The sequence below is a fragment of the Curvibacter sp. PAE-UM genome (assembly GCF_001432305.1).
In the GTDB taxonomy this organism is placed as follows: domain Bacteria; phylum Pseudomonadota; class Gammaproteobacteria; order Burkholderiales; family Burkholderiaceae_C; genus Hylemonella.
Window position 1 is genome coordinate 3,222,628 of record NZ_KQ483358.1, and the last position, 55,807, is coordinate 3,278,434.

Annotated in this window: 54 protein-coding genes and 1 tRNA gene (1 of these 55 cut by a window edge); 20 read left to right on the top strand and 35 right to left on the bottom strand. The window is 65.2% G+C overall.

The features are described 5' to 3' along the window. Positions 1-45: 45 nt before the first annotated feature. Entirely contained in the window at positions 46-1,035 is a 990-nt protein-coding gene (locus tag AO057_RS15430; protein WP_057676784.1) for a homoserine kinase, read from the top strand. After that, entirely contained in the window at positions 1,032-1,820 is a 789-nt protein-coding gene (locus tag AO057_RS15435; protein WP_057676785.1) for a BPSS1780 family membrane protein, read from the top strand. The genes AO057_RS15430 and AO057_RS15435 overlap by 4 nt, the downstream gene beginning before the upstream one ends. A gap of 15 nt (positions 1,821-1,835) precedes the next feature. Here the strand turns inward: AO057_RS15435 and AO057_RS15440 are convergent, their stop codons facing one another. Then, the gene (locus tag AO057_RS15440; RefSeq protein ID WP_057677329.1) at positions 1,836-2,663 is read right to left on the bottom strand and encodes an IclR family transcriptional regulator; all 828 of its coding nucleotides are present in this window, start codon (positions 2,661-2,663) and stop codon (positions 1,836-1,838) included. A 188-nt stretch (positions 2,664-2,851) separates the two neighbouring features. Between AO057_RS15440 and AO057_RS15445 the strand changes: the two genes are divergently transcribed. Then, positions 2,852-3,994, top strand: a complete 1,143-nt coding sequence (locus AO057_RS15445) for an ABC transporter substrate-binding protein (RefSeq protein ID WP_057676786.1) — start codon at positions 2,852-2,854, stop codon at positions 3,992-3,994. Positions 3,995-4,151: 157 nt separating this feature from the next. Further along, positions 4,152-4,865 carry a YebC/PmpR family DNA-binding transcriptional regulator gene (locus tag AO057_RS15450; RefSeq protein WP_057676787.1) on the top strand — a complete coding sequence of 238 codons (714 nt, stop codon included), beginning with the start codon at positions 4,152-4,154 and terminating at the stop codon, positions 4,863-4,865. Between the two features lie 145 nt (positions 4,866-5,010). Here AO057_RS15450 and AO057_RS17915 read toward each other — a convergent pair whose 3' ends face one another. The 4 genes from AO057_RS17915 to AO057_RS15465 form a co-directional block, all read right to left on the bottom strand. Then, the gene (locus tag AO057_RS17915) at positions 5,011-5,331 is read right to left on the bottom strand and encodes a hypothetical protein (RefSeq protein WP_156404576.1); all 321 of its coding nucleotides are present in this window, start codon (positions 5,329-5,331) and stop codon (positions 5,011-5,013) included. Between the two features lie 186 nt (positions 5,332-5,517). Beyond that, positions 5,518-7,890 (bottom strand): UvrD-helicase domain-containing protein, encoded by a 2,373-nt coding sequence (locus AO057_RS15455; protein ID WP_057676788.1) that lies wholly within the window; start codon positions 7,888-7,890, stop codon positions 5,518-5,520. Between the two features lie 22 nt (positions 7,891-7,912). Beyond that, on the bottom strand, positions 7,913-8,137 hold the full coding sequence (locus AO057_RS15460; RefSeq protein WP_057676789.1) for a hypothetical protein: 225 nt from the start codon (positions 8,135-8,137) through the stop codon (positions 7,913-7,915). 188 nt (positions 8,138-8,325) lie between these two features. After that, positions 8,326-9,183, bottom strand: a complete 858-nt coding sequence (locus AO057_RS15465; protein WP_057676790.1) for an alpha/beta hydrolase — start codon at positions 9,181-9,183, stop codon at positions 8,326-8,328. Positions 9,184-9,259: 76 nt separating this feature from the next. Between AO057_RS15465 and AO057_RS15470 the strand changes: the two genes are divergently transcribed. The 4 genes from AO057_RS15470 (at position 9,260) to AO057_RS15475 (ending at position 11,318) form a co-directional block, all read left to right on the top strand. Further along, the gene (locus AO057_RS15470; protein WP_057676791.1) at positions 9,260-10,129 is read left to right on the top strand and encodes an NAD(P)-dependent oxidoreductase; all 870 of its coding nucleotides are present in this window, start codon (positions 9,260-9,262) and stop codon (positions 10,127-10,129) included. 135 nt (positions 10,130-10,264) lie between these two features. Further along, positions 10,265-10,537 carry a hypothetical protein gene (locus AO057_RS17920; RefSeq protein WP_205630044.1) on the top strand — a complete coding sequence of 91 codons (273 nt, stop codon included), beginning with the start codon at positions 10,265-10,267 and terminating at the stop codon, positions 10,535-10,537. A gap of 156 nt (positions 10,538-10,693) precedes the next feature. Continuing rightward, positions 10,694-10,990: a toxin-antitoxin system TumE family protein gene (locus AO057_RS17605; protein WP_082605663.1), complete on the top strand. Its 297-nt coding sequence runs from the start codon at positions 10,694-10,696 to the stop codon at positions 10,988-10,990. After that, the gene (locus AO057_RS15475) at positions 10,971-11,318 is read left to right on the top strand and encodes an HVO_A0114 family putative DNA-binding protein (protein ID WP_057676792.1); all 348 of its coding nucleotides are present in this window, start codon (positions 10,971-10,973) and stop codon (positions 11,316-11,318) included. Before AO057_RS17605 ends, AO057_RS15475 begins: the two co-directional genes overlap by 20 nt. A 109-nt stretch (positions 11,319-11,427) precedes the next feature. On the opposite strand, the gene AO057_RS15480 is transcribed toward AO057_RS15475, so the two are convergent. The 11 genes from AO057_RS15480 to AO057_RS15530 form a co-directional block, all read right to left on the bottom strand. Then, complete coding sequence (locus AO057_RS15480; RefSeq protein ID WP_240480796.1) at positions 11,428-11,772, bottom strand: P-II family nitrogen regulator; 345 nt, start codon at positions 11,770-11,772, stop codon at positions 11,428-11,430. An 11-nt stretch (positions 11,773-11,783) separates the two neighbouring features. Then, positions 11,784-14,870, bottom strand: a complete 3,087-nt coding sequence (locus AO057_RS15485; RefSeq protein WP_057676793.1) for an efflux RND transporter permease subunit — start codon at positions 14,868-14,870, stop codon at positions 11,784-11,786. Positions 14,871-14,873: 3 nt separating this feature from the next. Further along, positions 14,874-16,034: an efflux RND transporter periplasmic adaptor subunit gene (locus AO057_RS15490; protein WP_057676794.1), complete on the bottom strand. Its 1,161-nt coding sequence runs from the start codon at positions 16,032-16,034 to the stop codon at positions 14,874-14,876. Between the two features lie 19 nt (positions 16,035-16,053). Further along, the gene (locus tag AO057_RS15495) at positions 16,054-17,340 is read right to left on the bottom strand and encodes a TolC family protein (protein ID WP_057676795.1); all 1,287 of its coding nucleotides are present in this window, start codon (positions 17,338-17,340) and stop codon (positions 16,054-16,056) included. 94 nt (positions 17,341-17,434) lie between these two features. Next, positions 17,435-17,851, bottom strand: coding sequence for a hypothetical protein (locus AO057_RS15500; RefSeq protein WP_057676796.1), 417 nt, complete (start codon positions 17,849-17,851; stop codon positions 17,435-17,437). A 121-nt stretch (positions 17,852-17,972) separates the two neighbouring features. Then, positions 17,973-18,683 (bottom strand): ABC transporter ATP-binding protein, encoded by a 711-nt coding sequence (locus AO057_RS15505; protein WP_057676797.1) that lies wholly within the window; start codon positions 18,681-18,683, stop codon positions 17,973-17,975. After that, complete coding sequence (locus tag AO057_RS15510) at positions 18,680-19,252, bottom strand: hypothetical protein (protein ID WP_057676798.1); 573 nt, start codon at positions 19,250-19,252, stop codon at positions 18,680-18,682. Before AO057_RS15510 ends, AO057_RS15505 begins: the two co-directional genes overlap by 4 nt. Further along, positions 19,252-20,010, bottom strand: coding sequence for an ABC transporter ATP-binding protein (locus AO057_RS15515; protein WP_057676799.1), 759 nt, complete (start codon positions 20,008-20,010; stop codon positions 19,252-19,254). The genes AO057_RS15510 and AO057_RS15515 overlap by 1 nt, the downstream gene beginning before the upstream one ends. Then, positions 20,007-20,990, bottom strand: coding sequence for a branched-chain amino acid ABC transporter permease (locus tag AO057_RS15520; RefSeq protein WP_057677331.1), 984 nt, complete (start codon positions 20,988-20,990; stop codon positions 20,007-20,009). Before AO057_RS15520 ends, AO057_RS15515 begins: the two co-directional genes overlap by 4 nt. Next, the gene (locus AO057_RS15525; RefSeq protein ID WP_057676800.1) at positions 20,983-21,903 is read right to left on the bottom strand and encodes a branched-chain amino acid ABC transporter permease; all 921 of its coding nucleotides are present in this window, start codon (positions 21,901-21,903) and stop codon (positions 20,983-20,985) included. The genes AO057_RS15520 and AO057_RS15525 overlap by 8 nt, the downstream gene beginning before the upstream one ends. A 25-nt stretch (positions 21,904-21,928) precedes the next feature. After that, positions 21,929-23,131: an ABC transporter substrate-binding protein gene (locus AO057_RS15530; RefSeq protein WP_057676801.1), complete on the bottom strand. Its 1,203-nt coding sequence runs from the start codon at positions 23,129-23,131 to the stop codon at positions 21,929-21,931. 75 nt (positions 23,132-23,206) lie between these two features. Here AO057_RS15530 and AO057_RS15535 point away from each other — a divergent pair, with 75 nt between their 5' ends. After that, the gene (locus tag AO057_RS15535; RefSeq protein ID WP_057676802.1) at positions 23,207-23,911 is read left to right on the top strand and encodes a hypothetical protein; all 705 of its coding nucleotides are present in this window, start codon (positions 23,207-23,209) and stop codon (positions 23,909-23,911) included. Positions 23,912-23,960: 49 nt separating this feature from the next. Further along, a tRNA-Ala gene (locus AO057_RS15540) sits at positions 23,961-24,036 on the top strand. Positions 24,037-24,141: 105 nt separating this feature from the next. On the opposite strand, the gene AO057_RS15545 is transcribed toward AO057_RS15540, so the two are convergent. The 8 genes from AO057_RS15545 to AO057_RS15580 form a co-directional block, all read right to left on the bottom strand. Beyond that, a complete protein-coding gene (locus AO057_RS15545) occupies positions 24,142-25,458 on the bottom strand; it encodes a M20/M25/M40 family metallo-hydrolase (RefSeq protein ID WP_057676803.1) in 1,317 nt (438 codons plus the stop codon). Between the two features lie 17 nt (positions 25,459-25,475). Further along, a complete protein-coding gene (locus tag AO057_RS15550) occupies positions 25,476-25,997 on the bottom strand; it encodes a DUF3299 domain-containing protein (RefSeq protein ID WP_057676804.1) in 522 nt (173 codons plus the stop codon). A 37-nt stretch (positions 25,998-26,034) separates the two neighbouring features. Further along, positions 26,035-27,111 (bottom strand): CobW family GTP-binding protein, encoded by a 1,077-nt coding sequence (locus AO057_RS15555; protein WP_057676805.1) that lies wholly within the window; start codon positions 27,109-27,111, stop codon positions 26,035-26,037. Beyond that, a complete protein-coding gene (locus AO057_RS15560) occupies positions 27,104-28,357 on the bottom strand; it encodes an LVIVD repeat-containing protein (protein ID WP_205630045.1) in 1,254 nt (417 codons plus the stop codon). Before AO057_RS15560 ends, AO057_RS15555 begins: the two co-directional genes overlap by 8 nt. 43 nt (positions 28,358-28,400) lie before the next feature. After that, complete coding sequence (locus tag AO057_RS15565) at positions 28,401-29,381, bottom strand: Bug family tripartite tricarboxylate transporter substrate binding protein (RefSeq protein ID WP_057676806.1); 981 nt, start codon at positions 29,379-29,381, stop codon at positions 28,401-28,403. A gap of 73 nt (positions 29,382-29,454) precedes the next feature. Then, entirely contained in the window at positions 29,455-29,877 is a 423-nt protein-coding gene (locus tag AO057_RS15570; protein WP_057677333.1) for a cupin domain-containing protein, read from the bottom strand. A gap of 30 nt (positions 29,878-29,907) precedes the next feature. Then, positions 29,908-31,284 (bottom strand): NAD-dependent succinate-semialdehyde dehydrogenase, encoded by a 1,377-nt coding sequence (locus AO057_RS15575; RefSeq protein ID WP_205630046.1) that lies wholly within the window; start codon positions 31,282-31,284, stop codon positions 29,908-29,910. After that, positions 31,281-32,360 (bottom strand): Ldh family oxidoreductase, encoded by a 1,080-nt coding sequence (locus tag AO057_RS15580; RefSeq protein ID WP_240480797.1) that lies wholly within the window; start codon positions 32,358-32,360, stop codon positions 31,281-31,283. Before AO057_RS15580 ends, AO057_RS15575 begins: the two co-directional genes overlap by 4 nt. A gap of 255 nt (positions 32,361-32,615) precedes the next feature. Between AO057_RS15580 and AO057_RS15585 the strand changes: the two genes are divergently transcribed. The 5 genes from AO057_RS15585 to AO057_RS15605 all read left to right on the top strand — a co-directional run bounded on the left by AO057_RS15585 (position 32,616) and on the right by AO057_RS15605 (position 36,925). Next, positions 32,616-33,527, top strand: coding sequence for a LysR family transcriptional regulator (locus tag AO057_RS15585; RefSeq protein ID WP_057676807.1), 912 nt, complete (start codon positions 32,616-32,618; stop codon positions 33,525-33,527). 59 nt (positions 33,528-33,586) lie between these two features. Continuing rightward, on the top strand, positions 33,587-33,985 hold the full coding sequence (locus AO057_RS15590; protein WP_057676808.1) for a thiol-disulfide oxidoreductase DCC family protein: 399 nt from the start codon (positions 33,587-33,589) through the stop codon (positions 33,983-33,985). A 234-nt stretch (positions 33,986-34,219) separates the two neighbouring features. Beyond that, entirely contained in the window at positions 34,220-35,254 is a 1,035-nt protein-coding gene (locus tag AO057_RS15595; RefSeq protein ID WP_057676809.1) for an ABC transporter substrate-binding protein, read from the top strand. 59 nt (positions 35,255-35,313) lie between these two features. Next, a complete protein-coding gene (locus AO057_RS15600; protein ID WP_057676810.1) occupies positions 35,314-36,144 on the top strand; it encodes an ABC transporter ATP-binding protein in 831 nt (276 codons plus the stop codon). Between the two features lie 10 nt (positions 36,145-36,154). After that, complete coding sequence (locus AO057_RS15605; RefSeq protein WP_057676811.1) at positions 36,155-36,925, top strand: ABC transporter permease; 771 nt, start codon at positions 36,155-36,157, stop codon at positions 36,923-36,925. A gap of 580 nt (positions 36,926-37,505) precedes the next feature. Here AO057_RS15605 and AO057_RS15610 read toward each other — a convergent pair. Beyond that, positions 37,506-38,702 carry a urate hydroxylase PuuD gene (locus AO057_RS15610; protein ID WP_057676812.1) on the bottom strand — a complete coding sequence of 399 codons (1,197 nt, stop codon included), beginning with the start codon at positions 38,700-38,702 and terminating at the stop codon, positions 37,506-37,508. 1 nt (position 38,703) lies between these two features. Further along, positions 38,704-39,060 carry a hydroxyisourate hydrolase gene (gene uraH / locus AO057_RS15615; RefSeq protein WP_057676813.1) on the bottom strand — a complete coding sequence of 119 codons (357 nt, stop codon included), beginning with the start codon at positions 39,058-39,060 and terminating at the stop codon, positions 38,704-38,706. Between the two features lie 78 nt (positions 39,061-39,138). On the opposite strand from uraH, the gene AO057_RS15620 reads away from it, so the two are divergent. Genes AO057_RS15620 through AO057_RS15635 form a run of 4 tightly spaced genes read left to right on the top strand, consistent with a single transcriptional unit; the run spans position 39,139 to position 43,795 of the window. Further along, the gene (locus AO057_RS15620) at positions 39,139-39,804 is read left to right on the top strand and encodes a GntR family transcriptional regulator (protein WP_057676814.1); all 666 of its coding nucleotides are present in this window, start codon (positions 39,139-39,141) and stop codon (positions 39,802-39,804) included. Continuing rightward, complete coding sequence (puuE, locus tag AO057_RS15625) at positions 39,801-40,751, top strand: allantoinase PuuE (protein WP_057676815.1); 951 nt, start codon at positions 39,801-39,803, stop codon at positions 40,749-40,751. Before AO057_RS15620 ends, puuE begins: the two co-directional genes overlap by 4 nt. A 3-nt stretch (positions 40,752-40,754) precedes the next feature. Further along, complete coding sequence (gene uraD, locus AO057_RS15630; RefSeq protein WP_057676816.1) at positions 40,755-42,539, top strand: 2-oxo-4-hydroxy-4-carboxy-5-ureidoimidazoline decarboxylase; 1,785 nt, start codon at positions 40,755-40,757, stop codon at positions 42,537-42,539. A gap of 2 nt (positions 42,540-42,541) precedes the next feature. Continuing rightward, a complete protein-coding gene (locus tag AO057_RS15635; RefSeq protein ID WP_057676817.1) occupies positions 42,542-43,795 on the top strand; it encodes a M20/M25/M40 family metallo-hydrolase in 1,254 nt (417 codons plus the stop codon). A 31-nt stretch (positions 43,796-43,826) separates the two neighbouring features. Here the strand turns inward: AO057_RS15635 and AO057_RS17925 are convergent, their stop codons facing one another. Continuing rightward, positions 43,827-43,976 carry a hypothetical protein gene (locus AO057_RS17925; RefSeq protein ID WP_156404581.1) on the bottom strand — a complete coding sequence of 50 codons (150 nt, stop codon included), beginning with the start codon at positions 43,974-43,976 and terminating at the stop codon, positions 43,827-43,829. A gap of 71 nt (positions 43,977-44,047) precedes the next feature. On the opposite strand from AO057_RS17925, the gene AO057_RS15640 reads away from it, so the two are divergent. Continuing rightward, the gene (locus tag AO057_RS15640; protein WP_057676818.1) at positions 44,048-44,506 is read left to right on the top strand and encodes a hypothetical protein; all 459 of its coding nucleotides are present in this window, start codon (positions 44,048-44,050) and stop codon (positions 44,504-44,506) included. Positions 44,507-44,533: 27 nt separating this feature from the next. On the opposite strand, the gene AO057_RS15645 is transcribed toward AO057_RS15640, so the two are convergent. The 8 genes from AO057_RS15645 to AO057_RS15680 all read right to left on the bottom strand — a co-directional run. Continuing rightward, positions 44,534-45,700 (bottom strand): nucleotide sugar dehydrogenase, encoded by a 1,167-nt coding sequence (locus AO057_RS15645; RefSeq protein ID WP_057676819.1) that lies wholly within the window; start codon positions 45,698-45,700, stop codon positions 44,534-44,536. A 100-nt stretch (positions 45,701-45,800) separates the two neighbouring features. After that, positions 45,801-46,409, bottom strand: coding sequence for a methyltransferase domain-containing protein (locus AO057_RS15650; protein WP_168163379.1), 609 nt, complete (start codon positions 46,407-46,409; stop codon positions 45,801-45,803). A 107-nt stretch (positions 46,410-46,516) separates the two neighbouring features. Next, positions 46,517-50,878 (bottom strand): glycosyltransferase family 9 protein, encoded by a 4,362-nt coding sequence (locus AO057_RS15655; protein WP_082605591.1) that lies wholly within the window; start codon positions 50,876-50,878, stop codon positions 46,517-46,519. Positions 50,879-50,929: 51 nt separating this feature from the next. Continuing rightward, complete coding sequence (locus tag AO057_RS15660) at positions 50,930-52,303, bottom strand: class I SAM-dependent methyltransferase (RefSeq protein WP_057676822.1); 1,374 nt, start codon at positions 52,301-52,303, stop codon at positions 50,930-50,932. Between the two features lie 41 nt (positions 52,304-52,344). After that, a complete protein-coding gene (locus AO057_RS15665; RefSeq protein ID WP_057676823.1) occupies positions 52,345-52,755 on the bottom strand; it encodes a hypothetical protein in 411 nt (136 codons plus the stop codon). A 24-nt stretch (positions 52,756-52,779) separates the two neighbouring features. Next, the gene (locus AO057_RS15670) at positions 52,780-53,943 is read right to left on the bottom strand and encodes a hypothetical protein (RefSeq protein ID WP_156404582.1); all 1,164 of its coding nucleotides are present in this window, start codon (positions 53,941-53,943) and stop codon (positions 52,780-52,782) included. A 52-nt stretch (positions 53,944-53,995) separates the two neighbouring features. Next, entirely contained in the window at positions 53,996-54,634 is a 639-nt protein-coding gene (locus AO057_RS15675) for a hypothetical protein (RefSeq protein WP_156404583.1), read from the bottom strand. Beyond that, on the bottom strand, positions 54,631-55,807 hold the 3' portion of the coding sequence (locus tag AO057_RS15680) for a tetratricopeptide repeat protein (RefSeq protein WP_057676826.1). Its footprint extends 479 nt past the window's final position; the window shows 1,177 of its 1,656 coding nt (coding positions 480-1,656); the start codon falls outside the window, past its right edge; its stop codon occupies positions 54,631-54,633. Before AO057_RS15680 ends, AO057_RS15675 begins: the two co-directional genes overlap by 4 nt.

Here is a 55,807-nt window from a genome sequence, read left to right on the forward strand (position 1 = left end):
TTTTAACCACGTTCGCACTTGTAAAAACAGTGTGACCAGACCCTAATGGCTGTCTTTACCGAAGTCTCTTTCGACGAGGCCAGCGCCCTGCTGCAAGACCTCAAGCTCGGCCAGCTGCTGGAACTGCGGGGCATCCAGAGCGGCATCGAGAACACCAACTACTTCGCCACCACCGACCAGGGCGAGTACGTGCTGACCCTGTTCGAACGCCTGACCTTCGAACAGCTGCCCTTCTACCTGCACCTCATGAAGCACCTGGCGCTGCAGGGTATCCCGGTGCCGGACCCGGCCGCCAACGCCGACGGCGACATCCTGCTCAAGCTCCAGGGCAAACCGGCCGCCGTGGTGAACCGCCTGCGCGGCGGGCATGAGCTCCAGCCCACGGCCACCCATTGCGCCGCCGTGGGCGCCATGCTGGCCCGCATGCACTTGGCTGGCCGCGACTACGCACGCCGCCAGCCCAATCTGCGCGGCCTGCCCTGGTGGAACGAGACCGTGCCCCTGGTGCTGCCGCACATCGATGCCGAGCAGGCCGCCCTGCTGCGCGGCGAACTGGCCTACCAGAACCATGTGGCCGCATCGTCCGCCTACACCGCCCTGCCGCGCGGCCCCATCCACGCCGACCTGTTCCGTGACAACGTCATGTTCGACGGCCCGGCCGATGCGCCCGAGCTCAGCGGTTTCTTCGACTTCTATTTCGCCGGCATCGACACCTGGCTGTTCGACCTGGCCGTCTGCCTGAACGACTGGGCCATCGATCTGGCCACCGGCGAGACCGACCTGGAGCGCAGCGCCGCCTTCGTGCAGGCCTACGCCGCGGTGCGCCCGCTCACCGCCGCCGAGCGCCAGCTGCTGCCGGCCATGCTGCGTGCCGGCGCCCTGCGCTTCTGGATCTCGCGCCTGTGGGACTTCCACCTGCCGCGCGAAGCCAGCATGCTGCAGCCGCACGACCCGACCCACTTCGAACGCGTGCTCAGGCAGCGCGTGCTGCACCCGCTGCACGCCGCCGAGCTGCTGGAACAGACCCCCGCATGAAACTCAACATCGTCCCCGCCCGCACCGGCTTCACCTGGGTCCGCGCCGGCCTGCGCACCTTCTGGCGCCAGCCGCTGGCGCTGGCGGGGCTGTTCTTCATGTTCATCTCGCTGATCTCGGTCGCCAGCCTGATCCCCTATGTGGGCAGCGTTCTGGCCCTGGTGCTGCTGCCCGCCACCACCTTGGGCCTGATGGCCGCCACGCGCGAAGCGGCCCAGGGCAAGTTCCCCATGCCGTCCATCCTGATCAGCGCCTTTCGCGCCGGCCGCCAGCAGGCGCGCGCCATGACCGGGCTGGGCGTCGCCTATGCCCTGGGGTTCCTCGGGGTGCTGGGGGTCTCGGCCCTGGCCGACGGTGGCGCCTTTGCCCGCATGTACCTGGTGGGTGGCGAACTCACCCCCGAGTTGCTGCAGTCGGCCGCGTTCCAGAACGCCATGTGGATCGCCATGGGCCTGTACCTGCCCTTCTCCATGCTGTTCTGGCACGCCCCGGCCCTGGTGCACTGGCATGGCGTCTCGCCGGGCAAGAGCCTGTTCTTCAGCTTCGTGGCCTGCACGCGCAACTTCGGCGCGCTCTCGCTCTACGTGCTGGCCTGGATGGGCCTGTTCATGGGCGTGGGCATGGTCGTCGTGGTCCTCAGCATCATCCTGGGCCAGCCCGGCCTGGCCAACACGCTGATGCTCCCCACCGCCATGCTGCTGGCGGCCATGTTCTTCAGCTCGATCTGGTTCACCTTCAGCGACAGCTTTGTCGCCGAAGAACCGCCCGCCGCCCCGGCGGCCTGAACCTCGCCCGGCCGCTCAGCGGAGCGGGCCCCCATACACACCGCCTGTGGCCTGCAGCTTGCGCACCAGCGTCAGCAGCCTGGGCCGCGCCTTGTCCATCAGGAAGGCCGGCGAGAGATTGACACCGGGGCCGCCGCAGCTGACCACCATCAACGGGCCGCCCTCCAGCCGCAGCGGCACCGCGATCGCGTTGACTTCCTTCTGCCACTCACCGAACGAGGTACAGCAGCCGTGCTCCAGGTAGTCGGCCGCAGCCTGCTCGATGCCGCGGCGCAGCCGCGGCCAGGCCCGCTCGTCCTGCTGGCGCAGGCGCTCGAACAGGTCGTCGCGCTCCACCGGACTGCAGGCCGCCAGGTAAGCACGGCCCATGGCGCTGTTGCCCAGCGGCAGGCGCGAGCCGACATCCAGGCTCAGCGTCAGCGCAGATTCGCTGCGACAGTTCTCCACGTAGATCATGCTGAGCCGGTCGCGCACGCCCAGTGAGACCATGGCCTGCGTGCTGTCGGCCAGGTCCTGCATCAGGGGGCGTGCGATCGTGCGCACGTCCATGTGCGCCAGCATGGCCCCACCCAGCGCCAGCACCGCGCTGCCCAGGCGGTAGCCGTTGGCCCCCTGGCCGTCCGTCGCCGGTTCGAGGTAACCCTCGCGCGTGAGGGTGTAGGTCAGCCGCGAGATTGTGGACTTGGGCAGGCCGCAGCGGCGGGCCAGTTCCTGGTTGCCCAGCATGCGGTCACGAGAGCGGAAGGCGCTCAGCACCTGCAGGCCGCGCGCCAGCGCTGTGACGAAGTGACGGTCCTCCTTGGGGCCGGCGCCGCCCTTCGCAGGTTTCGATTTGGTCATCATGTTCTGCATAGCGGAATTATGAACAGGTCTGCATAGCTTGCCAAGCCTGTCGCCAGGGTGTCATTTCTCGGGTTATCCATGACCTGTCCACGATCAATCGCTTACAAAATTCCCGCCTCGGCTGGCCTATTTGTTCTGCTGTGCAGAAATAATGTCCGGCCAGACTAAAACAACTAGGAGACTCCGTCATGCTGAGCCTATGGAACCGGGTCCTGTCGTTGGGACTCATCGCCTGCCTCGCCAGCGCGCAGGCCGCCGTCACGCAGGATGAGATCGTGATCGGCCAGGTCGCGCCATTGACCGGCACCATCGCCGGCACGGGCACCGAGTACGTGGCCGGGGGCGCGGCCTACTTCGCCTACGTGAACGACAACGGCGGCGTCCACGGCCGCAAGATCCGCGTCGTCGTGAAAGACGATAGCTACAAGCCCGACCAGACCCTGGCCCTCACGCGCCAGTTGCTGGCCGAAGACAAGCCCCTGGCGCTGTTCGGTTTCATCGGCACTGCCAACGTGCTGGCGCTGAACAAGAACAAGGTGCTGGAGGAAGCCGGCATCGCGCTGCTGGCGCCCTACACCGGGGCGCAGGACCTGCGCAACCCCATGCACCCCAACCTCTTCCACATCCGGGCCAGCTACACCGACGAGACCGCGGGCATGGTGGAACACCTGCACACCATCGGCGTGCACCGCATCGCCGTGATGTACCAGGACGACGCCTTCGGCAAGAGCGGGCTGGCTGGCGCCGAAACCGCGCTGAAGAAGCTGGGCCTGGAGCTCGCCGCCAAGGGCGCGTACGACCGGACCAAGCCCGAGGAAGTCGATGCGGCCGTGGCCGCCATCGCGCCGGCCAACCCGGATGCCGTCATCATGGTCTCGGTGAACCGGGCCTCGGCGGCCTTCATCAAGAAGCTGCGGGCCCTGGGCAGCCAGGCCCAGCTGTTCAGCATCTCGGTGGTGAACTTCAAGGAACTGCTGGTCAACGCTGGCGCAGACCATGCCCGCGGCATCGGCATCTCGCAGGTCATGCCCTACCCCTACTCGGCCCGGGTGCCGGTGGTGCGCGAGTTCCAGAGCCTGATGGCCAAGTACCAGCCCGACAAGGTGATCTCCTACGCAAGCATGGAGTCTTTCATCGCCGCCAAGATCCTGGTCGAGGCCCTGCGCCGCAGCGGCCCCGACTTCACGCGCCAGAAGGTCATCACCCAGCTCGACAAGCTGAACAACTACGACGTGGGTGGCTTCCGGGTGACCTTCTCCCCGGAGAACCACACGGGTTCGAAGTTCATGGAGGTCACGGTGATCGGCCGTGACGGGCGGCTGCTGCGCTAGCCGGCACTCCCCCCGGCCCTGGCGGGCGCGTGAACGCATGGGTGTATAACTACGCCCTTTCGGGCATGCGTCACGACCCCACGGATTGCGCGCATGCTTTCATTCCCCGAAGCAGGGCCGGCGCACCGATGCGCCACAACATCAAGGAACAGCCAACATGGGCGCGCAGTGGAAAGCAAAAGGCAAGGCACAGGCCGCAGATGCCAGAGGCAAGCTGTTTGGCAAACTGGCCAAGGAAATCATGGTCGCAGCGCGCGGCGGGGCCGACCCGGCGCTGAACTCGCGCCTGCGCCTGGTCGTGGAACAGGCCCGCAAGGTCTCCATGCCCAAGGACACGCTGGAACGCGCCATCAAGAAAGGCACCGGCATCGGCGGTGATGCCGTGAATTTCGAGCACGTGATGTACGAAGGCTTTGCCCCGCACCGCGTGCCGGTGATGGTCGAATGCCTGACCGACAACGTGAACCGCACCGCCCCCGAGATGCGTGTGCTCTTCCGCAAGGGGCAGCTGGGCACCTCGGGCTCGGTGGCCTGGGACTTCGACCACGTGGGCTTGATCGAGGCCGAACCCGCCGCTACCGGTGCCGACCCGGAACTGGCCGCCATCGAAGCCGGTGCGCAGGACTTTGAGGCTGCAGGTGAAGACGGCGTGTCGCTCTTCATCACCGACCCAGCCGACCTGGACCTCGTGAGCCGCGCCCTGCCGGCCCACGGCTTCACCGTGCTGTCCGCCAAGCTGGGCTACAAGCCCAAGAACCCGGTGGACCCGACCAGCCTGAGCGCCGAACAGCTGGAAGAAGTGGAAGCCTTCCTGGCCGCCATCGACGCCAATGACGACGTGCAGAACATGTTTGTGGGGTTGGGCAGCTGAGTCTTGCGCTGATGGGAAGCGGCCACATTGCGACTGCTGCTCATAAGAGAACTCTCATCACTGTTCCTTAACCAGAAGCCGGCCGACGCTGAAGGCGGTCATTTCAAGCCTGGAGCTTTTACGTTGCTTGCATATTCGAACACTTTCAGCGTTCTTTCTTTCCAGCCATGAGTCGCGCAACAATTGCTACTCCCCAGAGCACCGGTGAGTAGACAACAGGCAGCGCATACATGAAACCAGTGGGATCCGGCGATTTGGTTACTGTGCAAATGCCTAAGCTCGAACACAAAACTACTATCGATACCGCAAAAAAAATGGCTACCGCCCCCAAGAAAATTGCGCAAGGAACAGCGAGAAGAAGTGCACCAATCGCTCCAATCCGTGTCATCCCTAAGCCGCAATAGACCGACAAGGCCATCGCGATAAAAAATCCCACCGCCAGAACCGTCATTTCAGAAAAAAACATGATGGGCCTCCCCCAGTTCCGCGGCAAATACACTGGAACAACTGCTCTCGTTACCGACGTAATATAAATCGATGGGTATGAATTTACAGATGTCCGCTTCCGTTGTGGTCCATCCGATCGACCGGTCTACGGTCGGCATCGAGTCGGAAGCACGCAGTAGGCAACTGCCACTCATCAGCGTAGTCTTCAAGTCACCGGCGTCAGCTTCGCCACTGACAACGCCAGCCACTTGGTGCCGTGGCGCGGGAAGTTGATCTGGGCGCGCGCATCGTCTCCGCTGCCTTCCAGCGTGAGCACCTTGCCTTCACCGAACTTGTTGTGGAAGACCTGCATGCCGATCTTCAGGCCCGTGGCCGCTTCCTGGGCCTTGGACACCACGGGCGCCGGGCTGCTGCTGCCCGTGTCGCGCGCATAACTGCCCTTCCAGCCCTCGCTCCAGCCTTCACGCTGGCGGTTGTAGCCTGAGGCCGGCGGCGCAAAGCCGCTGCCGAAACCCTGGTTCTTCGGGGTGATCCACTTGAGCGTTTCCTCGGGCAGTTCGTCGAAGAAACGGCTGCGGATGTGGTACCTCGTCTGGCCGTGCAGCATGCGCGTCTGCGAGTGGCTCAGGTAGAGACGATTGCGCGCCCGCGTGATGGCCACGTACATCAGGCGGCGCTCTTCCTCCAGACCGTCGAAGTCGCTCATGGAGTTTTCGTGCGGGAACAGGCCCTCTTCCAGGCCCGTGATGAAGACCACGTCGAACTCCAGGCCCTTGCTGGCGTGCACGGTCATCAGTTGCACGGCCTCCTGCCCCTCTTTGGCTTGATTGTCACCAGCCTCCAGTGCCGCAAGGGTCAGAAATGCAGAAAGCGGCGACATCACTTCGCCGCTCTCCGCGTCCGGCACAGCGCTGGCTGCGGCTTCGGTGGCCTCGGCATCGCGGCCGAAGCCTTCATTGCTGACGAAGCTCTCGGCCGCGGTGAGCAGTTCCTCCAGGTTCTCAATGCGGTCCGCGCCCTCGCGTTCGGTCTGGTAGTGCTCGATCAGGCCGCTGTGCTGCAACACCAGTTCGATGATCTCGCGCAGGGTCAGGCCTTGCGTCTGCTCGCGCAGCACATCGATCTTGGCGACAAAGGCGCCGAGGTTGGCGCCAGCCTTGCCGCTCAGGGACTTCACGGCGTCGTGCAGGGAGCTGTTGGCCACGCGCGCCGCATCCTGCAGCTGCTCGATGGAGCGCGCGCCGATGCCCCGCGGCGGGAAGTTCACCACCCGCATGAAGCTGGTGTCGTCGCTCGGGTTCTCCAGCAGGCGCAGGTAGGCCAGCGCGTGCTTGATTTCGGCGCGCTCGTAGAAGCGCTGGCCGCCATAGACGCGGTAAGGCAGGCCGGCATTGAACAGCGCCGTCTCGATCACCCGGCTCTGCGCATTGCTGCGATAAAGCACGGCAATCTCTTTCTGGCTCGTGCCCTCGCGCACGAGCTGTTTCATCTCGTCGACCATCCACTGCGCCTCGTCGAGGTCTCTTGCAGATTCGTAGACGCGCACCGGCTCACCCGCGCCCTGGTCGGTGCGCAGGTTCTTGCCCAGGCGGTGCTTGTTGTGGCTGATCAGCGCGTTGGCCGTGTCCAGGATGTTGCTGTGGCTGCGGTAGTTCTGCTCCAGCTTGATCTGGTGCTTGACGTTGAACTCGCGCACGAAGTCGGCCATATTGCCCACGCGCGCGCCGCGAAAGGCGTAGATGCTCTGGTCGTCGTCGCCCACGGCCAGCACGGCGCCGGCGCCGCCGTCGTCACGCAGCGTGCCGGCCGGGCTGAAGCCGGCCAGCAGCTTGATCCAGGCGTACTGCAGCTTGTTGGTGTCCTGGAACTCGTCGATCAGGATGTGGCGGAAACGCCGCTGGTAGTGCTCACGCACGGCATCGTGGTCGCGCAGCAGCTCGTAGCTGCGCAGCAGCAGTTCGCCGAAGTCCACCACGCCTTCGCGCTGGCACTGGTCTTCGTAGAGCTGGTAGATCTCGACCTTCTTGCGCGTGTCGGGGTCGCTGGCCTCCACCATGTTCGGGCGCAGGCCGTCTTCCTTGCAGCCGCCGATGAACCAGGCCAGCTGCTTCGGGGGGAAACGCTCCTCGTCCACCTGGAACTGCTTGCACAGGCGCTTGATGGCGGAGAGCTGGTCCTGCGTGTCCAGGATCTGGAAGGTGGCCGGCAGGCCCACCGTGCGGTAGTGCGCGCGCAGCAGGCGGTTGCACAGGCCGTGGAAGGTGCCGATCCACATGCCGCGCACATTGACCGGCAGCATGCTGGACAGGCGCGTCATCATCTCGCGCGCCGCTTTGTTAGTGAAGGTCACGGCCAGCAGGCCGCCGGGCGAGACCTGGCCGGTCTGCAGCAGCCAGGCGATGCGCGTGGTGAGCACCCGCGTCTTGCCGGAACCGGCCCCGGCCAGGATCAGCGCCGGCTCGGGCGGCAAGGCCACGGCGGCGCGCTGCTCGGGGTTCAGGCTGGCCAGCAGGGGCGATTCGGCGTGGGAGGGGAACAGGGAGGAAGGGGTGCCGGAAGGCGGCAGGACAGAGGACATGCCTCTATTGTAGGAAGCCCGCTCAAACCAAGGGCGCGCGCGAAGAACTCTTGAAATCCGCCGAGATCTTGTCGTGCAGGTCGCCCAGCGTCTGCAGCAACTCGGTCTGCCGCGCCATCAGGTTCAGGAAGGCCTGGTTCGATGGTTCGGCACAGCGAAAGCGCGCCAACTCCATGAGGCGCTCGGCAAGCCGCTCCAGCTCGATGTGTATGGCACGGCTGGCAATCAGGTGCTCGTCGGTTTTCATTATTGGACGTTGTCTCTTCTTTGTACCTACACAAGGCAAAGGGGCCTGAGCCCCTCGTCCTTTCCCGAATTGGAGTGTAGTGGCGCAAGCAGCGCTAGCCGCCTGCAAGAGACTCAGGGACTTCCCCTAGTGCTGAATGAAAACCGGCCTCAGCCTGACCGTCAGCTGACCGCCGGCTGACGGCGCCCTCAAACCTTGCCGAACACCAGCCGGATGGCCAGCTGGTGCAGGTGCTGCCAGGGCGCGGTCAGGTCTTCCAGCACGCTGAAGTGGTTGCGCTGGGGGATGGTCTCGCAGACCGGCACCACCTGCTTGCCCCAGGCCTGCTGGATCAGCTTGTTGTGGCGGATGAACTCGGCGCTCTCTTCGGCACCGGCCACGGTGTAGAGCACACCCTTCTTCGGCGCCGGCAGCAGCGCCGGGCTGGCCAGGCGCACCTGCTCGGGCGTGAGGCGCAGATCCCCCTTGAGGAAGGGCGTGTGCATGACGGGCTCCAGGTCGTACAGGCCGGAAATGGACATTGCGCCCTTGACCAGGTCGGCCGGCAGGTCCTTGGCATACGCCGGCCAGACGCAGTCCAGCAGCATGGTGGCCAGGTGGCCGCCGGCCGAGTGGCCCACCACATAGATGCGGCTGGGGTCGCCGCCGAACTTCTTCGCGTTGCGGTAGACCCAGGCCAGGGCCTTGACCATCTGCAGCGTGATCTGGGGGATGGTGACGGCCGGGCACAGCGCGTAGTTGGGAATGAAAACGCAGCCGCCCAGGTTCTTGAAGGCCGGGGCGATGAAGGAGTGCTGGGACTTGTCGAGCGAGCGCCACCAGCCCCCGTGGATGAAGACCACCACGGGTGCGCCCGGCTGGTTGCTGGGGAAGACATCCAGCTGTTCCATGGGGCCGTCGCCGTAGGCGATGTCGGTCTGGCAGGGATGGGCGGCACGCGCGTCATCCGAGGCCTCGGCCCAGCGGGCAAAGTGCATGGCGTGCTCCGGCACGAGGGCGCGGTTGTTGTACATGCGGTCCAGCCAGGCGGGATCGAACTTCTTCATGTCAGGGCTCCGGATGAAAGACAATGGGGCGGTTTTGCCGGGATACGATTATCTTGGCATATCTGGAGGTCACAAGATGAACATCACCGTGTTGGGAACCGGCAAGATGGGTTTTTCGATGGCGCGCCGCCTGTGTGAGGCCGGCCACACCGTCCATGTCTGGAACCGCAGCCGCGCCAAGGCCGAAGGCCTGGCCGCCTTTGGCGCCTCGGTGCACGACACCGCCACCGGCGCCGTGCAGGGCGCGGAATTCGTCATCACCATGCTGGAACATGGCCCCGTGGTCGAGCAGGTGCTGTTCGAGACCGGCGTGGCCGGCACCATGAAACCGGGCACCGTGCTGATCGACATGTCGTCCATCAAGCCGGCCGAGGCGCGCGCGCACGCCGAACGCCTGGGCGGCATGGGCATCACCCACCTGGACGCCCCCGTCTCCGGCGGCACCCTGGGCGCCGAGGCCGGCACCCTGGCCATCATGGCCGGCGGCAAGCTCAGCTCCTTCGAGCGGGCCAAGCCGGTCTTCGCACCCCTGGGCCGCGCCACCCTGGTCGGCCCCAGCGGCTCGGGCCAGCTGGCCAAGCTGGCCAACCAGATGATCGTGGGCATCACCATCGGCGCCGTGGCCGAAGCCCTGCTGCTGTGCCAGAAGGGCGGCGCCGACCCGGCCAAGGTGAAAGAAGCCATCAGCGGCGGTTTTGCCGACAGCCGCATCCTGCAGGTGCACGGCCAGCGCATGGTGGAACGCGACTTCGCCCCGCGCGCCCTCATGACCGTGCAGCTCAAGGACATGCGCAACGCCATGGAAACCGCCAGCAGCCTGGGTTTCACCGCCCCCATCACGGCGCTGCTGGAGCAGCTGTATGCCGAAGGTGTGGCCCACGGCCTGAACGAGCTGGACCAGTCCGGCCTGTTCGTGGAACTGGCGCAGCGTAACGGGATGAAGTGAGGCGGGTGTGGCGGGATGACCCTTTTGGGGGATAGGCGGGCACGGGCGGACCGGACAGAATCCTCGTCAAGATGAAGGGGCTAGCCATTGTTGAAGAAGATCTTTAAGTTCATCGCCATATTCGCTCTGCTGTTCATGGCCTACAAAGCTGCATGGTTCTACTCGATGTACAAGTGGAGTACCTATGTGGCGGAATGTGCGGAAACGGTGGAACTTTGTAGTTTGGGAAAGCAAAAGGCATCGAATCAAGTTGTTTCAGAAGCAGTAGATAAACTGTATTCTTGTGTGAATAGGCATCAGCCATTCCTTGAGTCACTTCTCGTTCCTTTACCTAAGAGCCACGCGGCCATTAGCTCAGACCCAATTGACTACAAGTATGCTGAAGACTTCTGTCGCATCAAAAAATGACGCATAACCAGTTGCTCGTCGCGGACACGCAGCAACAGATTGCCGCTTCGCGGGATATGCTGCCTGCCGGACAGCGCCAACGTTCGGCCTCGCCTGAATTGTGATATTTGTTGGACTCATTGACAACAGCGCCTTCGCGTTGTCATAATGTCCAACATGAAGGCTATCCCGCTCATTCGCCGTCGCGTGGTCCTTGCTGCCGACGCATTCGCAGAGGTGGCCGTATGGCGAGTCCCTGAACCTGTCCCGCCTTCTGAGCATCCGTTCAAATATCGTCTCGCTTATGTTGTTGATGGGGAGTGCGTGCTGAGATATGACAACGAACGAGGTAAGGGTGATCACCGGCACTTCGGCGGGCAGGAGCTTGACTATGCCTTCTCAACGCCGGAACAGTTGATGCTCGACTTCAATGCTGATATCAAGAGGTGGAATCATGAACACAGTCATTCTTGAGGTTCGCTCCCTGGCGGACACGCTTGCGGATGCAGCCCACGCCATGAAATCCGGCCGCGCTGAGCGTGAGGCTCGCATTGGCTTTGCCACGCCCGAGTTGCTATGGCAGGTGCTTACGGCCAAACGATGGGAGTTGCTCAAAGTAATGTGCGGGGCGGGTGCCATGTCGATCCGCGAAGCGGCCAGACGCGTCGGGCGTGACGTGAAGGCTGTGCACGGGGACGTAGTGGCCTTGTTGGATGCAGGCGTTCTCAGTCGTGCGGCAGAGGGGGGCGTTGTGTTCCCCTTTGAGGCCGTCAAGGTTGAGTTCATGCTTGAGGCAGCGTAGTCGTGCGCGCTGCAAGGTCGAACTGGTCGTTCGAGCTGACTGCCCTCGGCAGGATTCGATGAAAAAAGAGCCCGGCAAGCCGGGCTCTTTTACTTCCGATCAAACGCAATCACTCCGCCAACATATCCGACCCATTGCGGATGCGGTGCATGGTGGCAATCGGCACAGTCCAGACGATGCCGTCGCCAATCTGGCCGGTGCTGCAGATCTCGATGATGATGTTGCGGATCTCCTCCACCATGCCGTCGTCGGCCAGCACGGTCACCATGACCTTGGGGGTGTAGTCGGTCAGCTCTTCCTTCACGGTGCGCTTGCCCACGGCGGCCGGGGCGGTGAAGCCCTCGGCCTTGGTGAGCGTGAGGCCCGGGAAGTTGGGAATGCCACGCAGCGCCTCGCGCAGCAGGGGCAGGCGGTTGGGGCGCACGATGGCGCGAATTTCCATCATCTGTTTCATGTCGTTTCTCCTCAGGCTTCCAACGAAGGCTCATCGAACCAGCGGTACAGGGCGGGCAGCACCACCAGCGTGAGCAATGTAGACGAGATCAGGCCGCCGATGACCACGATGGCCAGGGGCTTCTGCACTTCGGAACCCGGCCCGCTGGCGAACAGGAAGGGCACCAGGCCCAGCAGGGCCACGGTGGCCGTCATCATGACCGGGCGGAACCGCGCCACGCAGCCTTCGCGCACGGCCTGCACCACGGCCATGCCGTCATCGCGCAGACGCCGGATGTAGCTCACCAGCACCACGCCGTTGAGCACGGCGATGCCCCACAGCGCGATGAAACCCACCGAGGCCGGCACGCTGAGGTATTCGCGTGTGACGGCCAGGCCGATCAGGCCGCCGATGGAGGCGAAGGGCAGCACCAGGATGATGAGCGAGGCCAGCTTGAGCGACTTGAACAGCATGAAGAGCAGGAAGAAGATGGCCGCGATCGTGATGGGCACGATGATGGTCAGCGTGGCCATGGCGCGTTCCATGTTCTCGAACTGGCCGCCGAAGACGAAATAGAAACCCTCGGGCAGCTTGATGTCGCTGGCGATGCGCTGCTCCACCTCCTGCACGAAACCACCCAGGTCGCGGCCTTCGACGTTGGCACCCACCACCACGCGGCGCTTGGCGCTTTCGCGGCTGATCTGGGCCGGGCCGTCGCGCAGCTCGATCTTCGCCACCGCATCCAGCGGCACCAGGGCGCCGTCGGGCGCGCGCAGCAGCAACTTGCGGATGGTCTCGACGGAGTTGCGCGCCTCCTCGGGAAAACGCACGGCGATGCCGAAACGGCGCTCACCCTCGTAGAGCTGGCTCACCTCCTTGCCGCCGATGGCGGTTTCGATCAGGTTGTGCACCTCGGCCACGTTGATGCCGTGGCGCGCGATGGCCTTGCGGTCGATGTCGATGGTCAGGGCCTGCTGGCCCGAGAGCCGTTCGATGCGGATGTCGCGCGCGCCGGGCACGCTGCGCAACAGGCGCGCGACCTGCTCCGACACCGTGCGCAGCTCACCCAGGTCGTCACCGAAGATCTTGATGGCCAGCTGCGAACGTACGCCCGTGACCATCTCGTCCACCCGCTCGGAGATGGGCTGCGAGAGCACGATCTGCACGCCGGGGATGGTGGACAGGCGCTTGCGGATGTCTTCGTCGATCTCGTCCTGGGTGCGTTCGGACTTGGGGTCGAGCAGCACGATGGGGTCGGACTCGTTGGGGCCGGCCGGATCGGCCGGCGATTCGCCGCGGCCCAGCTTGGAGACCACCATACGCACGCCCGGCACCTCGGCAATGGTTTTCATGGCGGCCATCTCCAGGCGGATGGATTCGTCCAGCGAGATGCTGGGCACGCGGTTGATCTGCGGTGTCAGCGCGCCCTCCTTCATGGTCGGCATGAAGGACTTGCCCAGGAAGGGGAAGAGCGCCAGCGAGGCCAGCAGCAGGCCCACGGCGGCAGCCAGCGTGGCCTTCTGGTTGACCAGGGCGCGGTCCAGCAGCTTGAGGTAGGCGCCCTTGAGTACGGCGATGACCCTGGTGTCGTGGTCGGCACCGCCCTTGAGGATGTAGGAGCACAGCACGGGCGACAGGATCAGCGAGACCAGCAGGGACACGCCCAGCGCGATCACGATGGTCAGGGCCAGCGGCGCGAACATCTTGCCTTCGATGCCCTGCAGCGTCATCAGCGGCAGGAACACCAGCATGATGATGACGATGCCGAACACCGTGGGGGTGGCCACCTCCTGCGTGGCGTCCAGGATCAGGCGGATGCGGGGCGTCTCGGGCCGGGCCTGGCCCAGGCGGTGGAAGACGTTTTCCACCACCACCACGGTGGCGTCCACCATGAGGCCGATGGCAATGGCCAGGCCGCCCAGCGACATCAGGTTGGCCGAGATGCCGTAGCGGTTCATCATGATGAAGGTGGTCAGCGGCGCGATGATGAGCGTGGCCACCACGATCAGGCTGGAGCGCACGTCGCCCAGGAAGATGAAGAGGATGACCACCACCAGGAAGATGCCCTCGATCAGCACCTTGCCCACCGTCCACAGGGCGGAGTCGACCAGTTCGGTGCGGTCGTAATAGGGCACGATCTGCAGGCCGCCGGGCAGCATGCCCTTGCGGTTGATCTCGGCCACGCGTTCCTTCACACGGGTCACGATCTCCTTGGCATTGCCCGCGCGCATCATGAGCACGATGCCCGAGACCGATTCGGTGTAGCCGCCCTTGATGATGGCGCCCTGGCGCACCTCGTGGCCGATGGTCACCTCGGCCAGGTCGCGCACGTACAGCGGGACGCCGTTTTTCTCGCGCACCACGATGTTGCCGATGTCCTCCAGCGTGCGGATCAGGCCCACGCCGCGGATCAGGTACTGCTCGGAGCGCTGCGGCAGGATGCCGCCGCTGGCGTTGGCGTTGTTCTTGGCCACCGCCTCGTAGACCTGCTCGATGCTGATGTTGTGGTGCAGCAGGCGCTCGGGTTTGGCCAGCACCTGGTACTGGCGCACGTAACCGCCCTGCGAGTTGATCTCGGCCACGCCGGGAATGGAACGCAGCATGGGGCGCACCACCCAGTCCTGCACGATGCGGCGTTCGGCCAGCTCGGTCGGGGTGAGCGCGCGCTGCCCGTCATCGGGGTGGTCCAGCGTGTACTGGTAGACCTCGCCCAGGCCGGTGGACACCGGCCCCAGCACGGGGGTGATGCCCGTGGGCATGCGCGGCGTGACCTCAATCAGGCGTTCAAGCACGAGCTGGCGCGCGAAATAGACATCGGTGGCGTCGGTGAACACCAGGGTGATGATGGACAGGCCGCTCTTGTTGAGCGAGCGCATTTCCACCAGGCCCGGCAGGCCGGTCATGGCGATCTCCAGCGGCACGGTGACGAAGCGCTCGATCTCCTCGGGCGAGCGGCCGGTGGCCTCGGTGGCAATCTGCACCTGGACGTTGGTCACGTCGGGGAAGGCGTCGACCGACAGGCGCGTGGCTTCGCGCACGCCGAAGGCGCACAGCACCAGGGCGAGCACGACCACCAGCAGCCGCTGGCTGAGCGCGGCGCGGATCAGGGAAGTCAACATGGCTTATTCCAGTTCCGCGCGCTTGCGCTCGTTGTTCAGGTGAAAGGCACCGTCCACCACCACGGGCGTGCCCTCGGCCGGGCCCTTGAGCAGCGGGCGCAGGCCGTTCGACGCCGGCCCCAGGTCCACCGGCGTGAGGCGGTACTGGCCGGCCGCCAGCTGCACGAAGACGTGGTCGCGGTCGTTGTCGCGCACCACGGCGGCCTCAGGCACGGCCAGTTGCTGGCGTGCCTGGCCGATGATGCGCAGCGTGGCCAGCATCTGGGGTTTCAGCGCGCGGTCGGTGTTGTCGACCTGGGTGCGCACGACCAGGGTGCGCGTGTCGGGCGAGATGGTGTCGCTCACGAACACGACCTTGCCGTTGAAACGGCGCTGGCCCAGGGCGGGCACCGAGATCTCGACCTTCTGCCCCATGACGACCGAGGCGGCATCCTGCTCGGGCATGGCCCCCACGACCCAGACATTGGAGAGATCGGCCAGGGTGAAGAGCGGATCGCCCGGCTGGGCCACCTGGCCCTGGCTGACCTTGCGTTCGATCACCACGCCCGAACGCGTGGCGATGATGCCCGCGTAGGAGTTGAGCTGGCCTTTTTCGCGCAGGCGCTCGATGTAGCCCTCCGGCATGCCCAGCAGCATGAGCTGGTCGGCGGAGGCGCGCAGTTCGGCGCGAGCGATGGAGAGTTCGGCCTCGCGGCGCTGCAACTCGGCCGAGCCGATCACGTCGGCCTGGATCAGTTGCCGGGCACGCTCGACCGCACGCTCGGCCTGGGTGCTGGCCGAGCTGGCGCGCAGGTAGGCCAGCTGGGCATTGGTCAGCTCGGGGCTGGTCACGCGCGCCAGCACCTGGCCGGCCTTGACGCGGGCGCCGACCTCGGCAAAGACCTCGGTGACCCGGCCCGTGACCGAGGCGCCGATGCGGGTGACCAGCTGTTCATTGGCCTCGATGCGGCCCGGCACATCGCGCTCGATGCTGACGGCTTGCAGGGCCAGCGGCGCCGCCCTGAAGTTGCGTGCCATCTCGGCGCTGACCACGACCAGGTTGGGATCGGTGGCCGGTGCGGCCGCAGCCTTCGTGTCCTGGCCCTTGCCGCAGCCGGCCAGCACGGACGCCGCCAGCAGGGCGGCCAGCAGGGCCGGGCGGAAGTTCATGTGTTTGTCGTTCATGGTGTGGAGTCCGATGGAATCAGGGTTGGGCGGCGTCGCGCCCGGTCAGGAGGTCGATTTCGATGACGGCGGCCTGCTGCTGGAAGCGCGCCTGCAGCAGGTCGGCGCGCACGACACGCAGCACGCGCTGCGCGTCGAGCACGTCGAGGATGCCGCGCTCGCCAAAACGGTAGGCCGCCTGCGCCACGCGCAAGGCGGCTTCGGCGTCGCGGATGGCGCCGGTGCCCAAGGCCTCGACGCGCAGACGCGCCATCTCCAGTGCCATGACGGCGGCGTCGAGCTGCAGCTGCAGTTCGACCTCGCGGCCTTCGAGGCGGGTGCGCGCGCGCAGCTGTTCGGCCTGCGCCTCGTCGCGCGGGCCGCGCTTCTGGTCGAACAGGGGCACCTGGATGCTGGCGCCCACGATGTTCTGGCGGTTGTCGGGCTCGCGGGTGTCGGTGTAGCGCAGCTCCACGCCGGGCCAGCGGCTGGCACCGGCCTCGCGCACGCGCGCCTGCTGGCGCTCCTGCTCGGCACGCAGGGCCTGCAGCTCGGGGTTGTGCGCCAGCATCAGCTCGCGCAGCAGGCTGGGGTTGAGCGGCGGCAGGGTGTCGCCCAGGTCGGCGTTCAGGCTCCAGCCCGCGGGCAACTGGCCGGCGGCCAGCTGGTTGAGGCGGATGCGCGCCTGCTCCACCGCCAGCTGGGCGGTCTGCTGGCGCTGGCGCGCGCTGATGAATTCGGCCTCGGCCTTGATGATTTCGTAGCGCGCCGCCTCGCCGCTGTCCACGCGCACACGCACGCGTTCACGCGTCTGCTCCAGCAGGGTCAGCTCGTCGGCAGCCGCGCGCGCCTCTTCGATGCGCAGCAGCAGCTCGTAGGCGCGCACGCGCACCTGCGCCACCACCTCGCTGCGTGTCATGCCCACCTGGGCCTCGCTGCTGCGCAGGCCCTGCTCGGCCGCGTCGACGCGCGCGTTGCGCAGCCAGGGGTTCTCGATCATCTGCGAGACGCCCCAGGCGCTGACGGTGCCGCTGCTGCCACCGTTGGCGGGGCGCTGGCGGCCGTCGCTGAATTCCAGGCGCGGGTTGGGCAGGGCGCCGGCGGTGCGGATGCCGGCTTCGGCCTGCTCGCGCGAGCGCCGGGCCATCTGCAGCGTGGGGTTGTGGGCCAACACGATGTTCACCAGCTCGCCCAGGCCGTAGGCCGGAGCGGACGCTGCCGCGGCGCTGGCAGGGGGCGTGGACGGCGCCGCCGTCTGCGCCATCAGGCTGGTCAAGGGCCCGAGCAACAGGCCGCCCACCCAGAGACGCAAGGTCGTCGATTTCATCAAAGGAATCCTCGGAAAATTTGGCTGGCGCAGGCCGACCCGGGCCTAAGCCCATGGCCGGTCGCGTCACCTACGGAACAGGAATGCGGAAGCGTCAGCCCAGGCGGGCTGGCGGGCGCAGCAGGGGCTGCGGCTCGGTCTGCGTGAGCGCGGGCTGGGGGCCTTGCATCGGCACGGACTGTGCCGCCAGTTGCCACACCGGCTGGCGAGGCAGGACTTCCAGGTCCGCCGCCTCGTTGAGCACGCGCTCGACCGGCGTGGTCTTCACGGGCGCCGGCTTGCGACAGACCACTTCGGCACCCGGCGTGACCGCGCTGTCGAGCACGGCTTCGGCTTCGGCCGGCAGCAGGTTGAAGCCGGCCAGCTCACTGCCCGCGATGGGCGGCGGCGTGGCATGGGCCTGGGTCCAGGACCACAGCAAGCCGCCCGCCAGCAACAGGAAAGCCAGCACGCGCAGCAGCCCCAGCCGGCGCGGGGCCGGACGTGAAATCGCTAGTGGTTGAAGGTGCATGGCGGGTTTCCTGTGGATCAAGACATGGCCTTGATTCGCAAGAATTAGGCCACATCGGTGTTTTCCCTAGGTGAAGCGGGGACTCATGGCACGTAAAGCCGTGCCCTCGCCAGAGGGCGGCTCAGACCCCCAGATAACGGTGCCAGAGGCCGGGATCGGCGGCCAGCTCGGCCGACGGGCCCGCCCAGACCACACGGCCGCGCTCGATGATGGTGTGACGATCGGCCAGCTGGATGAGTCGCTGCACGTACTTGTCGATCACCAGGATGCTCTGGCCCTGCGCGCGCAGCTGGTCCAGGCAGGCCCAGATCTGTTCGCGGATCAGCGGCGCCAGGCCCTCGCTGGCCTCGTCCAGGATCAGCAGCTGCGGGTTGGTCATCAGCGCGCGGCCGATGGCCAGCATCTGCTGCTCACCGCCCGAAAGCTGGTTGCCCATGTGGCGCCGGCGCCCCAGCAAGGCGGGGAAGAGTTCGTAGACACGTTCCAGCGTCCAGGGCTGGGAAGAGGTGCGGCGGTTGGCAGCGAAGGCGCGCAGATTCTCTTCGACCGAGAGGTTCGGGAAAATCTGCCGGCCCTCGGGCACCAGGGCCAGGCCCATGCGCGCGATGCGGTCCGGGCTGAGGCCGTCGATGCGCTCACCGAGGAAACGCACCACGCCAGTGCGCGGCGGTGTGAGCCCCAGAATGGAGCGCACGGTGGTGGTCTTGCCCATGCCGTTGCGGCCCAGCAGGGTGGCCACGCCCCCTGCCTCGACCGTGAAGCTGATGCCGAACAGCACCTGGCTGGCACCGTAGGCGGTCTGCAGATCGGTGACTTCGAGCAACATGCTCATATCCATCCCCAGCGCCGCAAGGCGCGGTGTTCCAGCACCAGGACCAAGAGCGTGAGCAGCAGGATGGCAGCGCCGTGCCACTCCATGGCACGCTGCGCGTCCCGGGCCGCGGCCTCGTAACTGGCCTTGAACTCGGCATGGACCCGGTGCACGGGGCCGCAGTGCAGCTCCCAGATGCGGAAACGCTCAATCGACACCCAACGCATGGGCACGCCCAGCACGTAGCCCATGCAGCCAGGCAGGCTGTCCCGCTCCCCGGCTTCGTCCAGCGGCGTACGCGCGGTGGCCAGCAGGGCAGCCGACACCGGGAACTCCATGCTGCGCTGCGTTTCGTCGGCCAGCCGCACCTGCAGATGCGGCACACGGTCCTGCAGCTGCAGCACCTCGACCGGCATCTGCACCAGTTGCGCGGGTTCGGGCACCGGGTTGAGCGGGTCCACGCACAGGAGATAGCCCAGGTGCAGCTGCAGCAGGAGACCGACGAGGAGCGTCAGGGGATGGAAACGCCACCAGGAGCGAACGGTGCGCGCCCTGGGCGGGACCATGGATGTCGGCGCCGGGTGCAGCATCAGGCGCCCTCCCCGACTTCGTCGCCCAGGTAGGCGCGCCGCACTTCGGCGTCAGCGCGGATGGCAGCCGGCGCCCCGCTGGCGATGATGCGGCCGGCGACGAGCACCGAGATGGTGTCGGCCAGTCGGAAGACGGCGTCCATGTCGTGCTCCACCAGCAGCAGGGTCAGCTGACCGCGCAGGCCCAACAGCAAGGCCACCATGCGCTCGGACTCCTCGGGCCCCATGCCGGCCATGGGCTCGTCCAGCAGCAGCAACTTCGCGCCGGTGGCCAGCGCGATACCCACCTCCAGCTGGCGCTGCTCGCCGTGCGAGAGCGCGCCGGCCAGCTGGGCCAGCCGCTGGCCCAGGCCCACACGTTCCAGCACGGCCGCGGCCTGCGCATAACGTTGTTGCTCGGCGCGCGCTGCGCGCCAGAAGCGCAGGCTGCTGCCGCTGCGCGCCTGCAGGGCCAGGGCCACGTTGTCGAGCACCGGCAGGCGCTGGAAGATGCTGGTGATCTGGTAGGACCGGGCCAGGCCGCGGTGCACACGCTCGTGCATGGACAGCGGCGTGATGTCGGCCCCATCGAAAGTGATGGCCCCTGCGTCAGGTGCCAGCGCGCCCGAGAGCTGCTGGATCAGCGTGGTCTTGCCCGCGCCGTTGGGGCCGATGAGCGCGTGGATCTCGCCGGTGCGCACGCTCAGATCGAGATAGTCCGTGGCGACCAGGCCGCCGTAGCGCTTGAGCAAGCCCCTGACTTGTAGCAACTCGCTCACGGTTGCTCCTTGCGCTTGAACAAGCTCATCAAGCCATTGGGTGCGGCCAGCACCACGGCCAGCAAGGCAGCACCCAGCGCGAACTGCCAGTAGATGGTGTAGTGGCTCAGCACCTCTTCGAGCAGCAGGAAGACCACGGCGCCGATCACGCCGCCCCACAGGTGGCCGACGCCGCCCAGGATGACCATGACCATCAGCAGGCCGGACTGGCCCCACTGCATCATGGACGGGCTGACAAAACCGCCCAGGCTGGCCAGCAGTGCGCCGGCCAGGCCCGCCAGCGCCCCGGCGATGACAAAGGCGACGAGCCGGTGGCCGTAGACAGCGAAACCCACGGCCTCCATGCGCTGTTCGTTCTCGCGCATGGCCTGCAGGGCGTGGCCGAAGCGCGCGTTGAGCAGGCGCCAGACGAAGAGCAGGGCCAGCGTCACCAGGGCCAGCGTGGTCCAGTAGAAGGTGCGCTCGTTGGCCAGCTCCAGGCCGCCGCCCAGGGTGCCACGCGCGGCGAGCGAGAGGCCGTCGTCACCACCATAGGCCTTGGTGGAGAGGGCCAGGTAATAGAGCATCTGCGCGAAGGCCAGCGTGATCATGATGAAGTAGACGCCGCGCGTGCGCAGGCTGATGGCGCCGATCAGCGCCGCGAAGAGCGCGGACACGAGCATCGCGGCAGGCCACAGGACCCAGGCGGAAGTGATACCCGATTGCAGCAGCACAGCGGCCGTGTAGGCGCCCACGCCCACGAAGGCCGCGTGGCCGAAGCTCACCAGACCCCCGAAACCCAGGATGAGGTTGAGGCTGGTGGCCGCCAGCGCGAAGATCAGGATGCGCGCGGCCAGCCCGAGGTAGAAGTCACCACCGATCAGCGGCGTGATCAGCGGCAAGGCCAGCAGCAGCGCGAAGAGCGGCAGCGCCCAGCGCCAGCCCAGTGCGTGATCGAGCAGGCTGCGCTGCGACGCGTGCGACACGACGGGTTCAGCCATGGGCAGGGAACAGGCCACGCGGCTTGAAGAAGAGCACGGCGGCCATCAGCACATAGATGAGGATGGAGGCCACCGCCGGACCGGCATTGTCGGCCGCAGCAGGCCCGAGCACGGCGCCGAAGAGCAGCGGGATCAGCGCGCGGCCCGCCGTGTCCACCACGCCGACCAGCAGGGCGCCCAGCAGCGCGCCACGCACCGAACCGATGCCGCCGATGACGATGACCACAAAGGCCAGGATCAGGATGCTCTCGCCCATGCCCACCTGCACGGCCAGCAGCGGGCCCAGCAGACCACCGGCCACGGCGCACAGGGCCGCGCCCAGACCGAACAGCGCAGTGAACAGCGCGCGCACCGGCACACCCATGGCCAGCGCCATCTCGCGGTTGGACGCACCGGCGCGCAGCTGCATGCCGATGCGCGTGCGCGTGATCAGCAACCACAAGCCCAGCGCCACGAGCAGGCCCACTCCGATGATGAGCAGGCGGTAGGCCGGGTAATAAAAACCGCTGAGCAGTTCGACCGGACCGGACAGTGAATCCGGCGGGCTCAGCAGCACGGGCTGTGAGCCCCAGATGAAACGCACGGCCTCGTTGCACATGAGCAGGATGGCAAAGGTGCCCAGCACCTGAGAGAGGTGGTCACGCGTGTAGAGGCGGCGCAGCACGGTGAGCTCCAGCAGCACACCGAAGACGGCCGCACCGACCACACCCGCACCGAGTCCGATCCAGAAGGAACCGCTGGCCGTGGTGGCAGCCGCCACCAGGTAGGCCCCCACCATATAGAGCGAGCCGTGCGCTAGGTTGATCATGTCCATGATGCCGAAGACCAGGGTAAGCCCGGCCGCCAGCAAAAAGAGCATGAGCCCGAACTGCAGGCCGTTGAGGGCCTGCTCCAGGATAAGAATGCCGGTCATCGCCTACAGGAACACGTATCGCAGATCAGAGCCCCGGCATCTTGCAGTTGGCGGCGTAGGCGTCGGCGTGGTTCTTGAAGATGGTGCCGAGGGTGCGGTTGGTCACGCGGCCCTTGCTGTCCTGGGTGATGACACGCAGGTGGTAGTCCTGGATGGGGAACTGGTTGCTGTTGAACTTGAAGCTGCCGCGCACGGAATCGAACTTGGCCGCCTTGAGCGCCTTGTGCACGGCGGCCTTGTCGTCGAGCTTGCCCTTGCTGTCGCGCACGGCGGCACCGATCAGTTGCGCCGCGTCATACCCCTGCGAGGCGTAGAGCGTGGGCAGGCGGCCGTATTCCTTCTCGAAGGCGGCCACGAACTTCTTGTTGGCCGCGTTGTCCAGGTCATGCGCCCACTGCGAGGTGTTGAACATGCCCAGCATGGGGTTGCCCACGGCGCGGATCACGTCCTCGTCGCCCGAGAAGCCGGGGCCGAAAAGCGTCATGTCCTTGGACAGGCCGGCGCCGACGAACTGCTTGATGAAGTTGATGCCCAGGCCGCCGGGCAGGAAGATGTAGACGGCATCGGGTTTGGCCGCGCGCAGCTTGGACAGCTCAGAACCGTAGTCCAGCAGGTTCAGCGGGGTGTAGCTTTCGGAGACGATCTCGCCGCCCTTGTAGTAGCGCTTGAAGCCGGCCAGCGCGTCCTTGCCCGCCGGGTAGTTGGGGGCGATCAGGGCCACGCGCTTGAAACCCTTGTCGGCCACGGTCTTGCCCACGGCCTCGTGCTGGTTGTCGTTCTGGTAGGAAGCGCTGAAGAAATAGGGGTTGCACTGCTCGCCCGCCAGCTGCGAAGGGCCGGCGTTGGCGCTGATGTAGAAGGTCTTGGCGGCAAAGGTCGGCGCGCCCACGGCCAGCATGACGTTGGAGAAGACGATGCCGGTCATGAAGTCGACCTTGTCGCGCTTGACCAGGCGGTCCGCCGTCTGGCGGCCCACGTCGGGGCTGGCCTGGTCGTCGGCGACGATCACCTCGGCCGGCAGGCCGCCGAGCTTGCCGCCGTTCAGCTTCACCGCCAGCTGGAAGCCGTCGCGGATGTCAATGCCCAGCCCTGCGCCGGGGCCCGAGAGCGTGGACAGCAGGCCGATCTTGACGTTGTCGGCCGCCAGGGCCGGCAGGGCCAGCACGGCCGAAACGGTGGCCGCGAAAAAGCTGCGGCGCAGCAGGGCAAAGGGCACATTGGTTTTCATGGTCTTTCCTGTTCGGGGTGAGGCTGCAGAAATGGGCTGCCAGAATGATAGCGTCCAGAACTCGGAGCTTAGTCCATGAACCTCACCCGCCGAAAACTCAGCCTGGCCCTGCTGGCGCTGCCCGCCGGCTGCGCCTACCAGCCCCTGGCCGGGCTACGCACGGAGGCCGCAGCCGCACCGGACCTGCCCGTGGGCCTGCGCACGCCTGCCACGGGCCAGCGCTGGACCTACCGCAAGTACAACGGTTACAACAGCGCCCTACTCGCCACGGAAACCCATGAGGTGCTGACCCTGGAGCCCCGGGTGCGCGTGCGCATCCGCAGCGATGCCGGCGCGACCGAGCAGGAAGAACTGCACCAGCCCTGGGGGCAGGTGCTGCGCGAATTCGCCCGGGACGATGTGCTGAACTACGAGCAGGCCACGCCCCTGTGGCCGGCCGACCTGAGCCCCGGCAGCCGCAGCGTGCACAGCACCACCTACCGCATCGACAACGATTCCTTCCGCTACTGGATCACCCAGCACACCACCGTGCAAGGCTGGGAACGCGTGACGCTGGCCAACGGCCCCCAGCTGGCCCTGCGCATCGAGAAACTCATACGCCTGCAGCACCGCGACATCGCCCGCGCGGAAACCATACGGCGTGACACGATCTGGCTGGCACCGCAGATCGGTCGCTGGGTGGCGCGCGAAACGACCGGCGACTACCGCCTGTCCACCGGCCGCGGCTTCAGCTGGCAGCGCGAAGACTGGCACCGCTGGGAACTGACCTCCTGGGCTTGAAGGCCCACTGGCCGGACCGGCCAAGGATGGCTAGAATTTCTACACGTGTGGGGGGGTAGCTCAGCTGGGAGAGCGTCGCGTTCGCAATGCGAAGGTCGGGAGTTCGATCCTCCTCCTCTCCACCACACCATCCGGCGGATGCCCCGGCCCTGATCCAGCATCCGCACCAAGAAAAAAGCCCCAGGCGGCCTGCGCTGCCTGGGGCTTTTGGGTTCGAGAGCGGCAGGGGCTCAGCGCGCGCGCACCGGCAGCAAAGGCTCCGTAACGCCGTCCACCCCTACCAGCGACAAGACCGTGAGCAAGGTGCTCTGCGGGCCGAGCCAGGCGTTGATGGGCGAGAACCATTCACCAGGGCCGTGCGAACCACCGCCCACGCCACCGCTGCCCAGCGTGACGGCCGGAATGCCCAGGCTGATCGGCAGGTTGGAGTCGGTGCTCGAAGCGGTGATGGCCTTCACCTCGCCGCCCACCGTGGCCACGGCGCGGCGTGCGGCCTGGACCATCGGGGAATCCAGCTGCCCGGCACCGGCCGGGCGGTCGCCCACCAGCCTGAATTCGACCTTGATCACGTCTTTCTTGTCCCAGCGCTTGTTCTCGTCATCGGCGGCATCCCGGGCCAGTGCCATGATCTGGTCTTCCAGCTTCTTGAGTTCGACGGCGCTGTTCGAACGCATGTCCAGCCCGAGTTCGGCCTCGGCCGCAATCGCATTGACCGAGGTGCCGCCCTTGAGCGTGCCCACGGTGAAGGTGGTTTTCGGCTGCTCGACGGTACGCACTTCGCTGATCTTGGCAATCGCACGGCCCAGCGCGTGGGTGGCCGAAGGCAGGCCGAAGGCCGAGAAGCTGTGCCCGCCCGGGCCGGTGTAGATGATGCGGAAGCGCCGGCTGCCGGTGGCCTGGTTCACGATGCGGCCGATGTCCAGGCCATCGAGGGAAATGAAGCCGTCGATGGCCTTGTTGTCGCGAAACAGCGCCTTGACCCCGCGCAGGTCACCGAGTTCTTCTTCGCCCACCGTGCCGACAAAGATGATGTCCCCCACCGTCTTCAGGCCTGTCTGGTTCAGCGCACGCAGCACGCTGAGCAGCGAGGCCAGGCCCCGCCCGTCGTCATAGATGCCCGGGGCTTCATAACGGTTGCCCTTGACCTTGACTTTCACATCCGTGCCTTCGGGAAACACCGTGTCCAGATGCGCCGACAGCACCAGAACCGGGCCCTTGCCGTTGCCCTTGCGCACGGCGATCACATTGCCTTCGGCATCGATGCGCGCGTCGCCCAGGCCCAGGGCTTTGAGCCGCTTCTGGTATTCCTGGGCACGCACCATTTCCTTGAACGGCGGCGCGGGGATTTCGGTCAGCTCGATCTGATCCTTGAGCGTGCGTTCATCGTCCGCCCGGAGAAAGTCCACCGCCTGCTTGACACCGGCATGCGCCGTCAGTTTGACGAACGCGGCCTCGGTCGCCGGATGGAGCGGCGGCAAAGCCACCTGGGACCAGGCAGCGCTCACCGCCAGCGTGAGCGTGGCGGCCGTAAAAAGACGTCGTAGCATGGGATCTCCGTTGTTGTTCAGGGAAGGCTGGCGGGCACCGCTTCGACCAGCCGGTAAAACACGCCGCCGGGATCGTTGTCCAGCAGCAGCAGGCGCCCTTCGACCACGACCGGGTCGATCGAATACTTCACCGCCTTGCGCGCACGCACCTCCACCATGGCCTCAGGCCCGGCCGACAGGCAGAACGGACAGGTGGGTGACCAGGCCGAGAGCAGAAAGTAGCTGTGGGTCTGCCCGGCCTCGATGGGCAGGATGTAACCCTGCAGCTTGACGGTCTTGCCCTGCAGGGGCCGCAGGGCCTCGGGAAAGGCCGGGCCCAGCTTGCCCTGGCTCTTCTTGATGGTGGCCGCACTGAGCACGGACCAGGGCACGGCGCCGGGGGCATCGGGCAGCATGGACGTGCTGGGATCGTGCGCGGGGGCAACAGCAGCGGGACTACCGGTTTGCGCCAGCGCCGGCAGCATGAACAGGCCGAGCCACAAGCCCATGCCCGTCAGCAGGTGGCGGACAGGGCGCTCAGGCAGGCGCAAGCACATCATGCGGTCAGTGTAGCAAGCAGCACGGCAGGTGCCCCTGCTAGGCGGCAGACCCCAGCCCGCCGACCACCTGGAACAGGGCCTTGATCTTGTCGGCATCGATGTTGCGCGTGATGAAGACGATGCGGCTGCCCTGGTCTTCACTGGGCCAGCGGTCCAGCGTGACCGGCGGGTGGAACACATGGCCCACACCCTGCACGACGACGGGGCGCCCTTCGACATTCACAATGCCCTTGACGCGCAGCATGTCCTGGCCCCGCAGGGAGATCAGCAGCTCCATGGCAGCCGAAAAGGCGGGCCAGGTGAACGGCGCCTCGAAGCGCAGGGACAGGTTGCGCACGGAAGGGTGGTGCCGGCCGGGCAGGCGCGCCGCCAGATACCCGCCCTCCTCCCCGGTCGCCTTGTCGTCGCGCGAGTCCAGCTCACCCAGGAAGCGCAGGGTGTCAGGGCTGGCACGCTCGCTTTGCAGGCCCAGACCGATCAGGTCCCGGGGATGCAGTTCACCCTGGGTGCAGCGGCGGATGTCGGCACGCGTGTTGACCGCGGCAATCTCGGCCATGAGTTCATCCACGCTCGCGGCAGGCACCAGGTCACTCTTGGTGATGAAGATGCGGTCTGCCAGGGCGATCTGCTGCTGGGCTTCCGGTTGCTGCGCCAGCTGGTCACGCGCGTTGACCGCATCCACCAGCGTCACCACACCATCGAGACGGTAGTGCGCGCCCAGCATGGTGTCGCTGGAGAGCGTCTGGATCACCGGCCCGGGATCGGCCAGGCCGGTGGTCTCGATGATCACGCGGTCGAAGTCGGGAATGACCCCGGCGCGGCGGTCGCCGAAGAGCTCGCGCAGGGTGTCCTGCAGATCGGTGCGCACCGAACAGCACAGGCAGCCGTTGGCCAGCAGGCTCACGCTCTCGGTCGACATCTTGACCAGGTCGTTGTCGATGCCGATCTCGCCGATCTCGTTGATGACCACCGCCACCCGGTCCATCTCCGGGTGCCGCACGAGCTTGCTGATCAGCGTGGTCTTGCCCGCGCCGAGGAAACCGGTGATCAGCGTGACCGGGATCTTGCCGGCGAGCGCGTCACGCCCGCTGGAATTTGCAGACCACTCAGACATTCATTTCGAGGATGTAGAGCCCGCCGCTGAAGCGGTCGACCGTGTAGACCAGCTTGCGGTCGTCGACGTAGACGTCGTTGAGCTGCACCGCGCCGCGCGGGGACAGGGCCGGTGTCGGCGGCACGTAGTAGGCCACTTCCTGTACCTGATAAGGGTTGCTGGTGTCGTAGACACGCACACCGGCGTTGAAGAAGGTGCCGATGAACAGCGTCTCGGAACGGAAGGAACAGGGCACCGGCAGGTTCTCGTGCAGGTTGTGTGCACCGAAACGCCCGCCGCGCTTGGCGAAGGTGTCGTAGGGCGGCGCCGGGAAGGTGCCGATGGGCAGGGGGTTGGCGTCGGTGCGCGAATCCACCACCCAGACCAGCTTGGGCCAGTCGGCGCCATCGTCCTGCACGCATTCGTCGGAGACGATCCACAGGTTGCGCTCGAACAGCGGCAGCACCGTGTGGGTGAAGCCGTTGAAGGGCGGCGAATGGTTCCAGTGCGACACCATCTTGATGTCAGCCGGATTGCTGATGTCGAGCACGATGGCGCCGCCGTCGATGTAACCCACATAGGCTCGGTCCGGGCGCTGCGGGAAGACGTTGGTGTTGTGCGCGCGGAAGCCCGTGTCGAACTGGGCCGGCAGGCGCGGCGGCGGCGGGGCCACGTCGCCCTCGCGCGTGCCGGGGTACCACCAGCGGCCCTTCTCGTAAGGTTTCGTCGGATCGGAGATGTCGATGATGCGGTAGATCTGGTCGTCCTTGGGGTTGCGCGGCTGGAAGTCCGGTGCGCCCGAGGAGATGTGCACGGTCTTGCCGTCCACGAACCAGACCGCGTGCACACCGCGGGAGTACGGGCCCGAGCAGTCGAAGTGCGAGAGCAGGCGCGGCTCTTCCGGTTTGCTGATGTCGTAGATGTTGAGGCCGGCCGGCTTGGCACCGAGCTCCTTGACCTGGCTGGCCACGACCATGATGTTGCCCACCACATCCAGCGAGTTGGAGCGCACCTTCATGTGCGGCAGTTCGGTCTGCACGATCACGCGCGGGTTCTTGGGGTCGGTGACATCGACGCCGGTGAAGTTCTTGGGCGCCGACTCGTGCGCCATCCACAGGATGCGCCGGCCGTCGTCGGCCAGCTGCATGGCGATGCCCTCGCCCATGCCGCCAAAACCCTGCAGCTCGTTGTGCGAGATCAGCTTCATGTTGAGCGCCATGGGCTGGTCGGCGCGGGGACGGAGGGTCGTCAAATCAGGTTTGTTCATGTTGCACTCAAAAAAATACCGGATCAATCCAGACGCTGCAGCGTCAGTCCGCCTGGATGTTCTTTTCCTTCACCAGTTTTCCGTATTTGGCGTATTCCGCGTGCACGTACTTGGTGAAAACGGCGGAGGTATTGCCCCCGGGGGTGGCGCCTTCCTTGGCCAGGCGTTCGAGCACGCCGGGGTCCTTGAGGACCTTGGCGGTTTCACGCTGCAGCCTGTCCACGATGGCGGTCGGCGTGCTGGACGGCACAAAAAAACCGAACCACGAGGAGACGTCGAAATCCTTGAGGCCCGATTCGGCCAGGGTGGGCACGTCCGGCACGGCCGACGAGCGGCTGGCCGAGGTGAGGGCCAGGGCCCGCACCCGACCGGATTGCACATGCGGCAACACGGCCACCATGGGGGCGAACATCAGCTGGATCTCCCCGGCCAGCAGGGCATTGACGGAGGGGCCGGCACCCCGGTAGGGGATGTGGGTGATCTCGGTCCCCGTGGCGATCTCGAACAACTCGCCCGCCAGGTGGGTGGGAGCACCCTTGCCGGAGGACCCGTAGTTGAGGGCGCCGGGCTTGGCCTTGGCCAGGGCGATCAGCTCCTGCACATTCTTGGCCGGCACGCTCTGGTGGACCACCAGGATGTTCGGCACCTCGGCCACCATCGTCACGGGCTTCAGATCACGCAAGGTGTCGTAGGCCAGCTTGTTGTACATGTGCGGGGCCACGGCCATGCTGGTCGACTGACCGATCAGCACCGTGTAGCCGTCCCCCGCGGACTTGGCCGTGATATCGGCCGCAATCGTGCCCGAAGCGCCCGAGCGGTTCTCGATCACCACGCTCTGGCCCAGCGCCTCGCCGAGTTTCGGGCCGACGATGCGGGCAAAGAAATCCGCGGCGCCACCGGGCGACGCCGGAACGATCAGGCGGATCGGTTTGCTGGGGTAGTTGTCCTGGGCCAGGGCCACGCCCATGGCAGCCAGCAGGACGGCGCCGCCCAGCAGACGCAGGCTGTTTCTACGCAACATCATCTTGTCTCCTTGTAGGTCTATGCATTCAGCCTGGTAGCGGCGTAAAAACGCACGCCCCAGACACTCGGGAAGATCACTTGCTGTGTTCTACCGACACCATCCGTGTTTCACCGGTTTCGGTCAGGGTACGCGTCGCGTTCGGGGAGGCATAGATCCAGAGGATCTTCATGGGCTCGGTGTCCGAGACGTTGCGGAAGCGGTGCGACACGTTCGGGGGGATCCAGGTGGTGTCCAGCGGCTTGAGCGTGTGCGAGGCCTGCCCTGCGACATCCATGATGGCGTTACCCGAGAGCAGCATCACGCTCTCTTCGCAGTTGTGGCTGTGAAAGGGGATGGCCGTGCCGGGCGCGAACTCGGTGATGCCGTTGATGAAACTCTGCGCTCCGAGTGCGGGTGTCACCAGCGGGGTGGTGCGGGCGCCGCCGCCGCGGTCATGGCTCTTGATCTGGTCGGGCTTGAGCACGGTGGGGGTGCGTGCAGGTGTGGCAGTGGTCATGGTGTTCTCCATTGAGCTTGGCTGTCAATTTCAGTTTGTAGCAGGTCCGGTCCAGACCGTCTTGATGTTCATGAACTCGTGCAGGCCCAGGTGGCCGAGTTCGCGACCGTAGCCGGATTGTTTGGTGCCGCCAAAGGGCAGGCGGGGATCGGAAGCCACCATGCCGTTCACGAAGACGGCGCCGGCCTCGATGCGCCGCGACAGCTGCCGCGCGCGGTCCAGGTCGCCGGTCCAGAGCGAAGCCCCGAGGCCGAACGGACTATCGTTGGCCACGGCGATCGCCTCGTCGACCGAGGCCACGCGAAGAATGGCGGCGGCCGGGCCGAACGTCTCTTCGCGCGCGGCGGTCATGGCCGGCGTGACGTGGTCCAGGATCGTGGGCTCGTAATAGGCCCCCGGCCCTGGCACCGGCTGGCCGCCGATCAGCACCTTGGCGCCCTCCTGGATGGAGGCCAAAACCTGGGCATGCAGCTCCTCGCGCAGTTTGCCGCGCGCCATGGAGCCGATGGTGGTCCCGGGCAGCAGGGGATCACCGACCACGAGCTTGCGCGCGCCGGCCACGAAAGCCTCCGCGAAGCGGTCCGCAATGGACTGCTCGACGATGAAGCGCTTGGCCGAGATGCAGCTTTGCCCCGTGTTGGAAAAACGCGCCTTGACGGCGACCGCGGCCGCCGCCTCGATGTCGGCATCGGCGAGGACGATGAAGGGGTCGGAGCCGCCGAGTTCGAGCACCTGCTTCTTGAGCGCCTGGCCGGCCTGCGCGGCGATGCTGCGCCCCACGGGGGTGGAACCGGTGAAGGTCACCGCGGCAATGCGCTCATCCTCGATCAGCCCGCGCACGGCGGAGGACTCGACCAGCAGCGTGGTGAACAGGCCCTCGGGCAGGCCCGCGTCCTTGAACACCTGCTCGAGCGCCAGCGCGCATTGCGGAACATTGCTGGCGTGCTTGAGCACCATGCCATTGCCGCCCACCAGAACGGGTGCCGCTGCGCGCATGACCTGCCAGAAGGGATAGTTCCAGGGCATGACGGCCAGCACCAGGCCGATCGGGTCGTAGACCACGCGGCTGTCCGAGGCGGCGCTGGCCACCACCTGATCGGCCAGAAAGGTCTCGCCCTGCTGGGCGTAGTACTCGAAATTCCAGGCGCACTTCTCGACCTCGCCCAGCGATTCGCTCAGGGGCTTGCCCATCTCCTGCGTGATGAGCAGCGCCAGCTCCTGCTTCTTGCGACGCAGCGCGGCCGCGACCTGCAGGAGGTAGGGCAGGCGCTGGCGGACGTCCAGACGGGCCCAGGCCTTCTGGGATTCGGAGGCCACACGCAGCCGGCTCTCGATGGCCTGCGCGTCATGGATGGAGAACTTCCCCAGCAGCGTGTCGGTGGCCGGGTTGAAGGAGTTCATCATCATGCGGCACGCTCCTGGACCAGCGGCGCGATGCCAAGATCCTTGGCCAGCACGGCCAGTTCCTGGACCAGGGTGTTGGCGATCGGGATGCCGGCCTGGTAGTTTTGCCGGCGCTCATGGCTCTGCTCGCCCGGCAGCCAGATGCGCTCCACCCCGGGCAGACGCTCGCTGCTGCGGATGTCCCTGACCAGGGTGTCCACGGCGCCCTTGAACAGGGCGACATCGCCAAAGGCGCTCAGGTCGATCACCAGGATGGCCTGGCCGGTGTTGGTAACGCTGACATGGTCGGCATTGAAGTCGATCACGTCCTTGCCCATGGCCGCGCCGCCCAGGGTGCCGGCCAGCAGCCCGACCACCAGCGCCAGGCCGTAGCCCTTGTAGTCACCAATCGGCAGCAGGAAGCCTTCGCTGGCGCGGTTGGGATCGGTCAGGGGCTTGCCCTGGCGGTCGATCATCCAGCCCTCGGGCATCATCTCGCCGCGTTTGGCCTTGGCCTTGACCTTGCCATAGGCCGCCACCGTGGTGGCCATGTCCAGCACCACGGGCGGCTCGTCGCCAGCGGGAATGCCGGCAGCGATGGGGTTGGTGGACAGCAGCATGTCGGTGCCGCCCCATGGCGGCAGGTGGTTGGCGTTGCCCACGGCAAAGTACAGGCCCAGCATGTCGTGCTGCAGGGGCTTGCGTGCATACAGGGACGCCGGGCCGGCGTGATTGCTGTGGCGCGCGCTGACCCAGGCCACGCCGCAGGTCCGCGCCTTCTCGATGGCCAGATCGACCGCGCGCGACATCACCAGATGCCCCATGCCGTTGTCGCCATCGAGCACCGCCATGCCCGGCCGCTCGCGCACCACCTTGATGTCGGGGTGCTTGTTGATGCCGCCCGCGCGGATGCGCTTCATGTACATCGGAAGGCGGATGACGCCGTGGCCATCCGAGCCCTGCAGGTCGGCTTCGGCCATGAGCGAGGCGATGGTCAGCGCATCCGCCTGCGGGAACCCCTGGCTGACAAACGCCGCCTGGATGAAGTTGCGCAGGGCGTCGGGCAGGACCGGCGTGAAGTTGGTGCTGGGCGCTTTCAAGTGACGTTCTTTCTTTGAATCTTGGAGGGCATGAAGCGGCTGGACGGTGGGCCCGCGTTTGCGCCTGTTCTGGCCATGGAATCTCAATTGCTTATCGATGCGCGGATTGCTCCCGGGCGCCTGCGGTGTGTCGACACAGGGGCGCTTTCAAGGGTGCTGAAAGTCCCGCAGTGTAGGAAGGCCGGGGCGGCGCGTCCAATACTGATTTTTCGCGACCCCATATCATCTTGATATCGATAGCCTCATTTTTGCCACATGAACCTGAAAACCCTGCGCTACTTCGTGGCCATTGCGGATGCCGGCAGCCTGACCGCCGCCGCCGCCGCCATCTCGATTGCCCAGCCGGCCCTGACACGACAGCTGCGGGAACTGGAGGCCGACCTGGGCGTGGCGCTGTTTCACCGCATGCCGCGCGGCGTGCGGCTGACCCAGGCGGGGGTCACCTTCTACGAGTCGGCGCAGCGCATCCTCGGCGAAGCACAGCGCGTGCGCCAGCGCCTGGCCGGCAAGACCGGCGACACCAAGACCACCGTGGTCCTGGGTGTCTCCCCCACGCTGGCGCGGGTGCTGCTGCCGGGCCTGTTCGAGCACTGCCTGCGCACCCTGCCGGAGGTGGAATTGCGCTCGCGCGAAGCGTTCACGCCGGAGCTGCTGGACTGGCTGGAGCGCGGCATGATCGACATGGCCGTCGTCACCAACCCGGGCGTGGGCCGTTCCGTCTCGCTGCAACCCCTGATCGGTGAACCGTTTGCCCTCGTCACGCACGCTTCCATGGGCATGGGGCCGCTGGTGTCAGTCGCCCAGCTGGCCCGCATTCCCCTGCTCATGACCAGCCTGCACCGCGACCTGGTCGAGCGGCAATTGCTGCCGCTGGGCAAGACGCTGAACGTGCAGGCGGTGCTGGACTCGGTGGACACCATCCGCGCGCTGGTCCAGAAGGGGCCGTGGGCCACGATCATGCCGGTCTCCGTCTACAAGGAGGCCGGCACCTCGTCCGAGGTCGTCATGTCCCAGATCACGGGCATCCAGCTCAACCGCCTGCTGGTGCTGGCGACCCGGCTGGAGCCCGAGGGAAAGCTGGCCATCCCGGTCGTCCAGGAAATGATCGAGGCCGAATTCTCGCGACTCATGCGCGAGGGCGTTTTCACCTTCACGGCGGCCGCATGAAGGCCCGGATGTCCCCAGCCGGTCCCACCCACGCGCGCCGGGCGCGGCATGATGTCGCCATGCCTGAAACGACGACATCCGCCGCCCTGACCGTCTACTACGACGGCAGCTGTCCTTTGTGCTCACGCGAGATCGCGTTCTACCGGCGCTCATCCGCTGCGGCCGGGCTGGTGTGGATCGATGTGAGCCGCACGTCCGAGCTCGGCCCCGGCCTCGATTGCCAGGCTGCCCTGCGGCGCTTTCACGTGCGCGATGCGCAAGGCCGGCTGCACCACGGCGCGGCCGGCTTCGCGCGGCTCTGGCGCGAACTGCCGGGCTGGCGCTGGCTGGGCCGCCTGTGCGCCGTGCCGCCGCTGTCCTGGCTGGCCGAAGCCGCCTACCGTCTCTTCCTGCCCCTGCGTCCGCATTTGCAGCGCGCCCTGCAGCGCTGGCTGGACCGGCGCGCCCGAGCCTCATGAAGCCCGCCCACCGCACAAGCAGCGTGCGGCGCACCACCCCGGTGCGCACCGTTTAGGGTTTATCTGAATATCTGGGGCAGGAATCGACCAGACAATCTGTATACAGCTATGTTTTCAATCTCAAGACACCCGGGACTGGAACTGGCACCCTTTTTGCTCAACACAACAGTACCGTGATGACGGCCATTGCTTTTCCCCATTGCCTGCAGGCAAGCTAACCCCAAGGAGCTCCCCATGTCCAAGCGCCACCTCCTCCAAACCGTCGTCGCTCTCGCCCTGACGGCCAGCTTCGCCTCCGCACAGGCCCAGACCAAGCCCCTCAAGTTCCAGCTGGACTGGCGCTTCGAAGGCCCGGCCGCCTTCTTCACCCTGCCTGCCGCCAAGGGCCATTTCAAGGACGCCGGCCTGGACGTGACCGTGGACAGCGGCAACGGCTCGGGTGGCACCGTCACGCGCGTGGCCTCGGGCACCTACGACATGGGCTTCGCCGACATGGCCGCGCTGATGGAGTTCCACGCCAACAACCCGGACGCCCCCAACAAGCCGGTGGCCGTCATGATGGTCTACAACAACACGCCGGCCGCCGTGCTGGCACTCAAGAAGTCCGGCATCAAGACCCCCGCCGACCTCAGCGGCAAGAAACTCGGCGCGCCGGTCTTCGACGCCGGCCGCAAGGCCTTCCCCATCTTCGAGAAGGCCAACGGTGTGAAGAATGTGGCCTGGACCGCCATGGACCCGCCACTGCGCGAGACCATGCTGGTGCGCGGCGACATCGATGCGATCACGGGGTTCTCCTTCACCTCCCTGCTCAACCTGGAAGCGCGCGGCGTGAAGGCCGAGGACGTGGTCGTCATGCCCTACGCCGATTTCGGCGTGAAGCTCTATGGCAATGCCATCATCGCCACCCCCAAGCTCATCAAGGAGAACCCCGAGCTGATCAAGGCCTTCCTCAAGGCCTTCACCAAGGGCGCCAAGGAAGTGATGGCCAACCCGGCCGCCGGCATCGAAACCGTCAAGGCGCGTGACGGCATCATCAATGTGGCGCTGGAAACCCGCCGCCTGCAGATGGCCATCGACGCGGTGGTCGCCAGCCCCGATGCGCGCAAGGAAGGTTTCGGCCAGGTCAACCCGGGCCGCCTGGCCCTGATGGCCTCGCAGGTGTCCGACGCCTTCGGCACCAAGACCCGCGTCGATGCCGGCGCCATCTGGAACGGCTCCTTCCTGCCGACCGCAGCCGAGCTGAACATCCTGCCCCCGGCCAGGAAGTGAGCGGTATGCTTGCCTGACAACCATGGCCAGCATCGTCTGGCCATTTTTTTGCGGTCACCATGAGCAACGAAACCACCTCCCCTCCCTTCGTCCAGTTCGACGACGTCTGGCTGGCCTACAACGACGAGTTGCTGGCCCAGAACAACTTCGCGGTCGAGGCCATCAACCTGAACGTGAGCCAGGGCGAGTTCATCGCCATCGTCGGGCCCTCGGGCTGCGGCAAGTCCACCTTCATGAAGCTGACCACCGGCCTGAAGATGCCCAGCATGGGCCGCATCCGTGTGGACGGCCAGCCCGTGACCGGCCCGCTCAAGGTCTCGGGCATGGCCTTCCAGGCACCCTCGCTGCTGCCCTGGCGGACCACGCTGGACAACGTGCTGCTGCCGCTGGAAATCGTCGAGCCCTACCGTGCGCAGTTCAAGGACCGCCGCAAAGAATTTGAGGAACGCGCGCTCAAGCTGCTGGAGACCGTGGGCCTGGGCGGCTATGCCAAAAAATTCCCCTGGGAACTCTCGGGCGGCATGCAGCAGCGCGCCAGCATCTGCCGCGCCCTGATCCACGAGCCCAAGATGCTGCTGCTGGACGAGCCCTTCGGCGCGCTCGACGCCTTCACGCGCGAGGAGCTCTGGTGCACCCTGCGCGACCTCTGGCAGGCGCAGAAGTTCAACGTCATCCTGGTCACGCACGATCTGCGCGAATCGGTCTTCCTGGCCGACACGGTCTACGTCATGAGCAAGGGCCCGGGCCGTTTCGTGGTGCAGCGCGAGATCGACCTGCCGCGTCCGCGCGACCTGGAGATCACCTACACCCCCGAGTTCACCGGCATCGTGCACGAGCTGCGCGGCCACATCGGTGCCATGCGCAAGGCCGGCGTGGCCACCCCTCAGTGAGGAACCCGACATGAAAAACCACAAGCAACTCGAACGCTGGTCCCCCCTGCTGCTGCTGGTCGCCATCGTCATCCTCTGGCAGATCATCACCTCGGCCTTCAACGTCTCGGAATTCATCTTCCCCAGCCCCCTGCGCATCTGGGAACAGACGCTGGAGTACAAGGCCGTCATCGCCGGCCATGCCTGGCGCACCTTCTGGGTCACCATGGCGGGCTTCGGCATCGCCATCGTGGTGGGCGTGCTGCTGGGCTTCCTGATCGGCAGCTCGCGCCTGGCCTATGCCGCGGTCTACCCGCTGATGACCGCCTTCAACGCCCTGCCCAAGGCGGCCTTCGTGCCCATCCTGGTGGTGTGGTTCGGCATCGGCATCGGCCCGGCCATCCTCACGGCCTTCCTGATCAGCTTCTTCCCCATCACGGTCAACATCGCCACCGGCCTGGCCACGCTGGAGCCCGAGCTGGAGGACGTGCTGCGCGTGCTGGGCGCCAAGCGCTGGGACGTGCTCATCAAGGTGGGCCTGCCGCGTTCCATGCCCTATTTCTTCGGCTCGCTCAAGGTGGCCATCACCCTGGCCTTCGTGGGCACCACGGTGTCCGAGATGACCGCAGCCAACGAAGGCATCGGCTACCTGCTGATCTCGGCCGGCTCGGCCATGCAGATGGGCCTGGCCTTCAGCGGCTTGCTGGTGGTGGGCGCCATGGCCATGGCCATGTACGAGCTGTTCAGTTTCATCGAGAAGCACACGACGGGGTGGGCTCACCGTGGCTCGCAGAGCGCATGAGCTTTCTGATTTAGTTCGCTCCGGCGGATGGTTTGGTGTCGGGTGATGCGCCCGACAGCGCACTCACTTTCTTTGCTTCGCCAAAGAAAGTAAGCAAAGAAAGGCGAGCCGGATTCGTCGACCCTCCGCTACGCTGCGGGCACGCTGCGTTGCTCGGCCTGAGCGGGGTGCGCGCAAACTCGCTGCGCTCAAACATGCGCGCCCCTGTTTCCGCTCAGTCCTGTGCTACTCGCCTCCTCATGACGGCGGTGGGGACCCAATACCAAAACAACAAGGACGCGCCATGGCGCGTCCTTGTGGAGTTCGGTTGTTGGTTCCCGGCTGTTGGCTGTTTGGCTCCCCATGCCGTGTGGCAGGGCTGAGCAGCGCAGCAGCGGGCGGATCAGGGCGGGCGTTGTTTGAGCGCAGCGAGTTTAGCCCGACCCCGCACGATGCGAGCAGCGCAAGGTACCCCGAAGGGGCCCTGACTTCGGCTCGCCTTCTCTTTGCTTACTTTCTCTTGGCGAAGCAAGAGAAAGTGAGTCGCCCGCCGGGGCGAGACCCGGCAAAGCAGGCACGCCCAGGCATAAGGCAAAGAAAATCAGTCCCTCTTGCCCCCAGGCCGAAACCACTGCGCAAAAACCGCGCGCTCAGCTTCAGTGATCCCCGTCGCATTGTTCATTGGCATCACCCGACTCACCACCACCTGCTGGTAGATCTGCAGCGCATGCTTCTGCAAGTCCTCCGGCGTATCCAGCCGCACCCCCTTGGACTGCAAAGCCTCACCATGGCACATGACACAACGTTGCGCCATCACCGCCTGAACCTGGGCCAGGTTCACGACCTGCGGCGCAGCGGCGGCAGACACCGGCGCAGGACGCAACCAGACGATGAGCCCCAGCAACACCACCACACCCGCCGCCGCGTAAGGCCAGGGATGCGCGTTGCGCCCCAGCTTGTAGCCATGACGCAGCACGAAGAACTGGCGGATGGCCGCGCCCGCGGCCATGATGAGAATCAGGAACACCCAGTTGTACGCAGACGCGTAGGTGAAGCTGTAGTGATTGCTCAGCATGGAAAACAGCACGGGCAGCGTGAAATAGGTGTTGTGCACGCTGCGTTGTTTGCCGCGCTGGCCATGGATGGGGTCCACCGGCAGGCCGGCCTTGAGTGCGGCCACCACCTTGCGCTGGCCCGGGATGATGCACATGGCCACGTTGGCGCTCATGGTGGTGGCGAGCATGGCCCCCACCAGCAGGAAGGCCGCACGCCCGGCAAACAGCTGGCAGGCCAGCCAGGACGCCAGCACCACGAGCAGGGCCACGGCGATGCCGACCTTGGTATCGCCCTTCTCGCCCTGGCCCAGGAAGCGGCAAGCCAGGTCATAAAGAATCCAGAACACCACAAGGAAGGCCAGCGCCGTCGTCACCGCCGCCCAGGGCGCCCAGTCCATCACCCGCGGGTCGATCAGGTAGACGCTCGGGCTCCAGAGGTAGGAGATGAGGAAAAGCGCGAAGCCGCTGAGCCACGTGCTGTAACTCTCCCAGTAGAACCAGTGCAGGTGCGGCGGCAATACGGGCGGCGACACCGCGTACTTGACCGGGTGATAGAAACCACCGCCGTGCACGGCCCAGAGCTCGCCGGTGGCGCCATCCTTGCGCAGCTTCTCGTCCTCGGGCGGCGTGAGGCTGCTGTCGAGGAAGACGAAATAGAAGGAGGAGCCGATCCAGGCGATGGCCACGATCACGTGCAGCCAGCGCAGCAGCAGGTTGGCCCAGTCCAGCAGGTAGGCGTCCATCTCAGCTCCCGCGATAGGTGGAGTAACTCCAGGGGCTCACGAGCAGGGGCACGTGGTAGTGCTCCTCCGGTCTGGCCACGCCGAAGTCGAGGTTCACCTGGTCCAGAAACGCCGGCTCGGGCAGTACCACGCCGCGCGCACGGAAGTAGCCCTTCACATCGAAACTCAGGCGGTAGGTTCCGGCCTTCAGGCTGCTGTGGTCGTAGAGCAGGCCTTCGGGGTTGCGGCCATTGCTGTCGAGCGTAAAACGACGCACCAGCTGGGCCTGACCGTCGGGGGAGGTGGTGTAAAGCGCGACCTGCATGCCGCCGGCGGGACAGCCATGCATGGTGTCGAGTACGTGGGTGCTGAGGCCCATGGTGATCGTCCTTTTGAAAGACCGTAGCAGTCCACCGAAAGTGTATACAGTTTTTCCGATTGGCGATATCATTTCCCCATGGAATCGTCCAGCACACGTCACATCGTCGAGACCCTCACACGCGCCATCGTGGAGCATCGCCTGCACCCGGGCACCAAGCTGGCCGAGCAGAAGCTGGGCGACCACTTCGGCGTCTCGCGCACCCTGGTGCGCCAGGCCCTGTTCCAGCTGGCCCAGAACCGACTGATCCGGCTCGAGCCTTCACGCGGCGCCTTCGTGGCCACGCCGTCGGTGGAGGAGGCCCAGCAGGTCTTCGAGGTACGGCGCATGCTGGAACTCGAAATGGTGCGCAACTTCGTGCGCCAGGCCACGCCAGCCAAGATCAAGGCCCTGCGCGCCCACGTGGCCGAGGAAAAAAAGGCGGTAGCAAGCAACGACGTGCCCGGCCGCAACGAATTGCTGGGTGACTTCCATGTGCGCATGGCCGAGCTCATGAACAACCGGGTGCTGGCCGAGCTGCTGGAAGAACTGATCTCGCGCTGCGCGCTCATCACCCTGGTCTACCAGTCCAAGAGCGCGGCCGAGCATTCGAACGACGAGCACGTGGAGATCGTCAAGGCCGTGGCCGCCAAGGACGAGGACCTGGCCGTGCGCCTGATGGACGAACACCTCAACAACGTGATGGCCAACCTGACCTTCGACCGCAAGCCGCCGACGAGCGACATTGCGCTCGCGCTCGCATGATCTACGACAGCACCGCCCCCTACCCGCGCGACCTGATCGGCTACGGCCGCACGCCGCCGCACGCCCGCTGGCCGGGCGGCGCGCGCATCGCCGTGCAGTTCGTGCTCAATTACGAAGAAGGCGGCGAGAACTCCGTGCTGCACGGCGACGCGGCCTCCGAGACCTTCCTCTCCGAGATGTTCAACCCGGCGGCCTTTCCGGCCCGGCACATCAGCATGGAAGGCATCTACGAATACGGCTCACGCCAGGGCGTCTGGCGCATCCTGCGCGAGTTTGAACAGCGCGGACTGCCGCTCACCGTCTTCGGCGTGGCCACAGCGCTGCAACGCCACCCCGAGGTCTGCGCCGCCTTCAAGGCGCTGGGTCACGAGATCGCCTGTCACGGCCTGAAGTGGATCCACTACCAGAACCTGGACGAAACCATCGAGCGCGCCCACATGGCCGAGGCCATGGAGATGCTGCGCCAGCTCACGGGCGAACGAGCACTGGGCTGGTACACCGGTCGCGACAGCCCCAACACACGCCGCCTGGTGGCCGACTACGGCGGCTTCGAATACGACAGCGACTACTACGGCGACGACCTGCCCTTCTGGATGAAGGTGCGCAAGAGCGACGGCAGTAACGCGCAGCAGCTCATCGTGCCCTACACCCTCGACTGCAACGACATGCGCTTCTCGCTGCCCCAGGGCTTCTCCCACGCCGACCCGTTTTTCGCCTATCTGAAAGACAGCTTCGACACGTTGTATGCCGAAGGTGATCCGGCGGGCCTGGACCGGCCCAAGATGATGAGCATCGGCATGCACTGCCGCCTGCTGGGGCGCCCCGGGCGCATCACGGCGCTGCAGCGTTTCCTGGACTACATCCAGGGCCACGAGCAGGTCTGGGTGGCCCGCCGCCTGGACATCGCACGCCACTGGCGGACCACCCACCCCTGCCCGGTGGCCTGAGCCATGCCCACCACGCTGGCACAACTCAACACCGCGCCGCTGCCCGAAGCGGCGCAGCTGCTCGATGGCCTTTACGAGCACACCCCCTGGATCGTGCAGCAGGCCCTGTTGCAACGACCGTTCGCGAGCCTGGCCGCACTGAAGCTGGCCTGCGCCCGCGCGCTCGAACAAGGCGGCCGCGAGGCCCAGATCGCCCTGGTGCGTGCCCACCCCGAACTCGCGGGCAAGGCCATGGTGGCCAAGACGCTCACCGCCGAATCCTCCAATGAGCAGAGCAAGGCCGGCCTGACGCAATGCACACCTGAAGAATTCGCACGCATCCAGCAGCTCAACACCGCCTACAACACACGCTTCGGCTGGCCCTTCATCCTGGCCGTGCGCGGCCCGCGCGGAAGCGGCCTGGGCAAGCAGCAGATCATCGCGGCCTTCGAGCGCCGCCTGCACAGCCACCCCGATGCCGAGCTGGCCGAATGCCTGCGCAACATTCATCGCATCGCCGAGATCCGGCTCAACGACAAGTTCGGCTTCGAGCCCACGCTGGGCCATCTCGTCTGGGACTGGCAGGAAGCATTGGCTGCGCACAGCGAACCCGGCTACGCCGAGCGCGGCGAGCTCACGGTGACTTATCTCACTGAAGCGCACCGCGCCTGCGCCGCCGCGATCGCGCGCACCATGCGCGAGGTGGGTTGCGACAGCGTCACGATCGACGCCGTGGGCAATGTGGTGGGCCGTTTTGAGGCCAGCGTGCCTGGCGCGCCTGCCCTGCTCACGGGCAGCCACTACGACACCGTGCGCAACGGCGGCAAGTACGACGGGCGCCTGGGCATCTACGTGCCCCTGGCCTGCGTACGTGAACTCAAGGCCCAGAACCGGCGCCTGCCGTATGCCCTGGAGATCGTGGGTTTCGCCGAAGAGGAAGGCCAGCGTTACAAGGCCACCTTCCTCGCCTCCAGCGCGCTCACGGGTGATTTCGATCCGGCCTGGCTGGACCAGGTGGACGCAGATGGTGTCTCCATGCGCGCGGCCATGCAGGCTGCCGGCTTGCCTGCCACACTGGAAGCCATCCGCGCCCTGAAGCGCGATCCAAGCAAATACCTGGGCTTTGTCGAGGTGCACATCGAGCAGGGCCCTGTGCTGACGCAGCAGCACCTGCCCCTGGGCGTGGTCACCTCCATCAATGGCAGCGTGCGCCTGCTGGGTGAAGTACGCGGCACGGCCAGCCACGCCGGCACCACGCCCATGGCGATGCGCGCCGACGCCGCCGCCGCCGTGGCCGAGCTCATCCTGCACGTGGAACAGGCCGCACGCCGCCTCACCGGTTGCGTGGGCACCGTGGGCATGCTCGAAGTGCCCAGCGGCTCCATCAACGTCATCCCCGGCCGCTGCCGCTTCAGCCTGGACCTGCGCGCGCCCGACAATGCCTTACGCGATGCCCTGCTGGCCGATGTGCGCACCGGGCTTGAACAGATCTGCGCACGCCGCGGCGTGTTGCACACGCTGGAAGAAACCATGCGTGCCAGCGCCGCGCCGAGCGCGCCCGAATGGCAGGCGCGCTGGGAGCAGGCCGTGAGCGCCCTGGGCCTGCCCGTGTTCAGGCTGCCCAGCGGGGCCGGCCACGACGCCATGAAGCTGCACGACATCCTGCCCCAGGCCATGCTTTTCGTTCGCGGCGAAAACCTGGGGATCAGCCACAACCCGCTCGAATCCAGCACCAGCGACGACATGGAACTCGCTGTGCGCGCCTTCCAGCACCTCTTGCGACAAGTCGCAAGCCAACACCGAGATTGACCATGAGCACCACACAGCATGCCGCCCTGGACCAGTGGGTGGCCGACCACTTCGCCGAAGAGACGGCCTTCCTGCAGCAGCTGGTGCGTGTGCCCACGGACACACCGCCGGGCAACAACGCTCCGCATGCCGAACGCACCGCCGAGCTGCTGCGCGCCTGGGGCTGGGAAGTGGAGTCGCATCCCGTCCCCGCTGCCGAAGTGCGGGCGGCCGGACTTGAAACCCTCACCAACCTCATCGTGCGCCGCCGTTACGGACCGGGCGGCCCGACCATCGCCCTCAATGCGCACGGCGACGTGGTTCCGCCCGGCGAGGGCTGGACCCACAATCCCTATGGCGCCGAGATCGTCGACGGCAAGATGTACGGCCGCGCCACTGCCGTCAGCAAATGCGACTTCGCCACCTACACCCATGCCGTGCGCGCGCTGGAGGCCGTGGCCCGGCCCACGCGTGGCTGCATCGAACTGCACTTCACCTATGACGAGGAATTCGGCGGCGAACTGGGCCCGGGCTGGCTGCTCAGCCATGGCCTGACAAAACCCGACCTCATGATCGCCGCCGGCTTCAGCTACCAGGTCGTCACGGCTCATAACGGCTGCCTGCAGCTCGAAGTGACCGTTCAGGGTGACATGGCCCATGCGGCCATCCCCGACAGCGGCATCGACGCGCTGCAGGGCGCGGTGCACATCCTGGGCGCGCTCTACCGGCTCAATGCCGACTATCTGCAGGTGCGCTCAAATGTGAGCGGCATCACGCACCCCTATCTGAACGTGGGCCTGATCCAGGGCGGCACCAACACCAACGTGGTACCCGGCAAGGTGGTCTTCAAACTCGACCGGCGCATGATCCCCGAGGAAAACCCGGCCGAAGTCGAGGCCAGCCTGCGCCAGACCATTGCGCAAGCGGCAACCAGCTTTGCACCGCCGCGCGGCGGCAAGGCCCTGCAGGTCGAGGTGCGTCGCATTCTGCTGGCCCAGGCCCTCAAGCCGCTACCTGGAAACCAGCCCCTGGTCACGGCCCTGCAGCAGCATGCCCAGGCCGTGTTCGGCGAGCCCGTGCCCGCGGTGGGAACCCCGCTTTACACCGATGTGCGGCTGTATGGAGAGCGCGGTATCCCGGGCGTCATCTACGGCGCCGGACCGCGCACCGTGCGCGAAAGCAATGCCAAGCGCGCCGACGAACATATCGTACTGGCCGACCTGCAGCGCGCCACCTGCGTGATTGCACGCACGCTGGCTGACCTGCTCAACACGTGAAACGAAAGCGACCCGCCCCAGGGCGGGCCGCTCAAAGCAGCCAGAAGCTCAGCACCAGGACCAGCACGGCCGCGGCAAAGATCAGCTTGTAGAGGAAGAAGCGGTCAGGATTGCGCTTCGCACGCTCGTTCAGTGCGCCCGGCATCGTCAGCAGCCCGGGCATGGTGGTTTCGTTGTCCATACGACGTCTTTTCTTTCGGGGAACCAGCCGGGTCTTGTGCCCGCTGGCCGGTATTCTATGATGGCCTCATCATGAAATACTTTGCACATACCCGTTCGGTCCTGCTGCTCGCAGGGGCTTTGCTGCTGGGCGGCTGCGCCGCGGTGAACGATGTCACCATGCGTGCACTGGCCACGTCCGCACCCGTGCTGGCCGTGGTCGGCGAACGCGTGCTCACCGGCGAAGTGCTGCTCTACACCGACCGCAGCGGCAAGCTGCAGCTGCGCAGCGAGGGCGAGCCCGCGCTCAGCTGCATGGGCGCGCTGCGTTACACCGCCACGTCCAGCGGCACCGTCAACCTGAGCTGCAGCGACGGCAGGCAGGCCCAGTTGCCCTTCACCGCCCTGGGCGAGACCAGCGGCCATGGCGGCGCGGCGGGCGGGCCCATCAGCTTCACCTATGGCCTGGCGCCCGAGCCGGCTCGCGCCTGGCTCACGCCCCCGCCCGGCAAGCGCCTGGTGGTCAGCGGCGACACCTTGCGGCTGGAATAGCACTTCGCCAGCGACCGGGTCACAGTACTAGTCCCGTCCAAACAGGTCACGGGTATAGACCTTGTGCACCACGTCGGCCAGTTCCGGCGCCTGCCGGTTGGCCACGATCACATCGGCGCACCGCTTGAAGTCCGCCAGGTCGGTAAGCACCGGTGCGTGGAAGAACTCCGGCTCCTTGAGCACCGGCTCGTAGACGATCAACTCCACTCCCCTGGCCCTCAGCCGCTTCATGATGCCCTGCACACTGCTGGCGCGCACATTGTTGCTGCCGCCCTTCATCACCAGCCGGTAAATGCCCACCGTGGTCGGCCGACGGCGCAGGATGTCCTGCGCCACGAAGTCCTTGCGCGTGCTGTTGGCCTCCACGATGGCCCGGATCAGGTTCTGCGGCACCTGTTCGTAATTGGCCAGCAGTTGCCTGGTGTCCTTGGGCAGGCAGTAGCCGCCATAACCGAAGGACGGATTGTTGTAGTGGCTGCCGATGCGCGGGTCCAGCCCCAGGCCGTCGATGATCTGCCGCGTGTCCAGTCCATGCAGGCTGGCGTAGGTATCCAGTTCATTGAAAAAAGCCACACGCATGGCAAGGTAGGTGTTGGCAAAGAGCTTGATCGCCTCGGCCTCGGTGCTGCCGGTCAGCAGCACCGGCACATCGGGGCGCAAGGCGCCTTCCCGAAGCAGATCGGCAAAGGCCTGCCCGCGCGCAGAACGCTCACCCACGACGATGCGGCTGGGGTACAGGCTGTCATGCAGCGCCCGCCCCTCGCGCAGGAATTCAGGTGAAAACACCAGCTGCTCGCACCCCAGCGCTGCGCGCACACGCGCCGTGTAGCCTACCGGCACCGTGGACTTGATCACGATCACCGCCTGCGGGTTGACCACCCGGGCCTGGCGTATCACCGCCTCCACCGAGGCCGTGTTGAAGCAGTGGCTCTCGTGGTCGTAATCGGTGGGCGTGGCGACGATGATGTAGTCCGCCCCCGCGTAGGCGTCTTGTGCGTTGAGCGTGGCACGCAGGCTCAGAGGCTGGTGCTTCAGGTAGTCGGCCAACCCGGCCTCTTCAATGGGCGACTCGCGCCGGTTGATCTGCGCCACCTTGGCCGGCACGATGTCCAGCACCACCACCTCGTGGTTCTGCGCCAGCAATACCGCCAAGGAAAGACCGACGGGACCGCTGCCGACAACGGAGATCTTCATATCTGGGCCATGGTCCTGGGCATCTCTGAGCCGACTTATTCCTGGTCTTCAGACCGGCGAAGCACCCCAGGCCTTGAGCAGCCCGGACACGCGGCTCGTTTCATCCCTGTATTTTTGTCAACACCATCTCGATTTCATAAGGACCACTGGCATGCGCATCCAGCTTGTCCCGGTAGTCATATCTTTCATTCCAGTTCTCACATAAATGGCAAACCCTGTACTGGTCCAGCGGCAGTGTTTCCTCGACCTCACGCAGCAGCCGTGCCGGTGTATAGAACCGCTTGTGATCCTGGTTCCATCGACTCGGCGGATGTGACTTGCGCTCATACAGGTACATGTGAGGAACGACGACGATCACGTAACCACCAACCCTCAGGACTCGAAACCAGTCGAGATAGGCCCCGGTGTAGTTCGCAATATGCTCCAGGCAGTGGGAGGAATAGACCGCGTCGACACTGGCATCTGCAAATGGCAGACGAATGCCGTTGTAACCCGGATAGTCCAGATCAACCCCAATGGCAGTCTTCAGGACAGGAACGGCATCGGGTCTGGATCCCTTGTATCCGACATCCAGTACGACGTCACCATTCATGTATTTCGAGAAGAAACCGCTATCGATTTTCTTTTGATAGGTATGTCTCGACTCCGTCAGGGCTGCGGTACCGGGGTTCCAGTATTTTCCTGCCTGATCAATGGTCTGAACGCTCATGATTACCTCCCAGTCGATAGCCATACGAATAAACATCGGATGCAGCCTGACCCACGACAAGCCGCGCATCGGAATGCCGTCCGACAGCGGACGGCATCATCGTGTGCCTAGCGAATAACACCGCCGAGAACCTTCTGATCCGCCAGCGCCAGGAAACGCAGGCACAGGCCATAAACGTCCTCAGGCGTGATGTCACGCATGCAGGCCAGGTTGCGGTGACAGTCCTCCAATGCCGCGCGATAACAGGGCGCACAGTTCATGTCCTTGCGGATGGCCACTGCATTCGGACCGAGCGGCCCCCATTCCTCGGTGCTGACGACGGCGGAATGCACGGCCACGGTCGGGACACCGAGGCCGGCCGCAACATGCTTCGGACCGCTGTTGTTGCCGACGAAGAGGGCGAAGGACTGCAGCACATCGGGCAACTCGCTGAGCTTGTGCAAACCCACCAGGGACCAGACCGCAGCCTTGTGCTTCACCCGGGCCAGCACCGCGTCTGCAAGATCCGATTCATCGGGACCGCCGATGATGGCGACATGCACGGGCAAACGGGTGACCAGCAGATCGATCAGGCCGGCGAAGTGCTCCACCGGCCACTGGCGGAGCTGGTTGCCGCTGGCAGGATGCACCCCGATGACCGGCTTGCGATAGAGCTGCCTGGCCATTTTGTCGACTGCGGGGGGCAGTTGGAGCGAGCCCCCCGCAGTTCGGCGCATGACATGGCGGTCTTCCTCGCAACCATTCGAGATGGCATCCACCAGATTCAGCAGATCCCCGGCCACATGCTGGCGCTTGTTCACCCATGTGGGATCGCCTTCCCACTCGAGTGCGAAATCAAGCCACGGGAACATGTTCGCCCGGTCAAAACCGGCCAGCAGTTTCGCGCCTGAATACTGCAGCACATGCCTGGTATCCGGGTGCTTGCGAAGATCGACCGCCAGATCGAACTGGTAGGGCTCCAGCCGTGATTTCAGGCCGTGCAGGTCATCTTCGGTCACCTGTTTCTGGCCCAGACCCGAGCGCACATGAAAGAACGCGAAATCCAGCACCTCGTCGATGACCGGTTCCGTACGGGCCAGCGCCGCGACAGCGGGACCCACCACCACAGCCAGCATGGCCGATGGGAAACGTTCCTTCAGCCGTCGGATCGCCGGCAGCGCGGTGATGAAGTCACCGATGTGATCCAGCTTGAAGACGACCATGCGGCGGATATCCGCCTTGTGGGCGATGGGAAAGCCGGCGTACACCTCGCGCAGGTATTCGGTATCCATCGAGTAGTAGTCATCGCCGCATGACAGGCCGGGGTGGAAGAACGGATCGCCCTTTGAAAACACCTCCGCCCACTCCTGTGCGAACGATTCAGCGTCATAGGTGTCGGGCAATTTTTCCCGGCTCACCAGTTCATGATGGATCAGCCGGGTATAGGGTGTGTAGACGGTCGACAGCCCGACGTCGTTGCATCGCAGGCAGAAGTCCAGGTCGTTGTTGATCACGCTGTGGGCCTGGTTGAATCCGCCCAGCGCATCAAAGACCTCCCGGCGCATCATCATGCAGGCCCCGGTCACTCCGATCATGTCCCTTTGTGTCAGGGCAAAACCGAAATACCCCGGTTCGTCCTCCTTGGCAAAGCGGAAAGCATGGCGTGCCGTGCCTGGCCCGGAAAGGAACAGTCCGGCATGCTGGACCGTGCGATCCGGGTAGAGCAGATAGGGCCCGACGACACCGACATCCTCGCACTGCGAAATTTCCATCAAGGTTTCCATCCAGTGGGTGTCGAGCACCTCGATGTCATCGTTCAGGAACAAGAGGTAATCCCCCGTGGCATGCTCGGCGCCGATGTTGTTGAAGAGCGACCAGTTGAAATCCGCCAGCACCTCGATCACCTTGTCGGCATGCTGGCGGAACCAGGGCTTCCATTCGGAGCCCGCATCCTTGATGTTGTCGATCAGGATGATTTCATACAGCCCGTGGCTGTTTTTCCTGATCGACTCGATGCAGGCCTTGACCAGGCCGCGGGCGGCAATGGAAGGGATGATGATCGACACCTTGCCCGGTTTGAGCAGCTTGCGGTGGAACCTGTAGGTCCCGGCGACGGCACTTTCCTCGATGGCGGCAGCGATGCCACGCCTCGAAGCCGCCTTCCGCAAGGCATCCAGCTCGAGTTTCTTGTCCTCCTGTTGTTTCGCATGCCGTTCGCTCAGGACTTTGGGCACCCGGCGTATGCTGCTGGCGCGTTCGGTGAGCCGGAGTACACGCTCATAGTCCGATGCCTCTTCAAACTCGGCCATCGAGCTGAAGGCGCCTGCCAGCAACTCAGGCGTGGCCAGCCAGAAGCGGCCGATGTAATTGGTCGACAACAACAGTTCCGGCGACCACTCCGGCTTGAGAAAGGGCAGGATGCGGCCAGCCACCGGACTTTCGCGTCGTTCATCACCATAGATGAAATCCGCGAACGTCACACCGACGTTGCTCATGGCGACCTGCATCAGGCCATCGACTGCAAGCTCATCGCCCACCTGGAGATGGACAACATATGGGCGTCTCCCATCCACTGCGCCGGCCTGCTCGAAAAACCAGTCGGCCTGCGGACGTGGGGAGATCGCCTGGATCCGGACTCTGGCAGCCATGTCTGCCGCAAGTGCGGCTCGCACCTCCCGCATCAGCTTGCTGCCGTTCTTCCGCCCCGACAGCAGGATGGTCAGAGTCCATGCCTTGTAGGTCTGCATGGCCAGGGATTTGAGGGTCATGGGCAATAGTTCGCGGATCTGCTCCCTGTCGCTGATCGTCAGGACGCACTGGAAGTCCGCGGCGGCGCCGGCACTTTGGACGATGCGCGCATGGGTATCGGTCTCCAGGACGGACACCTTGCGCCGCAGGGGACGGTCACCCTCACCGTCAGGCGTCTTCTGGACTTCAACCTGGATGTGCTCGGTTCGTCTGATGCCACGCTTGTCCGTCAGGACGAGGGTCAGGTTCTGCGGACCATTCTTGAGCATGCCAGCCGGCACGAACAGGCCGAAACCGCTCATCAATGCGTCGGGCCAATCCGGGAAAAGGGTTCCAATGTCAGGGCGCCGGCTGCCCAGTCTGGCGTTTCCTACCCGCGTTTCCCCGAAAGAAACAGCAACCGAGGCCAGGCCATGCCGCGCGATGGCCCAGCCCGCCACCGTGATGGCGCCCGTGATGGGATCGATCACGCTCTGGCCCCGGATCGCCGGGGAGTCCAGATAGAACCTGAAATCGTCCGACGATCCTTGCGCCACCGGAGCCTGCTGCGCCTGGTCGATCGACAGGACATCTTTGAGTTGAAGGTCGACGGACAGTTCCAGCACGCCAGCCTGCCTGTCCTCGATGCGCAATGAGGCCTCGCATCCTCCCTGCACGGCCCGGTTCAGATCGAACCGGATGACATAACCGCTGCGGGACGCGTCGAGAATGGCCGGGAAGACAGCCGCCACGTCCTCCCGCGTCAAACCCAGGCTTGCTTCACCCACGACGACACCATTCACCAAGGCCTGGACCGACCGGATCCCATAAGGGCTCACGGCCCAACCGCTCAGGACGCCTCGGCCGCCACGGGTGACTTCCGCCAGATCACAACTACTCTGGATCGAAGATCGGACCGGCTCGTCAGGCGGCGACGCGCTCGCCTTGGACCGGGCTTCGGCCTGCACACGCACAGGCTCCACCGAAATCGTACGAACTTCTCCATCGCGGCCTATCACTTCGATCTGGATACCTGTCAGGTTCGCCCTCTGCGCCTCGGACAGCACCGCTTCAAATCTGAAGCCACTGTTCCTCGCATTGGGATAGGTGGGAAAGCTGGCCGCCACATCGACTCGCTCCAGTCCTGTCGTCGCAAGGCCCAGCGGCTTGTTGCCTGCGACGATCTGTACGGCGACGATCTCGGTCGAACCTGCGGCCCAGCCTCCGACGAGCAAGCTGCCGTGCGTGTCCACAGTCGCCAGATCGACGGCCCCCTCCAATGGCAAATGAGGGCTGGCACGCTGTTGCGGTGCGTATGTCTGTGCGGATAACGCCGCTCTGGACGACTGCAGCCCCAGCCGCCCGCCATATCTTTTCCCCCCTTGCGTCCAGACGCTTGTATTCAGGTCGGGCAAGGCGTCATTGACCAGCTTGATATTCGAGAGCATCACTGAAAATCCGGCTTGCTCCGAGTTTGGATACGCCGGATAGGCAGCACCGACATCAGGCCGATCCATTCCGATGGCAGCCATGCCGAGAACCGAACCCTGGCTTTCAAAAGCCAGTTTTTCGATGGGATCCCGACAGACCACCCAGCCTGAGATCGCCAATGTCCCTACATACTTCTGGCCGTTGTCGTCGATCTTGATGCCATCTCCCCGGATGTGTTCAATCGAGATGATGCAGCTGCGCTCAGACGCACCCACACCACTCGCATTACCGGGATTCATCAACCGGGGTACCGGTTTCGTCACCACATCCATACCAACTCCCTCGCACAGGACAAACAATCGAACTTGCTCAAGCGGATCTGTTCAAGGATCGACGATGGCAACCTTGGGCCGCATGCGCGGCGACAACATGCCACTGGCCCACAGGGATATGCTGGGCGGGCGCACCTGCGAGCTGTTCCGCAGCTTTTCAAGAAGGTCCGTGGCCAGCGGAATCTCGACAACAAATCCCAACATGTCCAGCTCGGATCTGAGCTGCTCGCTGACATCCGGCCGACGACGACGGTTGATCTGCATCAGATCCAGTGACAAATCGTCATGCTCGACGCGAACCCCCTCGATCGGCTCACGATGTGCCCGGTCATAACCCCAGCCCACAATCACCATCCCGTTACCTGTCAGACGGAACTCGTCCACGTAACCGAGGATTTCCTTGTTTTCCGCCTGCAGCTGATGCGCGGGGACCCAGTCCCGGCTCTGGGCCGCCCTGGCATCGGGAGCCTCGATGGAGCGGACGCGCACAGGCGCCAGATTCCAGATGTCGACATCAAGGATCTGCCCGACGCGATTGAGAAAATGAGTACGGTAGCCATGGGGCATGCCACCTTCGATCAGGGCCAGCGGCGCCCCCTGGATGCTGGAGGCCACATAGGCAGCCAGATCGTCCACCAGATCCTTCCGGCATATCTCCAGGTAAAGCGGGCCCAGATCCACCAGGCTGATGCCGGCATCCGATGAATCGCCCGCGCCGAGCAGGCCGTGGCCGGAGGCGAAGTCCACCAGATGGTCATCCAGGTGGAGTATCCGGATCCGACGCTGGGATTCGGCCGCCATCAGACGCGCCAGATCGGACTTTCCCACGCCGCTGTCACCCAGACAGGCCAGGACGACCGGCTTGCGATGCCAGACATGGAATACAAACCGGGCGTTGGGGTCACCCGCCTGACGCACGCTGGGGCCCATCAGGCGATACGTGTATTTCCCCAGCACTTTCTGCATCATCGGCATGGTCGGGAAAAACCGCGTGTCGATGGCGCGCCGGGTCTCCACCCATTCCTCGCCCTGCCCCGGGGCGACCCCCACCTCCAGCACGAGAAGACCGCTGCTTTTGACCTTCCCCATCAACCTTTCGATCAGGTCCGCCTGGTCATCCGCATAGTGAAGCGCTGAAAGTGAGAGCACCACATCAAAATCCCCTTCCGGCAAGGTATCCCAGCCAACCGGAATGAAGGATGCTCCCGGGAAATTTCTTCTGGCAAGTTCGATGGCCGCCGGGTCCACGTCAATGCCGACAACCTTTTCCGCACCCGATTCAAGCGCCGCACCACAAAAAAATCCCGCGTTACAGCCCACATCCAGGAACGTTTTCCCTTTCATATCCGGAAGCTTGATGGCCTGGAGCTTTCCAAACGAGTCTGAATCACCCTTGACATCACTGAACGACTGGTATCCCATCATGAGTCCTCGCGTCTTGATTGGTCGAGTTCGATCTGAACGCCCTATATCGACACCGGAAGTCGACCTTCCTGGTAGCCGAACTCGAGATAATGCGAATGAGGTGACTCGATCGCCCCTGCTGCCAAGGCCTGCGCAACATCAGGGTATCGATTCAAGTACCAGTCGGGATCCACTGCCAGCTGGCTTGGCAGCCTCCCTTCAAAATAGCCAAACTCGATCCAGTGCTGCCTCGCACTGCGGATCTGGCCGTTCCTAATCGCGGTCACCACATCGGAATTGCCTGCCAGATACCAGTCTTCGTCGACATGGACCGAACGGGCCATCAGCTTCACCAGATGCACCAGTTCGTCGTAAGGCAGGCTGACCTGCACCTCCCCATGGACTGACTTGAACTGGAGGCTCTTCTTCACCACCGAAAACGGCGGGAAATAATCGATCTCTGTTGTCGGCATGGATGTTCACCCTCGTGGTCGTCTTCAGAACTTCACCTGGACCGGCGTGATGTCGCGCAGGTATCGCTTGCACCAGTCGGCACCGTGAAGCTGCTGCATGTAGACATTCCGGTAGTTGGCCCAGCATGTCGCCAGCCATAGCGACTTGCTGCTGATCGCAACATCCTTCATCTGTCGCAACAGTCGGAGATGCACGTTCAGTTTGGCTTCCTGCTGGTCACAGGTGAACTTGTGAGTCTTGTATTGCCCTTGCGCATGGCTCAGATAGACGCCAAACAGGCGTTCAACAATGAACGGCATATAACTGGCCCCGGCGTGCATGGCCTTGCGATCTGCTGCCGCTGAATAGATCATGGCTTTGGCGGTGGCTGACATGCTCCTTTCAGCTCTGGCGATCACGTCCGAAATGAAGGCGATATACCCTTGCCAGAATGCGGGCGTTGCAACGAAGTAGTTGGACGCGGCAAAGTGCGATGAGGGCACGAGCTGGGTGAAGGCGCTCTCATCCAGCCCGGCCGCCTGAAAAAAGTCCCGGCACAGGATCAGGAAATTGGGGTGAGAGGGTTCCCCCTGCAGCCACAGGTTGTGGTACACCGCCTCCAGTTCCGGAAAAGGATTGCAGTAGTACACGTCATGGCCCGGATGGGCGGCGATGATCTGCAGCAGTTGCTCACCGCTCAGCCCCGTCTTCTCCTTGAACTTCCAGGACAGGGCGCCCCATAAGCCGGCACCTCTGAGCAGCTCGGAGTGCATGAGCTTGCGAAAGACGTTGAATTCCAGCAGCGGGCTGTTGTCGCCCTCGTTGTTGTAGGGCTCGAAAGCCGGCTCCAGATACTGCCGCTGTTCGGGTCGGTAATAGATCTGGAAGATGCGAACCTTGTCCTGCACCGGCTCAGGTGTCGGGACTCTTTTCCCGCTCCTGGCCGGCACCCTGGCTGGCGCTGGCGACGCCACCAGTTTGAGCATGGGCTGCGCCTGCGCTTTTCTTTTGGCGGCCGGTGTCGCTTTGCGTGTTGCCGGTTTGGCGGCCGCCTTCACAAGCGGCGCAGCAGCGCGTGCCTGCTTGACCAGCGTCGCACCTTGGGCAACGGTCCGTGGCTTGGCGTGCGCGGAAGCCCTGCTGGCGGTTTTGCCAGCAGCCCTGGCCGGCACCTTGACGGCCGTACGTGCTGTCTTGCGGGTATTCATACGTGCTTCACTTTTCCTTGCGTGTCCCGTTTCCTTTGGTGAGATCTCTTGCTCACGCCACCCTGTGCAGCAGCTCCGCCGACTGCACCCGCCCCTCAAATCCCGTGGCCACCCTGCGCTGGTACAGCGCGCGGTCCTGCGCGTCCACGCAAGCGTTGTCCTTGGCCCAGTCCACCTCCACCAGCAGGCTGCGTGGATCGTGGATGTAGGCCCCCTGACTCATGGCCAGCAACGACAGCTCGACGTCCGCGTAATGGCGCCGGTAACCTGGGTGGAAAAAATTCCCGCCGGTGTAGTTGCGGCCGGCCCAGGCCCGCTCGGCCAGGCCGAAACCGGCAAAGGCACCGTGCCATTTGCCGTCATTGAAAGCAAAGAGATGCTTGCCGGGGTGCTTGAGTGCATCGAGCGCCAGCGCCAGCCACTGCCGGCCGGCGAAGGCGTCTTGCGCCACATAACCGAAGTAGCGACCGTGCGTGCCCCTGAACACCAGGTTCACGATGCGGATGAAACCCCAGCCTTCGAGGTCTTCCACCAGCAGCACATGCCCCGGGGCACCGGCGCGCTGTGCCATGAGGGTGGCAGCGCGGCGCGCCATGGGGATGTCGGTGGAGGGCATGACCAGCAGGACCTCGGCCTGCAGGTCGCTGCAGTCTTCCAGATCCTGCGTGCTCACCCGCTGGACGCTCATCATGCCGTGAGCCCTTTCAAGGAGCCGTACCGGAACAACTGGGCCAGCGCCTGGGCCAGCGCGACATGGTTGGCGCGCGGGCAGTCGACGGGTACCAGCGACCGGCGCACCGCACCGGGTTTGATGGGTCGAGCCCGCTTGCGGCGTTCGCCCGGCGAGCGCAGGAAATTCACATGCGCATGGGTGTGGCGTTCGCAGAAAAGCGTGCCAGCTTCACTGCTGCAGCGCACGCCCAGGCTCAGCGCCTCCATCGTGGTGAGGCCCCCGGTATAGGGATGGGTATCCAGCATCTCGCTCAGGCCCGCCACTGCCGCCAGGTAGGCCTGGTGGCTGTCCGGCAGGATGAATTTCAGCTGGACCTGGTGACCCAGCGTCGCCATCGCCGGTTGCAAGGCGGCGCGTATGCGTGCCAGCAATTGCGGGTGGTGGTAGCGCTTGTCGATGAAATGCAATTCAAGAGGCAGGCCACCCTGGGCACGCTCGCGCAAGGTGTGCAGCAGGCCGCTCAGAAAGGGCTGCGACACCTTGACCGGGTTGGCGATGATGCCCAGCACATGGGCATGTTCCGGGGCCGGTTGTGGCGCCGGCAGGTAGGACGGCGGCGTATAGGAGATGTAGCCCTGCGGCAGACGCAGCAGCGGCTCGGTGAACCAGCGTTCGTAACCGGCCGGGGTCTGCTCGGCGTCGGTGATGAAACCGTCGAAGGCGCGCAGCCCGGTGGTGAGGGATTGCCCGCCCACCCATTTGTACATGCGCTTGGCGGGCTTGGTGGAGATGGCCTTCAGGCCGATCGGATCCATCCAGCCCCCCAGGTCCAGCAGCACGTCCAGCGCGTGCTGGCGCACGAAGTCGTCCAGGGCCTCGGCGGTGAGGTCGGGCACGTCAAACCACTTCGCGGCCAGTCCGCGCAACTCCTGGGTGGCCCAGTCACTGCGGCGACCGCGATTGAAGAAGTAAAAGTCGAAATCTGCCGACAGCAAGCTGAATGCGCCGCTGCAGAAGAAATAGACCGGCGAGCAACTGAACAGGGGCGAGAGCAGCCCCACGCGCTTGCGCACGCGGTGCGCGCGCGCAGCAGGCGGCGTGGTGCCGAAGAGCTTGCTGGCCATGCCGCGCTCCAGGTGGGCGCGCGCAAAGGCGACGGCACGGTCATTCACGGCCTGCGCGCTTTCGGCC

What these genes read in the sequence shown, in the direction of transcription:
- AO057_RS15525 (WP_057676800.1), bottom strand. Translation starts at nt 21,903, where the DNA reads ATGACCGGCATTCTTATCCTGGAGCAGGCCCTCAACGGCCTGCAGTTC.
- AO057_RS15480 (WP_240480796.1), bottom strand. Translation starts at nt 11,772, where the DNA reads ATGAAACAGATGATGGAAATTCGCGCCATCGTGCGCCCCAACCGCCTG.
- AO057_RS15650 (WP_168163379.1), bottom strand. Translation starts at nt 46,409, where the DNA reads ATGAGCGTTCAGACCATTGATCAGGCAGGAAAATACTGGAACCCCGGT.
- AO057_RS15505 (WP_057676797.1), bottom strand. Translation starts at nt 18,683, where the DNA reads ATGAGCATGTTGCTCGAAGTCACCGATCTGCAGACCGCCTACGGTGCC.
- AO057_RS15445 (WP_057676786.1), top strand. Translation starts at nt 2,852, where the DNA reads ATGCTGAGCCTATGGAACCGGGTCCTGTCGTTGGGACTCATCGCCTGC.
- AO057_RS15455 (WP_057676788.1), bottom strand. Translation starts at nt 7,890, where the DNA reads ATGTCCTCTGTCCTGCCGCCTTCCGGCACCCCTTCCTCCCTGTTCCCC.
- AO057_RS15635 (WP_057676817.1), top strand. Translation starts at nt 42,542, where the DNA reads ATGAGCACCACACAGCATGCCGCCCTGGACCAGTGGGTGGCCGACCAC.
- puuE (WP_057676815.1), top strand. Translation starts at nt 39,801, where the DNA reads ATGATCTACGACAGCACCGCCCCCTACCCGCGCGACCTGATCGGCTAC.
- AO057_RS15545 (WP_057676803.1), bottom strand. Translation starts at nt 25,458, where the DNA reads ATGCTACGACGTCTTTTTACGGCCGCCACGCTCACGCTGGCGGTGAGC.
- AO057_RS15645 (WP_057676819.1), bottom strand. Translation starts at nt 45,700, where the DNA reads ATGAAGATCTCCGTTGTCGGCAGCGGTCCCGTCGGTCTTTCCTTGGCG.
- AO057_RS15560 (WP_205630045.1), bottom strand. Translation starts at nt 28,357, where the DNA reads ATGAACAAACCTGATTTGACGACCCTCCGTCCCCGCGCCGACCAGCCC.
- AO057_RS15510 (WP_057676798.1), bottom strand. Translation starts at nt 19,252, where the DNA reads ATGCTGCACCCGGCGCCGACATCCATGGTCCCGCCCAGGGCGCGCACC.
- AO057_RS15440 (WP_057677329.1), bottom strand. Translation starts at nt 2,663, where the DNA reads ATGATGACCAAATCGAAACCTGCGAAGGGCGGCGCCGGCCCCAAGGAG.
- AO057_RS15495 (WP_057676795.1), bottom strand. Translation starts at nt 17,340, where the DNA reads ATGAAATCGACGACCTTGCGTCTCTGGGTGGGCGGCCTGTTGCTCGGG.
- AO057_RS17920 (WP_205630044.1), top strand. Translation starts at nt 10,265, where the DNA reads ATGGCCTACAAAGCTGCATGGTTCTACTCGATGTACAAGTGGAGTACC.
- AO057_RS15665 (WP_057676823.1), bottom strand. Translation starts at nt 52,755, where the DNA reads ATGCCGACAACAGAGATCGATTATTTCCCGCCGTTTTCGGTGGTGAAG.
- AO057_RS15570 (WP_057677333.1), bottom strand. Translation starts at nt 29,877, where the DNA reads ATGACCACTGCCACACCTGCACGCACCCCCACCGTGCTCAAGCCCGAC.
- AO057_RS17925 (WP_156404581.1), bottom strand. Translation starts at nt 43,976, where the DNA reads ATGGACAACGAAACCACCATGCCCGGGCTGCTGACGATGCCGGGCGCA.
- AO057_RS15655 (WP_082605591.1), bottom strand. Translation starts at nt 50,878, where the DNA reads ATGGATGTGGTGACGAAACCGGTACCCCGGTTGATGAATCCCGGTAAT.
- AO057_RS15610 (WP_057676812.1), bottom strand. Translation starts at nt 38,702, where the DNA reads ATGGACGCCTACCTGCTGGACTGGGCCAACCTGCTGCTGCGCTGGCTG.
- AO057_RS15530 (WP_057676801.1), bottom strand. Translation starts at nt 23,131, where the DNA reads ATGAAAACCAATGTGCCCTTTGCCCTGCTGCGCCGCAGCTTTTTCGCG.
- AO057_RS15605 (WP_057676811.1), top strand. Translation starts at nt 36,155, where the DNA reads ATGAAAAACCACAAGCAACTCGAACGCTGGTCCCCCCTGCTGCTGCTG.
- AO057_RS15590 (WP_057676808.1), top strand. Translation starts at nt 33,587, where the DNA reads ATGCCTGAAACGACGACATCCGCCGCCCTGACCGTCTACTACGACGGC.
- AO057_RS15470 (WP_057676791.1), top strand. Translation starts at nt 9,260, where the DNA reads ATGAACATCACCGTGTTGGGAACCGGCAAGATGGGTTTTTCGATGGCG.
- uraD (WP_057676816.1), top strand. Translation starts at nt 40,755, where the DNA reads ATGCCCACCACGCTGGCACAACTCAACACCGCGCCGCTGCCCGAAGCG.
- AO057_RS15535 (WP_057676802.1), top strand. Translation starts at nt 23,207, where the DNA reads ATGAACCTCACCCGCCGAAAACTCAGCCTGGCCCTGCTGGCGCTGCCC.
- AO057_RS15490 (WP_057676794.1), bottom strand. Translation starts at nt 16,034, where the DNA reads ATGAACGACAAACACATGAACTTCCGCCCGGCCCTGCTGGCCGCCCTG.
- AO057_RS15465 (WP_057676790.1), bottom strand. Translation starts at nt 9,183, where the DNA reads ATGAAGAAGTTCGATCCCGCCTGGCTGGACCGCATGTACAACAACCGC.
- AO057_RS15675 (WP_156404583.1), bottom strand. Translation starts at nt 54,634, where the DNA reads ATGATGAGCGTCCAGCGGGTGAGCACGCAGGATCTGGAAGACTGCAGC.
- AO057_RS15660 (WP_057676822.1), bottom strand. Translation starts at nt 52,303, where the DNA reads ATGATGGGATACCAGTCGTTCAGTGATGTCAAGGGTGATTCAGACTCG.
- AO057_RS15500 (WP_057676796.1), bottom strand. Translation starts at nt 17,851, where the DNA reads ATGCACCTTCAACCACTAGCGATTTCACGTCCGGCCCCGCGCCGGCTG.
- AO057_RS15475 (WP_057676792.1), top strand. Translation starts at nt 10,971, where the DNA reads ATGAACACAGTCATTCTTGAGGTTCGCTCCCTGGCGGACACGCTTGCG.
- AO057_RS15485 (WP_057676793.1), bottom strand. Translation starts at nt 14,870, where the DNA reads ATGTTGACTTCCCTGATCCGCGCCGCGCTCAGCCAGCGGCTGCTGGTG.
- AO057_RS15565 (WP_057676806.1), bottom strand. Translation starts at nt 29,381, where the DNA reads ATGATGTTGCGTAGAAACAGCCTGCGTCTGCTGGGCGGCGCCGTCCTG.
- AO057_RS15460 (WP_057676789.1), bottom strand. Translation starts at nt 8,137, where the DNA reads ATGAAAACCGACGAGCACCTGATTGCCAGCCGTGCCATACACATCGAG.
- AO057_RS15550 (WP_057676804.1), bottom strand. Translation starts at nt 25,997, where the DNA reads ATGATGTGCTTGCGCCTGCCTGAGCGCCCTGTCCGCCACCTGCTGACG.
- AO057_RS15620 (WP_057676814.1), top strand. Translation starts at nt 39,139, where the DNA reads ATGGAATCGTCCAGCACACGTCACATCGTCGAGACCCTCACACGCGCC.
- AO057_RS15430 (WP_057676784.1), top strand. Translation starts at nt 46, where the DNA reads ATGGCTGTCTTTACCGAAGTCTCTTTCGACGAGGCCAGCGCCCTGCTG.
- AO057_RS15575 (WP_205630046.1), bottom strand. Translation starts at nt 31,284, where the DNA reads ATGATGATGAACTCCTTCAACCCGGCCACCGACACGCTGCTGGGGAAG.
- AO057_RS15600 (WP_057676810.1), top strand. Translation starts at nt 35,314, where the DNA reads ATGAGCAACGAAACCACCTCCCCTCCCTTCGTCCAGTTCGACGACGTC.
- AO057_RS15670 (WP_156404582.1), bottom strand. Translation starts at nt 53,943, where the DNA reads ATGAATACCCGCAAGACAGCACGTACGGCCGTCAAGGTGCCGGCCAGG.
- AO057_RS15555 (WP_057676805.1), bottom strand. Translation starts at nt 27,111, where the DNA reads ATGTCTGAGTGGTCTGCAAATTCCAGCGGGCGTGACGCGCTCGCCGGC.
- AO057_RS15640 (WP_057676818.1), top strand. Translation starts at nt 44,048, where the DNA reads ATGAAATACTTTGCACATACCCGTTCGGTCCTGCTGCTCGCAGGGGCT.
- uraH (WP_057676813.1), bottom strand. Translation starts at nt 39,060, where the DNA reads ATGGGCCTCAGCACCCACGTACTCGACACCATGCATGGCTGTCCCGCC.
- AO057_RS15450 (WP_057676787.1), top strand. Translation starts at nt 4,152, where the DNA reads ATGGGCGCGCAGTGGAAAGCAAAAGGCAAGGCACAGGCCGCAGATGCC.
- AO057_RS17605 (WP_082605663.1), top strand. Translation starts at nt 10,694, where the DNA reads ATGAAGGCTATCCCGCTCATTCGCCGTCGCGTGGTCCTTGCTGCCGAC.
- AO057_RS17915 (WP_156404576.1), bottom strand. Translation starts at nt 5,331, where the DNA reads ATGTTTTTTTCTGAAATGACGGTTCTGGCGGTGGGATTTTTTATCGCG.
- AO057_RS15435 (WP_057676785.1), top strand. Translation starts at nt 1,032, where the DNA reads ATGAAACTCAACATCGTCCCCGCCCGCACCGGCTTCACCTGGGTCCGC.
- AO057_RS15595 (WP_057676809.1), top strand. Translation starts at nt 34,220, where the DNA reads ATGTCCAAGCGCCACCTCCTCCAAACCGTCGTCGCTCTCGCCCTGACG.
- AO057_RS15520 (WP_057677331.1), bottom strand. Translation starts at nt 20,990, where the DNA reads ATGGCTGAACCCGTCGTGTCGCACGCGTCGCAGCGCAGCCTGCTCGAT.
- AO057_RS15585 (WP_057676807.1), top strand. Translation starts at nt 32,616, where the DNA reads ATGAACCTGAAAACCCTGCGCTACTTCGTGGCCATTGCGGATGCCGGC.